We start from the raw sequence: 54,324 nt of genomic DNA on the forward strand, positions 1-54,324 counted from the left end.
CCCCGGTCACCGGCGGCAATGTGTCGCTGTACAACCAGACCGGTGAGGCGGCCATCCACCCGACGCCGGTCGTCGCCGTCCTCGGCGTGATCGACGATGTGGCCCGCCGCACCCCGATCGCCTTCGCGGAGGAGGGCCAGCTGCTCTACCTGCTGGGCGACACCGCGGCGGAGCTGGGCGGCTCGGCCTGGTCCCAGGTGATCCACGACCACCTGGGCGGACTGCCGCCCAAGGTGGACCTGGAGCGGGAGCGGCTGCTCGCCGAGATCCTGATCTCGGCCTCGCGCGACGGCATGGTGGACGCGGCCCACGACCTGTCCGACGGCGGTCTGATCCAGGCGCTCGCCGAGTCGTGTCTGCGCGGGGGCAAGGGTGCCCGGATCGTCGTCCCCGACGGTCTGGACCCCTTCGTCCTGCTGTTCTCCGAGTCCGCGGGCCGGGCGATCGTCGCCGTACCGCGCAGCGAGGAGGTCCGCTTCAACGACATGTGCGGGGCCCGGGGGCTTCCGGCGGCCCGTATCGGCGTGGTCGACGGCGACGCGATCGAGGTCCAGGGGCAGTTCTCCATCCCGCTGGCCGAGCTGCGGGAGTCGTACGAGGCGACGATCCCGGGTCTGCTGGCCTGAGGACGCCTGCCGTACGGCCCGCCCCCTGGCATCGGGGAGCGGGCCGTACGGCCCGTTCGGGCCTGGTGGGGCTCACTTCCCCCAGAAGGCGTTCAACGCGTCGATGTCCTCGACACATTGGTCGAAGTCGGTGATCTTCCCGCCGACGATGGTGAAGAAGCCTCCGGTCTTCATGTCGAGGCCGCGGTTGCCGCGCTCGGCGCGCAGACGCTGGACGGCCATCGCGTGTCCGCGCCCGTCGCACATCACCGACTCCAGGTCGACCCGCATCGTGCCGGCGGTCTCCTCGAACATCGTGCGGTACAGGTCCATGCACGCGTCCCGGCCCTTGTGGTGACCGGAGATCGCGTTGTCACCGGGCACATGGTGGACGAAGTCCGCCGTCATCAGTGTCGCCACGGTGTCCATATCGCCTTCTGAGAAGGCCGTACAGGCGCGGCGCACCAGGGTGCGATCGGGGTGCTCGCCCACGGCGTCACCTCCAGTAGGCGTCGAAGGCCTCCAGGTCCTCGACGCAGTCGTCGATGTCGGTGATCTTGCCGCCGACGATGGTGAAGAAGCCTCCGGCCTTCATGTCGAAGCTGCGGCTGCCGTCCGCGCTCCTCGCGGTGTACCGGTGCACGGCGATCACATGGCCGCGGCCGTCGGCGAGCAGCGTCTGGAGCTCGATGCTCTTCGTGCTGCCGTCGGGCTGCCCCCAGGTGCGGTACAGGCGTATGCACTCCTCCACGCCCTTGTAGTGGCCGGACAGCGAGTTGTTGCCGGGCACGTGGTGGGTGACGTCAGCGGTCATGAGCGTCGACAGGGAGTCCAGGTCGCCCGCCGTGAAGAGCTGGTAGGCGCGGCGCACGAGCGCGCAATCCGGGTGCTCGTTCATGGCTCTTCATACCTTTCATGGCGATATATACCCTTCCCTTCCATACTCGCTCCTCCTCGCCTCCCATAGGCTCGGCTCCATGCCGTCTCGCTCCCGTGCCCGTAGGTATGACCCCGTCAGGACCCGTGCCGCCGTGAGCGCGCAGCAGGGCCATCTGCGGGAGGCGGTGGGCGGACCGGGGGAAGGCCGGCTGGACGCGCCGACCCGGGCCCTGATCGAGACGGCGGCGGCGGATCTGCCGGACGACGTCCTGGCCACGCGCTGCGTGGAGCTGGTCGTCCTCACCGGCGACCTGGCGGCGGCGACGGGCCTGTCGATCCCGTACGACCGCCAGGCGCTGGCCACCGCCACCCGTGTGCTCGCCGACGCCCTCGCGGCGAAGGCGCCCGGCGGCTCGGTCGAGGTCCGGGTCCCGCCGTTCGCCGTGGTCCAGTGCGTCGAGGGCCCCCGGCACACCCGCGGCACCCCGCCGAACGTCGTCGAGACCGATCCGCCGACCTGGATCCGCCTCGCCACGGGCCGTCTGACCTGGGCCGAGGCCCTGGAGTCCGGGCCGCTGACCGCGAGCGGCGACCGCGCCGACCTCTCCGCCCACCTCCCCGTGCTCGGCTGACCGGCCCGAGATGTGATCCTCGCCTCGGACGGGCACCTTCGCCCCCGGCCGTACGCAGGTCGGGCGCGGGTCCCGGGGGTCCGGAGCGGGCGCCGAGAATGTGACTTACGCCCTCCTGACGGGTCCCTCGTTCGGAGGCACCGCTGAACTGGCCTAGACTCGATGACGTGCCACGTGGTGACGGACGACTCAGCCACGACCTGCTCCCCGGTGAGAAGGGCCCCCAGGACGCTTGCGGCGTCTTCGGAGTCTGGGCACCGGGAGAAGAGGTCGCCAAACTCACCTATTTCGGGCTGTATGCACTGCAACACCGCGGACAGGAGTCCGCGGGCATCGCGGTGAGCAACGGCTCCCAGATTCTCGTCTTCAAGGACATGGGCCTGGTCTCACAGGTCTTCGACGAGACCTCCCTCGGCTCGCTGACGGGCCATATCGCGGTCGGTCACGCCCGCTACTCCACCACCGGGGCCTCGGTGTGGGAGAACGCGCAGCCGACGTTCCGGGCCACCGCCCACGGCTCGATCGCGCTGGGCCACAACGGGAACCTGGTCAACACCGCCGAGCTGGCGGAGCTGGTCGCGGCCCTGCCCCGGGACGGCGGCCGGGCCACCCAGGTGGCGGCCACCAATGACACCGACCTGGTCACCGCCCTGCTCGCGGGCCAGGTGGACGAGGACGGCAAGCCGCTCACCGTCGAGCAGGCGGCCCCCATCGTGCTGCCCAAGGTCAAGGGCGCTTTCAGCCTCGTCTACATGGACGAGCACACGCTGTACGCGGCGCGCGACCCCCAGGGCATCCGCCCGCTGGTCCTCGGCCGCCTCGAGCGCGGCTGGGTGGTGGCCTCCGAGACCGCCGCCCTGGACATCGTGGGCGCGTCCTTCATCCGTGAGATCGAGCCCGGCGAGATGGTCGCCATCGACGAGAACGGGCTGCGCTCCACCACCTTCGCCGAGGCCCGGCCCAAGGGCTGTGTCTTCGAGTACGTGTACCTGGCCCGCCCCGACACCGACATCGCCGGGCGGAACGTGTACCTCTCCCGGGTCGAGATGGGCCGCCGGCTGGCCAAGGAGGCCCCGGCCGAGGCCGACCTGGTCATAGCGACGCCCGAGTCCGGCACCCCGGCCGCCGTCGGCTACGCCGAGGCCAGCGGGATTCCGTACGGCTCCGGGCTGGTCAAGAACAGCTATGTGGGCCGGACCTTCATCCAGCCCTCGCAGACCATCCGGCAGCTCGGCATCCGGCTCAAGCTGAACCCCCTCAAGGAGGTCATCCGGGGCAAGCGCCTGGTGGTCGTCGACGACTCGATCGTCCGCGGCAACACCCAGCGCGCCCTGGTGCGGATGCTCCGCGAGGCCGGGGCCGCCGAGGTCCACATCCGGATCTCGTCCCCGCCGATCAAGTGGCCGTGCTTCTTCGGCATAGATTTCGCCACCCGCGCCGAGCTGATCGCCAACGGGCTCTCGGTCGAGGAGATCGGCAAGTCGCTGGGCGCCGACTCGCTGGCGTACATCTCCACCGACGGCATGATCGAGGCGACCACGATCGCCAAGCCGAATCTGTGCCGTGCCTGCTTCGACGGTGAGTACCCGATGGACCTGCCGGATCCGGAGCTGCTGGGCAAGCACCTCCTGGAGTCCGAGACGCAAGGGCAGAGCAGCGGTGACGCCGACGGTGTGACGACGCTGACCGCCGGTGTCGGCGGCGGCGACGCCCTGCGCCGTCCCTGAGCGCCGCCTGCCCGTCATCCCCGATACGAAAGATCTCAACGTCATGTCCGAGTCCGGGTCCACCTACGCCGCCGCGGGCGTCGACATCGAGGCGGGCGACCGCGCAGTCGAGCTGATGAAGGAGTGGGTCAAGAAGGCGAGCCGGCCCGAGGTCGTGGGCGGCCTCGGCGGTTTCGCCGGGCTCTTCGACGCCTCCGCTCTGTCCCGCTACCAGCGTCCGCTGCTCGCCTCCGCCACCGACGGGGTCGGCACCAAGGTGGACATCGCCCGGCGGATGGGCGTGTACGACACCATCGGCCGCGACCTGGTCGGCATGGTCGTGGACGACTTGGTGGTCTGCGGTGCCGAGCCGCTGTTCATGACCGACTACATCTGCGTCGGCAAGGTCTACCCGGAGCGCGTCGCCGCCATCGTCAAGGGCATCGCCGAGGGCTGCACCCTGGCCGGCTGCGCCCTGGTGGGCGGCGAGACCGCCGAGCACCCGGGGCTGCTGGGCGCCGATGACTTCGATGTCGCCGGGGCCGGTACGGGCGTGGTCGAGGCCGATCGGGTGCTGGGCGCGGATCGTATCCGAACGGGTGATGCGGTGATCGCCATGGCATCGTCCGGACTTCACTCGAACGGGTACTCACTCGTCCGCCATGTGCTCTTCGACCGGGCCGGCTGGGCGCTGGACCGCGAGGTGCCGGAGCTCGGCCGGACGCTGGGGGAGGAGCTGCTGGAGCCCACCCGGATCTACTCGCTGGACTGCCTGGCCCTCACCCGCACCACCGAGGTGCACGCCTTCTCGCACATCACCGGCGGCGGGCTCGCCAACAATCTCGCACGGGTCATCCCCGAGGGGCTGCGCGCGGTCGTGGACCGCTCGACCTGGACCCCCGGAGCGATCTTCCAGCTGGTCGGCGAGGCCGGTTCGGTCGAGCGCCTGGAGCTGGAGAAGACCCTCAACATGGGCGTCGGCATGATGGCGGTGATCCCGGCGGACTCCGTCGATGTGGCGCTCACCACACTCGCCGACCGCGGTGTCGAGGCCTGGGTCAGCGGTGAGATCACCGAGCGCACGGCCGGGGACACCGAAGCGGTGACGCTGACCGGTGACCATGCGGGCTGAGACGGCCGCGCCAGGTGCGCGGACAGCACAGAAGCCGGCCCGAGGCGGGTGCCTCGGACCGGGGGAGGTGTGCGGCGATAAGCCGAGCGCCTGGAACGTGTGGTTCAGGCGCGGCGACGCTGCGGGGACGGATCGGACTGTTCGTCGTCCTCGTCCTCATCGTCGTTGTACAGATCCGCGTACTGTGCGTACGGGTCGTCGTCCAGCTCATCGTCCTCGAACCGCTCACCATTCGGCGGCTGGTTCGATGTCGATGCGCCCAGCTCCTCGGCCAGGCGTGAGAGATCCGTCCCACCGCTGTTGTACTTCAGCTGGCGGGCGACCTTCGTCTGCTTGGCCTTGGCCCGGCCGCGCCCCATGGCTCGACCCCCTCAACGACGGGGCTCGACGGCCCCAGAGTCTTGACACGCGTTCACGTTCATAAGTCAGAGCGGACTCTCAGAAGAGAGACCGGCCCGTAGGGCTTCAACGGTACCTGCTTCTGTGGCCATACGGTACGTCGCCCACACGACGTGCCACGAGGCAGAACCCGCGAGGAGCCCGTTCCTCGCTGGTCAGCTGCGATTTTAACGTGTCTTGTGCGCCGACCCGCCGACGGGCCGTGAGGGATCTCTCCCCGATGGCTCCCAGGGGGCTCTCATGTCCCCCGTACGGCGGCCTCCGGCAAGAGTCCCGCACGGCCCGTTCGCACGGCCTCACACCGCTCCTCAGGCGCTCTCAGACGCTTCCAGCGGCCCTCGGGCGCCCCATGGCCCATGCCGGTGGCATCTGCCAGACCACGGTTCAGGCGTCATGGCCCTCGGCCATCCGGTGCTCGGCCAGCCGGTCGGCGGCCGCGGCGGGCGGGATGCCGTCGGTCTGTGCCCGATCGAATATGGCCAACGTCGTGTCGAAGATCTTTGCCGCCTTGGCCTTGGCCCGGTCGAAGTCGAAGCCGTGCAACTCGTCGGCCACCTGGATGACACCACCGGCGTTCACCACGTAGTCCGGCGCGTAGAGGATGCCGCGGCCGTCCAGGTCCTTCTCCACGCCCGGGTGGGCCAGCTGGTTGTTGGCCGCGCCGCACACCACCTTCGCGGTCAGGACGGGCACCGTGGCGTCGTCCAGGGCGCCACCGAGCGCGCACGGGGCGTAGACGTCCAGGTCGGCGCGGATCAGCGCCTCGGTGTCCCGGACCGCCTGGACGCGGGGGTGGCGGGCCAGCACGCGGTCCACCGACTCGGTGCGCACATCCGTGACCACGACCTCGGCGCCGTCCTCCAGCAGGTGCTCCACCAGGTGGTGGCCGACCTTGCCGACCCCCGCGATGCCGACCCGGCGGCCGCGCAGCGTGGGCGCGCCCCAGGACGCTTGGGCGCTCGCCCGCATCCCCTGGAAGACGCCGAAGGCGGTCAGCACCGAGGAGTCCCCGGCGCCGCCGTTCTCGGGGGAGCGGCCGGTGGTCCAGGGGCACTCGCGGGCGACGACGTCCATGTCGGCCACATAGGTGCCCACGTCACAGGCGGTGACGTAGCGACCGCCGAGGGAGGCCACGAAGCGGCCGTAGGCGAGCAGCAGCTTCTCGGTCTTGATCTCCTCGGGATCGCCGAGGATCACGGCCTTGCCGCCACCGTGGTCGAGCCCGGCGAGCGCGTTCTTGTAGGACATGCCGCGGGCGAGGTTGAGCGCGTCGAGGAGCGCCGCTTCTTCGGGGTGCTCCTCGGAGGCGTAGGCGTGGAAGCGGGTGCCGCCGAGGGCCGGGCCCAGGGCGGTGGAGTGGATGGCGATGGCGGCCTTGAGGCCGCTCTCCCGGTCCTGGCAGAGCAGCACCTGCTCATGCCCGCCGAGATCGGAGCGGAACAGTGTCGAAAGAGGTGAGAGAGGGTTCGGCACGCGACTCTCCGTCGGACCGTCGGCGCTGACGGTGTGACGTACGTCGGTCACGGTGGTGACTCCCATAGGTCGGGGAAGACGCCCTCCTGGCTGGTGGGGAGGGCCGTGGGCAAGAGGGTAAGCCCTGGGGGCCCGGCGGATCGGCCATGTCCCCGACGAGTCCGTATGCCGGGCATGGGACGATGCCGTCAGGTGGGGGTAAGGGAGCCCCTGGCGGTGGTCTCAGCCTTGAGGGAGCGCGTGTGACCTTGGCGTCTTCGGTGATTGTCCCGTACGCGGCGTATCTCCGGGTCTATGAGCCACTGGCAGCGTTTCCGGAGCCGGAGCGATCGCACTGGGCGCGGTATGCCAAGCGCGACGACCTGCCCGGCGCGCAGGACGAGCTGCGCCGCTCGCTCGCGGACCTGCTGCCGGTCCCCCCGGTGGCGGTTCCGGTGCACGAGAGCGCGGACGCCTTCGTGGCGCTCGTGGACGGCGTCACCTGCGTCTGCCCGTGGCGCACCCGGCTGCGGGGCTGGCTGGCGCTGGAGGAGCTGCCGGAGCGCCTTCCCGGGCCCCTTCTGGACGCGGCCCTGCCCCCGGTGGTGCGCCGGCAGGCGGTGGCCGACTTCGAGCGGTGGCTGGAGCGCAACCCGGACGCCCGGCCGTGGATCCGCTCGGCCACCTGGCATGTGCCGGTGCGCTGGTTCGTGCTCTTCGGGGACGAGGAGCGCGAGTTCACCAAGGGTGACGAGGGGCTCATCCTCCGCTACCGCACCCCAATGGTCCAGGCCAGGCGCCGGGTGGCGCGTGGGCTTAAGGTGCTCAAGGAGGCCCTCGGCGAAGGGCCGCTGATCGACGGGCTGGTGGACGTCGGCCGGTGGCTCGAGGAGTTCCACCCCCGGTCGTTGGTCGAGCTGGACTACGGCGGCCTGGTGCACGCGCTGCCGGCCGGGCAGCTGGAGGACGACCACTCGGCCGCGGACGTGGCGGAGGGCCTGGCGGCGCTGCGCGACGGGGACGGGGAGCGCGCGGGCGTCGCGTACGAGCGGCTGACCGACCGCTGGAGCGTGGTCCGCGGGCGGCAGAACGCGAGCTGAACGCCCGGTCGAACGGGCGCCGGGCGACCGGTTGAGCGGTTTGCCGGAACAGAGGGGACGTAGGTCCCGATCCGGGCCATTGCCTCAATCGTGACCTAAAGCACTGACTTCGGGCCTTGCGGTAATCACCCATCCTCGTGTCAAAATAGGACAAGGAGTCCGGGAGGGACTCCTTCCGCCCAACTATGGGCGGATTCATCGGTATTGCACTCCTTGACGGATCTGGTGGCCCCTGATCCTGTTGTGACTGATCGTCACGGCCGTGTGACAGTCCGTTATGGCATGGTCCATCGGCTTCCGTCGAGGTTGGTCACCTGAGAGGGCAATTCCATCGGTTTGGCCGACGGGGCTGGACAGATGGTGTAGTTGTAGTGCCGAGGACAAGCCGTTCGTCCTATAACCGACTCGGCCCGCGTCCGCCATTTCGGGCAACGTGGGTCAAGGTGCAGAATTTAGAGGAAAGAACCGTGATGGTTCGGTTCTCCCGAGGAGGCCGCTCATGACCGCTCGCACCCCTGATGCCGAGCCGCTGCTGACCCCGGCTGAGGTTGCCACGATGTTCCGCGTGGACCCGAAGACGGTCACTCGCTGGGCGAAGGCAGGCAAGCTCACGTCGATCCGTACGCTCGGAGGGCATCGGCGCTACCGCGAAGCGGAGGTCCGTGCTCTTCTTGCGGGCATCCCGCAGCAGCGCAGCGAGGGCTGAATAACCGCATAACCGGGCATTTCCGGGCCCCCCAGCCCGGCTTTCGCCTGTATAGCTCCACCACGACGGGTGCCTGCCCCAACAGGCCCTCCACCGCTCGACATGGGTGCGTCGTTGATCGCGCTGGACTCCGCCGGGTCCGGCGCGATCTTTTTATGCCCTGGGGACGGTTCCTCCGGAGGGTGGATCCAGGGGGCCTCAAGTGCCCTTGGAGGCGCAATCGTTCGGGTTGTGCGGGGCGATCCGCAAGGGGCTCGGGGAAGCTCGCGGAGCGCTTTCGGGGGGCTCGCGAGGGTCATGGACAGAGGGTGCAATTGCACATATTAAATTGACCTATGGCGAGCGGGGTGTAAGTTCCCTCACTCCGGAAACTCATTCGGTGACTCCCGTCACACTCCCCAACCCTTGCTCTGTGTCCAGCGGTTGCGCTAAAAGGCAACTGCGGTAAGGGCTTACCGAGTTGACGGTGGCGAGGCCGCCGTCGCCTCCTCGCGCTTCTCGTGTTCGGCCCCGTCGGCCGCCTCGTCGGCCGCCGAGTGCTCCATCGCCAGCCGCAGCAGGCGGTGGCAGATCGGACAGTGCCGGGTGAAGTGGCGGTTGCCCGCGGCGGCCGCCAGATGGGCGCGCAGCAGCGCCCTGGTCTCATGCTTCGCGGACGTCGTCATACGCCGCACCTCCCGCGCACCCCCGCGCACACCTTTTAGTTTGGGTACCTCTGTGTGTGGTGTGCCGTCAAGACGCCGAAGGCCCGGATCCAGATACGGATCCGGGCCTTCCGGGTAAGCGGTCCTGACGGGATTTGAACCCGCGGCCTCCACCTTGACAGGGTGGCGAGCACTCCAAACTGCTCCACAGGACCAACAGTGACGCTTGCGGCTTCGCCGCCGTGCGCCGCGCTGTGTGCGCTGCGATGCAGACTCTACAGCAGGTCAGGGGGTGCGGTCGAACTCGCGCCCGGCGGGGCCCCGGCGGGCCGCCGGGACCCCGGGACACCCTTACGGAGCCACCGCGTCGATGGCCTTGACGATGCGCTTGTCCGACACCGGATAGGCCGTGCCGAGGGCGTGTGCGAAGTAGCTGACCCGCAGCTCCTCGATCATCCAGCGGACCTCCAGCGCCTCCTGGGGCACCGGGCGCCCCGGCGGGAACTGCTCCAGCAGCCAGGCGTACTCGTCCCGCATCTCCCGCACCTTCGCCATCCGGGAGCGGTCCCGCTCGGCGTTGCCCGGAAGCTGCTGGAGCCGCCGGTCCACGGCCACCAGATAGCGCATGAGGTCCGGAAGCCGCCGTACGCCGTGGGCGGTCACGAAACCCGGGGTGATGAGCTCCGAGAGCTGCTCCCTGATGTCCGTGAGGGACGTCAGCAGCACCGGGCTGGTGGTGGCCTTCAGCCGCCGCTCGCACGACTGCCAGGCCGCCAGCACCTCCTGGACCTTGCGCACGGTGTCCAGCGTGGCGTCCATGATGTCGCCGCGGACGGCGTCGAAGAGCTTGCGGAACGATTCCTCGTCCCAGGCCGGGCCGCCACGGGCCGAGATCAGCCGGTCGGCCGCCGCGGCCACGCAGTCGTCGAACAGCGCCTGCACACTGCCGTGCGGGCTGCTGGAGAGCGCCAGCTTGGCCTGGTTGGAGAGCTTGCCCTGGACGAACTTCGCCGGGTTGGACGGCAGCTGGAGCAGGATCAGCCGGCGCGTCCCCCGCCACATCGCCTCCCGCTGCTCGGCCTCGGTGTCGAAGAGCCGTACGGCCACCGAGGAGCCCTCGTCGACGAGCGCCGGATACGCCTTGACCGGCTGGCCGCCGCGGCGCGTCTCGAAGGTGCGCGGCAGCGTGCCCACCGTCCACCGGGTCAGCCCGCCGCGCTGCTCGATCCCCACGGCCTCCTTGGAGGACTCGAAAGCCTTGGAGATCGCGGCCCGCGTCTTGGGCCGCAGCCGCTGCCGCAGCGCCTCCAGGTCCTTGTCCTCGGCCAGTTTGCGGCGCCGCTCGTCCACCACCCGGAAGGTGATCTTCAGGTGGTCGGGGACCTTCGTCGGGTCCCAGTCCTCCGGCTCGATCCGTACGCCCACCATCCGCTGGAGCTCCCGCCCCAGCGCCGCCGTCAGCGGCTCCTGGAGGGGGACAGCGCTTTCCAGGAAGCGCTTGGCGTAGTTGGGCGCCGGGACGTAGTGCCGGCGGACGGGTTTGGGCAGCGAGCGGATCAGCTCGGTGACCAGATCCTCGCGCAGCCCCGGGATCTGCCAGTCGAAGCCGTCCGGGGTGACCTGGTTGAGCACCTGGAGCGGGATGTGGACGGTCACCCCGTCCGCGTCCGCCCCCGGCTCGAACTGATAGGTCACCTTGAACTTGAGCTTCCCCTGGCGCCAGGAGTCCGGATAGGCGTCCTTGGTGACGCCCTGCGCCCGCTCGTTGATGAGCATCGACTTCTCGAAGTTGAGAAGCTCCGGCTCCTCGCGCCGCTTGTGCTTCCACCAGGAGTCGAAGTGGGCGCCGGAGACCACGTGCTCGGGGATCCGCTGGTCGTAGAAGTCGAAGAGCGTCTCGTCGTCCACGAGGATGTCGCGCCGCCGGGCGCGGTGCTCCAGCTCCTCGACCTCGCCCAGCAGCTTGCGGTTGTCGTGGAAGAACTGGTGGTGGGTGCGCCAGTCGCCCTCCACCAGGGCGTTGCGGATGAACAGATCGCGGCTGGTCTCGGGGTCGATCCGGCCGTAGTTGACCTTCCGCTGGGCGACGATCGGCACCCCGTAGAGCGTCACCCGCTCATACGCCATCACCGCGGCCTGCTTCTGCTCCCAGTGCGGTTCGCTGTAGGTGCGCTTGACCAGGTGCTGGGCGAGCGGCTCGATCCACTCCGGCTCGATCCGCGCGTTGACCCGCGCCCACAGCCGGGAGGTCTCCACCAGCTCCGCCGACATCACCCAGCGCGGCGGCTTCTTGAACAGCGCCGAGCCGGGGAAGACCGCGAACTTGGCGCTGCGCGCGCCCACGTACTCGTTCTTCTCGGTGTCCTTCAGGCCCACATGGGAGAGCAGCCCGGCGAGCAGCGAGGTGTGGACGCGATCGGGCGCCGCGTCCTGCTCGGACATGTGGATGTCCATGGTCTTGGCGACCGTGCGCAGCTGGCTGTAGATGTCCTGCCATTCGCGTATGCGCAGGTAGTTGAGGTACTCATTGCGGCACATCCGGCGGAACGCGGAGGAGGACAGCTCCTTCTGCCGCTCCCGGACGTACTTCCACAGATTGAGGAAGGCCAGGAAGTCGCTGGACTCGTCCTTGAAGCGGGCGTGCTGCTGATCCGCCTGCTGCTGCTTGTCCGAGGGGCGCTCGCGCGGGTCCTGGATGGACAGTGCCGCCGCGATCACCATGACCTCGCGGACACAGCCGTTCCGATCCGCCTCCAGCACCATCCGGGCCAGCCGCGGGTCCACCGGCAGCTGGGCCAGCTTCCGGCCGACCTGGGTGAGCCGCTTGCGCGGGTCCTTCTGCTTGCTGTCCAGGGCGTGCAGCTCCTCCAGGAGCTGGACGCCGTCCTTGATGTTGCGGCGGTCCGGCGGGTCGATGAAGGGGAACTTCTCGATGTCGCCGAGGCCGGCGGCGGTCATCTGGAGGATGACGGAGGCGAGGTTGGTCCGCAGGATCTCGGCGTCGGTGAACTCCGGGCGGGTGATGAAGTCGTCCTCGGAGTACAGCCGGATGCAGATGCCGTCGCTGGTCCGGCCGCAGCGGCCCTTGCGCTGATTGGCGCTGGCCTGGGAGATCGGCTCGATGGGCAGCCGCTGGACCTTGGTGCGATGGCTGTAGCGGGAGATCCGGGCGGTGCCCGGGTCGATCACATAGCGGATGCCGGGGACGGTCAGCGAGGTCTCGGCCACGTTCGTCGCCAGCACGATCCGGCGGCCGGTGTGTCTCTGGAAGACCCGGTGCTGCTCGGCGTGCGACAGCCGCGCGTACAGCGGGAGCACCTCGGTGACCGGGAGCTTCTTCTTGTTCAGCGCGTCGGCGGTGTCGCGGATCTCCCGCTCCCCGGAGAGGAAGACCAGGATGTCGCCGGGGCCCTCGGCCTGGAGCTCGTCGACCGCGTCGCAGATCGCGGTGATCTGGTCGCGGTCGCTGTCCTCGCCGCCCTCCTCGAGCAGCGGGCGGTAGCGCACCTCGACCGGATAGGTACGCCCGCTGACCTCGACGATCGGCGCGTCGCCGAAATGGCGGGAGAAGCGCTCCGGGTCGATGGTGGCGGAGGTGATCACGACCTTGAGGTCGGGGCGGCGGGGCAGCAGCTGGGCCAGATAGCCGAGCAGGAAGTCGATGTTGAGGCTGCGCTCATGGGCCTCGTCGATGATGATCGTGTCGTACTGGCGCAGCTCGCGGTCGGTCTGGATCTCGGCGAGCAGAATGCCGTCGGTCATCAGCTTGACGTGGGTGTCCTGGCCCACCTGGTCGGTGAAGCGGACCTTCCAGCCGACGGACTCGCCGAGCGGTGACCGCATCTCTTCGGCGATGCGCTCGGCCACCGTGCGGGCCGCGATCCGGCGTGGCTGCGTATGGCCGATGAGGCCCTTGACGCCGCGCCCCAACTCCAGACAGATCTTCGGAATCTGGGTGGTCTTCCCGGAGCCGGTCTCACCCGCGACGATCACCACCTGGTGATCCCGGACGGCCTCGAGGATCGCGTCCTTCTTCTGGCTGACCGGCAGCTCTTCCGGATAGGTGATGGCCGGCACCGCGGCGCGGCGGTCCGCGACCCGCAGCTCGGCACGCGTCATCTCCTCGGCGATCTCGCCGAGCACGGCCGCACGGGCCTCGGGTTTACGGATCCGGCGCGCACCGTCGAGCCGGCGTCCCAGCCGCTGCTGGTCGCGCAGCATCAGCTCGGGCAGCCGCTCCAGCAGGGCGGGCAGGGCGGGGGCAGACGTGGTGGACATACGGACCCCAGGATCTCACCTCCGGAAAACGGCTGGCGAACCATTTCCATCCGCGCCGCGTCGTGCGATATGTGCGATATGTACCGGCTCATCGCTTTAGCGTGCTCTCATGGCCGATGACCTGGCGCAGCGCCCCGACCCCGAGCCCGAACGCCGATCACCGCGATGGGGGTGGGGGGCCTTCAAGCGGTCCCCCTTCTTCCCCGCGACCGTCATCGTGCTGATCATCTCCGCGGGTGCGGGGCTCTTCGCGGGCTCGTACACCTACGCCTTCGCGAACCCCACCCCCCGGAACGTCCCCACCGCCGTCGTGGTCCCCGATCACGGCGCCGCCCCGCTGAACCGGTTCCTCGCCGGGATGGAGCAGGCCCTGAACGCCTCCCTCCGGCTGCATCCCTACCCCGGCTACGCCAAGGCCCGCTGGTCCCTGGAGGAGCAGCGGGTCTTCGCGGTCCTCCAGGTGCGCGGCCGCGGCGTGCGGATGGACGTCGCGAGCGCGGCCGGGGCGACCGTCGCCCAGGTGCTCGGCCAGGCCGCGGGCAAGGTCGGCCGGGTCTCCGGGGTGCCGGTCACGGTCAGGGACGTGAAGCCGCTACAGCCCGGCGATCCGCGCGGCCTCGCGGTCTTCTACATCTCCCTGGCCGCCACGATCATCGGCTTCCTCGGCGCCATCCAGCTCAGCGTGAACGCCTCCGAGCTCAACCCGGCCGAGCGGATCGCCTTCATGATCGCGTACGCCCTGCTCGGCGGGTTCACCATCGCGGTGATCGTCGACCAGGGGCTGGGCGCGCTCCGGCTCCCCTTCCCGGAGTCCTGGGCGATCCTGGCGCTGACGATGTTCACCTCGGGGCTGGTGTTCTCCATGTTCAACGTCCTCTTCGGGCGCTGGGCGCTCATCCCCACCTGGGGGCTGATGGTGCTCCTCGGCAACCCCTCCTCCGGCGGCGCCGTCTCCTGGCCCCTGCTCCCCTCGCTTCTCGGCACCATCGGCCGCTGGCTCCCACCGGGCGCCTCGGTCAACGCCCAGCACACCGCGATCTACTTCCGCGCCCATCAGCACGCCTTTCCGTTCCTGGTGCTGGTGGTGTGGTGTCTGCTGTCCGCCGCGGTCTTCTGGACCTGGCGCCACCGCCACCCGGGCGGCCGCCCGCCGAGGGCGACGCCGACGCGGTGCTGAGGGGGGCGGTTCGAGGGGGCACCCGGCGAGTCTCGACGCCTGCGGCGGACTGTCCCCCTCCCCGCCCCGTCCCACAACCGGGGCCCCGCCCCAGCCCCCCAAGCCGAGGCTTTGCCTCGGGCCCTGGACAGGGGCTTGGCCTCAGGCCCAGCACTGGGCCTGAGGCCAGGCTTCGTCCCAGGCTTCGTCCCAGGCTTCGCACCGGGGCTCCGCCCCAGCCCCGCAAGAGGGCGAAGCCCCAGTCCCTCAAGGGGGGCAGAGCCCCAGCCCCCGGTCCGGGCTTGGTCCCAGGTCCCGGCCCGGGGGCATCCGCCTCAGACTCCGCACCGGGGCTTCGCCTCAGACTCCGCAACCGGGGCTTCGCCCCTTCCCGGGGCATCGGTGTGCGGCTCCGCCGCGTGGTGGGGCTTCGCCCCAGACCTCGGGGTCCAGGGGCGGAGCCCCTGGTTACGGGAAGGGGCGGGGAGGGGAAAGGAAAGCATCGCCATGCGGCTCCGCCGCGTGGTCCGCCGGAAACCTCGGCAGGCGGACACCCCGGCAGGGGCGGACACCCCGGCAAGAGCGGACACACAAAAAAGTCCCTCCCCTGCGATCAGGGGAGGGACTTTCCTAAGGAGCGCCGAGCAGGCCTTGCACCTACATCCCTCGTTTGGAGACGAGTATCTTTCCTTAGACGACCGACGCATCAACTCCCGCCCTCCGGGGCGGCGTTGCGAGATCAACTATACCCCATCCGGGGGATCACAGCCGCCACAGCGGGGCGTCGTACCGCTCCGGCTGAGTCCCGATCAGCAGGGCCCGCAGATCCGCGCGTTGGACACCGCTCAGCCCGAGAACCTCGGTGAGACGGCGGAACGTGGTGTGGCTGACCCCGCGGCCACGGGCCTCCTCCGCGAAGCGGGCGACCCCGGCGAGTACGGCCCTGGGCCGGAACGGCCCCTCGGGCGCCGCCCCGAACCGCGCGGCCTTCTCCCGTTCGTAGTCGATCTCCGAGTAGCCGCAGATCTCCCGGCAGTGCCGCTCGGCCTCAGCGAGTCCGGTGGTGTCGGCGATGGCTCCGGCCAGCCGGTTCCGGCGGAACGCGGTGTCGAGATCCGCCTCATGGACCACGGCCCCGCCGTCCGTCAGGGGAACGGTCAGCCCCGCGTCCCGCACCTCGCACAGCCCCCGCACCCCCCGCGCCGCGGCCGTGAGCATGCCGGTGGCCTCCGACGGATGCCATTCCATGACGGGCCCGATGGGCGCGACATCGCCGGCGGTCAGCGTATGGACCACCCGCTCCAGCCGTTCGTGCAGCACCTCCACCGGAATCTCCCCGTCCAGCCCCGGCCCGGCGACCAGCAGCCGGATCTCCGCGTTCACCTGCGCACACGCGGCGAGCGACAGCGCGTCGCCGAGCGGGCTCCGCAGCGTCGGCTCATCGCCGTACGCGAGGATGTCGCCGCCCACGTCCAGCAGGTCGATCGACGCCGGGGCCAGATGCTCGATCAGCTCCTCCAACTGCCGGACCATGCCCTCCACCCCGTGGTGGGGGTCGAGGAGGGCGAAGGTGTGCGGCAGTTCGGCGGCCAGCCGGGGCAGTGTGGACCCGGCGGGCGCCACGGGCTTCGCGTCCCCGGGCACGGCGTACACGCTCGGCGTCAGCGCCCGCAGACCGGTGAAGTCGGCCGCCGCCCGGGGCCCGGGGACGGGGTCGACGAGCAGCCGGTCCCAGGCGTAGGTCAGGACCACCGTCCGGTCATCACCCGTCCCGCGCCCGTACAGAACCCGGTCGAGCACCGCGGCGGCCACCGCGTCCCCGCCTCCTCCGCCCGCCACGATCAGCCGCGTCATCCGCCCAGCGTACGGCGGGAACGGACAATTCCGTCGTACGAGACGCTGCCGTCAGTGCGCGGTGAGCCCGCCGTCGACCACGAGTTCCGAGCCGGTGACGAACGACGACTCGTCGCTCGCGAGGAACAGCATCGCCGGTGCGATCTCGTCCGCCCGGCCCGCGCGGGCCATCGGCGTCCGTACGATGTCCGGCTGCTGATCGCCCTGCTCGTCCAGGAGATCCTGGATCATCGGGGTGGCGATCACCCCGGGGTGCAGTGAGTTGATCCGGACGTTGTCGCGGGCGTACTCGACCGCCGCTGTCTTCGACAGCAGCCGGACGGCGCCCTTCGATGCCTGGTACGCGGCCGCCGCACCGCTGCCCACCAGCCCCAGCACCGAGGATGTGTTGATCACCGACCCCCTGCCGCTCGCGCGCAACAGCGGCATGGCCGCCTTCATCCCCAGCCAGGTGCCCTTCTGGTTCACCTCGATCACGCGGTCCCAGGACGCCTCATCGGTGCCCTCGATGCCCGGCCAGTCCAGGATCCCGGCGATGTTGACCAGCACGTCCAGACGGCCGAAGCGCTCCCGTACGGTGGCGATCACCTCGCCCCACGCCTCCGCCGAGGCGACGTCAAGAACGGCCGAGGCCACGTCGCCGCCGTCACGCTCCGCGATCCGTTCCTCCAGAGCCTTCAGAGGCCCCGGGTCCACATCGGTGAGGAGCAGCCGTGCTCCCTCCTGTGCGAAGAGTTCGGCGGTGGCCGCGCCGATCCCGCCCGTCGCTCCGGTGATCAGCGCGACCTTGCCGTGCAGACGTCCAGACATGGGTACTCCGTTCCTCGTCTCGCTCCGGGACCCGGGATCCGACACGCGTGTCGACCTGCGTGTCGGCCCGCGTCTCGACCCGAATCCCCACCCAGTCTGCGCAGGTCAGCAGGGGCTAACCAGGGTGCGCGCCGCCTGGGTGCGGCACACCCAGGCGGCGATACGGGAACGAGGCCGACGGGCCCGTCAGACGGTCTGGGACTTCACCTCGGTCCCCTCGGTTCCCTCAGTCCCCTCGGGCTCGTCCGGTCCCTCCAACTCCCCCCGACCCTTACGGCCCTTGCGGTCCTTGAGAACGGCCGGGTTGGTCTCGGGAGCGGCCGCCACGGCGAAGACCGTGACCACGCCCATGACGATCAGGAACAGCGCGATCGGCCAGGAGGCCCCCGCCCACGCGAGCAGCGCGGTGGCGATGATGGGCGAGAACCCGCCGACGATCATCGACGCGAGCTCATGCCCCAGGGCGAGCCCGCTGTAGGCCACCCGGCTGGCGAAGAGTTCGGTGAAGAACGCAGGCTGGGTACCGATCATCGCCCCGTGGCCGATGACGACCGCCACGAAGATCGCCACGAAGATCAGCACCGGATTGCGCGAGTCGAACATCGCGAAGAACGGATAGGCCCAGACGATCACCGCGACCGCGCCCCCGATATACACCGGGCGGCGTCCGATGCGATCGGAGAGCGCCCCGAACATCGGCATCGCGAACGACTCGAACAGCATCCCCACCACGAGCGCGGCCAGCACCACCCCCTTCCCCACCCCGACCTCGGCCGCGTAGGAGAGGCTGAAGGTGAGGAAGAGATAGCTCGCACCGGTTTCGGCGACCCGCGCCCCGAAGGCGATCAGTATCGACTTGGGGTGGGTACGGATGACGTCGAGCAGCGGCGGACGGGACTTCTCCGGTTCCGACTCCGTCTCCCGGAACGCGGGTGTCTCCATGATCCGGAGCCGGATCAGCAGCCCGACGGCGGTGAGCAGGATGCCGACCACGAACGGAATGCGCCATCCCCAGGCGAGGAAGGACTCCTTGGTGGTCACCGACTGGGCGAGCGCGTAGGCGGAGGCGGAGAGGACGAACCCGAGCCCGACACCGGTCTGGCTCCAGGCGGAGTAGAAGCCGCGGCGGTGGCTCGGCGCGTGTTCGCTGACGATCAGCACCCCGCCGCCCCACTCACCACCGACGGCGATGCCCTGCACGATCCGCAGCGTTATCAGCAGCACCGGCGCCCAGGCCCCGATGGTGGCGTAGGTGGGCAGCAGACCGATCAGACAGGTCGCGATGCCCATGATCACCAGAGTGGTCACCAGCATCGACTTACGGCCGATCCGGTCACCGAAGTGCCCGAAGATGATGCCGCCCAGCGGCCGGGCGAGGAACCCCACCGCGTTGGTGCCGAAGGCGGCGATCGTTCCCACCAGCGGATCGAAGGTCGGGAAGAAGAGGGAGTTGAAGACGAGCGCGGCGGCCGTGCCATAGAGGAAGAAGTCGTACCACTCCAATGCGCTACCGAACAAACTTGCGATCGCCGCCTTGCGGACTTCGCGCTGGCTGCCCTTCACATCTGCCATGTCGGCTCTCCAATGGCCGCTTCGGATGGGATCAAGACCTGCGGCTCGGGTGTGTTGGGGGATTGTTCGCAGCTGGTTCTCATGGCGGGAATGGCGGCGTTCCGCTCACCGGGACAGAACGCGAACCGGCGGTCTTCGGCCGTTCAGGAGAGCTGCACCCGTACGTCTCTCACACGTCCCACGTTCGTGGGATTTGCATACTTTCACGCCTTACTGTCCGCTTCGCCTGGTCACGCCTTCACGGAGCCGGTCCCGTCCAGGGGCCCGTGACGAAGGGAAGACACACAGGCGTGGAAGGCTCGTCATCGCTGCCGCGGCATTGACCATGGCGCTGATGCCTGGCGTCGCGTCGGCGACACAGGACGGCGACGACCAGACGACCGGCTCAGCGCCGAGGCGACCATGCCCCGAGACTCGGAGGGGACCGAGTCACACGACGCCGAGGCGACCGCCTCCCACCAAGCCCCCTGCCCCGACGAGGGCGTGCCCGGCTACGAGGTGGTCACCCTGCCCAATGAGAACGTCCCGAACTTCCAGCGGCGCACGGTGTACTGCCCGCCGGGGAAGAAGGTCATCGGCGGCGGTGCCGAGGCCCGGGGCGACACCGCCATCCTCGTCGGCAGCTTCCCCACTGAGGACGCACGGGGCTGGATCGGGCTGGGCCGCCAGACTTCCACCGACAACATGGGTATCAGCGTCTTCGCCATTTGCGCCTACGCCTGACGTCTGACGTCTGACGTCTGATCGTTCATACGGGACAAGGGCGCCTCCGTGGGCGTCGCAGGCAAGGAAGAAGCCCCCTCCGGACGCACCGGGAGGGGGCTGTGCCCTGGTAGGGGCAGCGGTGGCAGGCTCACTCCGGCGCGCTGACCGGGCCGACGAAGGTCCCCGGGTGAGTGGCGCCTGACTGGTCCAGCAGCGCACCGCCGTACGGCCAGTCCAGCGAGAGGTTCGTCTCCTCGTTCGGCGGAGTGATCACGACCTGGTCCGGTGCGAACTTCTTGTCGTCGTCGCGGGTCGACGCCAGGAAGGTGATGTCGAAGGTCACCCGCCCCCCGGCGTCGACCCGGACCGGCTTCGGCTTGTCGTCGGTGCGCCGCAGGTCCCAGGTCTCGCCGTGCTCGTTCTGGAGCTGGACGCCCGGGAAGCCGACCATGGTGCAGTCGGTGCTGCCGGTGTTCTTCAGCACCACCCGGGCGGTCTGCTGCCCGTCGTACTCCATGTCCGGACCGCCCTCGAAGTTCGACCACGCCGCCTCCAGGTGGTCGCTGGTGCAGCGGCTCGCCGACGAGGAGCCGCCCGAGGCGCTGCCCGCCTTGGCGTCGATGTCCTCACCGGAGCCACCGGTCGAGCCCGACCCACCACCAGAGCCCCCCGATGTCCCGTTCGCGGTCGCCGAGGACGAGCCCCCCTTGGCGCCGCTGTCCGATTCGCCACCTCCGCAGGCCGTGAGCGAGAACGCGGCAGCGGCGATCAGCGAGGCGACGGCGAGGGTGCGGGTACGACGGAGAACGGTCGTGCGCGACATGGGATCCCCCCAGGGATGGGTGACGTGTAGGCGGACGCGGTGCGCTGTCCACGGTGCGTTCCGCGTCCTGGAACCAACCCTGTCCGCCGCCGCTGCCAATCGCCTAACCCACGGCTAACACGCAGCTGTCACGGCTCACGCGGCGATCCCGAAACCCTCCCCTCCCCGGCCAACGAAGAAGCCCCCTCTCCTCGGGTCGCTGGCCAGGTTCATGAATTCCACCGCCGTCTGGCTCCGTACGCCCGGTCCGATTCGTTCAGCTCTGTCGGCGGCCCGGCGTAGGTGGCCCCATCGGCGCGGAAGACATGGTGCTCGGAGTCGGTGATCCCGTTCGCGGGCTGGGCGTACACCAGGGGCTCCATCGCCTCGACCCGCCAGCCGGTCTCTTCTTCGACCTCGCGGGCGGCGGCCTGTTCCGGGGTCTCGCCGGGCTCGATGAGTCCCATGGGCAGTTCCCACCCCCCCATGCGTCGGTGATGAACCGGTGGCGCCACATCATCAGGACGCGCTTGTGGTCATCGACCACGGCGGCGACGGCGAGATGCCGCATGCGTACGACGTGGTGTTCCCAGCGTCTGCTGTACGTCGACCAGCCACAGGTTGACCCAGGGGTTGCTGTAGATCTGCCGTTCGCCATGGACGGTCCACCGCATGAACCCACTCCCCTTCGGGCAACGAAGAAGCCCCCTCACGTATGGACCGGGAGGGGGCCGTCCGTCGTTGTCGGCCGTAGCCGGCCGCCCTCGGCCGTTCAGCCGCAACGGAAGTTGGAGCCCCCGTCCTCCAGGTACTCGTTGTAGATCCAGCCGAGGCTCCTGTTGTCCTCGTCTCTGACCCACGTCCAGGTGTGGCCGAGGTCGTTCGTGACGTAGCAGTCGTACTCGACCCAGGCGTCCGGAGAGACATAGCCCACTGTGGTGCAGTCGCCGTACGGTCCGGTGTGGATGGCGGCGGGGGAGGACTTGCTCACTCTTCCGCCGAAGGGATCGTCGTTGGTATGCGGCCAGTACGCGTTGCCGCACGTGACAGCGGCTGCGTCGGTGGTGGCGGCCTGGGCGCTCGGCGTGCCCACGAGGCCGAGTGCGACGGCTGCTGCGGCACCGGCACCGGCCAGAAGACGGCGTGTCTGCATGGTTACCTCCATTGGTCGCGGAGACGGCTGTGTCCGTCCCAGCGAGGGGCTCGGTCAGGCACGACTGTGGCAGCCAGGCTTGGAGGGAAACCTTGGCAAAGTCTTGAATTGCCTGTTCAGCGCGGGCACGAAAACGCCCTCTCCGACGATCTTCGGAGAGGGCGTGTGCCCTGGTGAGGGCTGCGGTGGCTGGGGCCGGGGTCGAACCGGCGACCTTCCGCTTTTCAGGCGGGGCGCGGTGGCCGCCGGGGGCCGTTTCGCCTGGGCGGGCGGTCCGCTGACGTCCGCTGCTGGCGTCGGCGTACGGGGCCGTTGGTGTCACGGCTGGCGTCAGGCGGCCTCTTCGCCTGTGGTCGTTGAGGTTGGGTGGGCTGGTCGGTTGGTTCCCTGGAGCGGATGACAGTCGGTCACGGTCTCGCTGTTTGCTGCACTCCGCTGCCGTACAGCACTCGCTGACCACCGCCTTACAAGTTCGATCACAGGCCGGACTGCCCAGGCTGGGCTGACCGGGTTGCCGGGTGAGCGGCGGCCGGAGTACACCGAGTGCCACCGACGTCCGTCGCTGTTGATGTCATTCGGTGATGTCAGAACGTCGGTGCACCTCAAGCTTTGCTCTGAACGCCGGGCATGGGCGGTTCATAGCGTTGTCCGCGGAAATAATGGGCGACATGACGTCCAAGGCGAAGAAAGTCGCGCTCAGCGCGGTCATCATTTTGATCGCTATCGGGTATTCCTTGCTCTTGTGGCGGGGCCCTTGGTGGATCGACGGCAGCCACCTGCGCAGGCAGAATCTTCAGCCAGCGGATGGTGTAGTTATTACTGGGTTTCGCACCACGCTAGTGGCTATCGGCGCTGGCGCTGTTGCGGCCATGAGTCTCTATTACACGCACAGAAGCCACAAGCAGACGGAAAAAATGTTCGAGCACACCCGAGAAAAGGACAGAGAGCAAGCAGAGTTGACGCGTGAAGGTCAAGTTACAGAACGCTATGTTGAGGCGGTTAAATTACTCGCCTCCGATGTGTTGACTGAGCGCCTTGGGGGAATATACGCGCTCGAACGAATCATGCGCGACTCGGAGCGCGACCACAACACGGTGGTTGAAGTCCTTTCCGCTTTCATTCGTGAGCACGCGCAGAAAGGCGCCGCGAATAGGGCGCCTTCTGGAGATGGAAGCAAAACAGAGGGCGCCAATAGTCGTCGTGGGCAGCTCCGGAGTGACCTTCAGGCGGCCCTTGTGGTGCTCGGGCGGCGCCCTGAGCGTGAGGGTTTGGAAGAAGAAGGAGGGTTGGAACGCATCAACCTCACGCAGACGGATCTCCGGGGCGCTGAGCTTTACAATCACTCTTTGAGGAATATTGAACTCCGCGAGGCACGGCTAGACGATGCCCAGTTCTACATGGTTGATCTTTCGGGGGCGGAACTTCAGAGGTCTTGCTTTGAAGATGCCGACTTTTGTTGGGCCGACCTTTCTATTGTTAACCTAGGGCTTGCCAATCTGCGGAACACCCGTTTGCATGGCGCTTGTCTAGAGAATGCCACCTTGTGGCGGGCAGACCTGACAGGCGCGGATATGACTGAAGCACGACTACAGGGCGCTAATTTAAAAGAAGCGCGGCTTGATGGAACCACAGCTCTAACGGTAGAGCAGGTTATCGAAGCGCGAGTCTTCCCTTCGACACAGCTTCCCATTCATATCACCCAAGACCCGCGTGTGCAGGCACGGATCGAAGAATGTGAGATTGAGGAGGCAGAGCGCCAAGCCGCTCTGCGGCGTGTGCAATAGCGCAAGGTCGATGGAGCGGCTTTGGAGTGAAGCTGCCTTGGGGCGAGAGAGCATGGCCCCATAAGCTTGCGGCGCGTCGGGCAGTCTGTGGACCTGCGGAAGATGCAGGCGTCCGGGAGTTCGGCCGGCACCGCCCACCACGTTCATCGAACGATCCGGGTGGCTCTTGGCGAGGCGGTGCGGCGCGGGCACGTCCCGGCAAACGTGGCCGAGATTGCCAAGGCTCCCCGCCTCGAAGAAGAGGACATCGAGCCCTACACACGTCTGGAAGCGGCTGCTCCGGGACGCGGAGGTACGGGACGGACGACTGCATGACGCTCACCACACCACCGCGACCGTGTTCCTGCTCCTCGGTGTCCCGGATGTCGTGGTCGACGCGATCATGGCGCTTCGCCGGGCTGCTGAAGGTGGCGCAACAGGTCGGTGTGCTGAGACGGATCAACGACGAGGGCCCTGACCAGATCGGTCGGGGCCCTCGTCTGCCCTGGTGAGCGGGTGCGGAGGATACGAGATTCGAACTCGGAAGGGGTTGCCCCCAACACGCTTTCCAAGGGTGTTTGTGCCGGGCAGGGGGTTGTTCGGGGGTGTTCGCCAGCGTCCACGCGTGGCCGTTGTCCCGGAGCCTGGCTCGTCTGCATCCGCATCTGGACGAGACTGGACGGAGGCGAATGAGACCAGAAGTGAGACCACGATCGAGACCAGCATGCCGGAATCCGAGGCGTGGCGAAGAGCGCCGCTGTGCCTCGACACCTCGTAGCAAACCTCCGGCGGTCAGACGTTGACAAGGCTCCCGATAGAACTGTCGCGACCCTACGCTGCCGCAATGACGATCACACCGGTCATGGCCACCTTGCTCAGCATCGGTGCCGGACTGCTCGGGACCATCATCGGTGCTGCGGCCACCATCATCTCGTCGAGCGTCACCCAGCGGGCTACGCGTGTCCGCGAACGCGACTTCAAGGTCTGGGAGCGACGCGCTGACGCGATCGAGGAAGCGCACCGGAAGATGCTCGCCCTCGGCAACGCGCGTGATTTTGCCTGGATGCGAAGGGAAGTACCAAGCAACGTCAGTCCTCAAGACCTCGACGCTGGCCACCAAAATGAGCAATACCGACTGGTCGTAACGAAGCTGATGCTGTACACGACGCCCGAACTGGTGCAGGCCTACCGGGAGTCGAACGAGGCGTTCCTCAAGTCTTTAATGGCCATCCAGATGCTGCAGTTAGCCTCGAGCCAGACTGACGGCTCTCGCCGAACCAGAGACAGGGACATCAACCTCAGGGCTCCGGTGGCAGCGCAGGCAGTCAGAGAGTCGAAGGCCGCCGACGAACGCCTGGCAGCAGCGCTTCGAGAAGCTGCCTCGCTCGCGCCCTTCCCGACACGTCGCCGGTGGCGGCGAGGCTAGCCCTTATCCGTGGGGGCCGCGTCGGCCACTGCCCTTGGGGCAGCTACACGCGACCTGGTCCCTGCCAGCCACCTCTGCCGGGCTAAGTCGCTCGTCCCGAACGTCTCTCCTCAGAGCAGCCACAACTGATCATCGGCGGCCGTGACGTGCTGCCGGTCACTCGATCACCGCTCTGAACTGCTGTTGAGCTGTCGGCATTGCCAGCGTTGGTCACCACGAGCACCCTTCCACGGCCCCAGGAGGCCCGAGGGGCGCTCGTGCGTGACCGCTCCAAAGCCTCGGCTCTGCACCTCGGTTGAACGATCGCGAGGCGAGGTAGGTGTGCTACTCTGACGCCAGGAAATCTGAAGTTTTGGCTTCCGATGGTTCACGACCAGGACTTCCGCAGAAAGACGGGAGACCCGGGTTCGAGTCCCGGCTCCGACATTGTCGGATGTAGCTCAATAGGAAGAGCCCCCTATTTTTCTCCTCTGGGTGGAGCCTTCACTTCCAAGTGGTCAAGGTCCAGTAGTTGAGAGTCCGTGCGGCTTGTTCGAGTTCACTTTCCGTCAGTTTTGCCTGGCCGTAGTTGACTCGGGCATATCCGACCAATCCGCGACGCCATGATGACGAATTCTTTACTTTCGTTGTCGTGCTCTGGTAATCCTCGACGGCAATTCGAGCCCATGACGTTTTAGAGAGTGCCGCTGTCAGGGCTGTGTTTATCTCGCGGCCAAGGTGCTTGGTGACAGCGAATGCCGTGAAGATGTGCTCGGCGATTAACCTTACTGTGCCATCCTGGACCACGTCGTTTGGGTGTTGGCGATTGAGTCGCTGCCAACCTCCGATGGAGTCAGTGCCCATCGCCGCGATGTGATCGGTCAGACGTGCTTGCGCCTTACCACCTGCATGGGCAGTGCAGTTCCTGATCTCCCGCAGAAGGTCAAAGCTCTCAAGCCAGTCAGTGGGATGTGGGTGCTGCGCCGAGTCGAACAGGACTGTGTGCATATTCCATGCTTTGATGCGTTTTCCGCCTGTTTGGATCGTGATGCCCTCATTTTTCAATAGGTCGATACTCGACATTACGAAGTCTTCGTGTGTAGCCAGAGCGTAGGGGAGGGCTACGGAGGCTAGATGGTGGTCGGCGTTATTGAGAAGTGAACGAGCAACGTCGCTGCGCAAGTTGAAGCGAGTAATGTGCTCGACGGCCGGAAACAACTCGGCCAGCGTTCTTTGTGAACCTTCTGTCAGTTGCAGGGTGTGGCCAGCGAGCCGTGATCCTGCAAGCAATGCCGTCACAGCATTGTTCACGACCACCCGTGTTTCGACATAATTTCGGTAGTCTGGGTAAAGGAGCTCGCTCACGTGCGTTCCAGTCTGATCGTTGGTGACGGCTGAGAGCCGGCATGGGGGGTCTTGATGACGAAGGATGCCTCATCGCGGCTCGCCCCCGGTAGACACAGGCCATCAACTGAGGTCGGTGGAGCGGCTTTGGGCTGGAGCTGCTTTGGGGCGAGTGATCATGGCCCCGTAAGCTTGCGGCGCGTCGGGCAGTCTGTGGACCTGCCCGGTAAAGCACGACGTTGGGGCCATGATCTTAGAGGCTCGCCCCAAAGTGGCTGCCTAAAGCCGTGGAGCCGACCGCCCCAGCCACGACGTACCCCTTCTCTGACATCAGGTGGCTGATCGCTGAGTGCGCGGCACGGGCGGCGGCCGGGCTGGAGTGGGGCGGAGACAGGAGCGCAGGCCCGGCCGGGGGCCGGGCCGCGCGCGGTGAGCGGAGCGAGCCGCCTTGAACCTGTAGAGAAGGTTGTAACTCAGTGGCCGTTGGCCTGGTGTCGGGCGATCTTGTGTGTGGTGGGGCAGGTGAACTGTTCGGCGCATGCCGGAAGGCGTCGGGATTCGCGGTGGGCGAGGGGGAGGAAGATGACCGGTCGAAGGATCCATTCGATGTGCGTGTCTTGCTGGGTGAGGGCGAACGTGGTTGCTTGCCCGTTGGTGAGGGTGTCTTCGGCTTCCTTGTGGCCGTAGGTGACCCAGTCCCATGCCTTGTGGGCGGTTTCGCGGTCGAGCGCTGAGGCGATGGTTCGCACGGTGACGCGGATCCATCGGGTGGCCTCGCTCGGGCTGTCGGTTTCGACGGAGGCGAGCAGGACCGAGCGGGGTCCTGTGGCTGGTGAACGCGTCCAGCACTCGCACCAGTAGCCAGGTCGCAGCAGGGGCCTCAGCATGTGGTGGCTCCTGTCTCGGGTGCTACGAGCTGGGCGGTGACGGTGCGGCCGTGCTGGCCGCCGGTGATGTCCAGGCGCCGGGCGAGTGCCATGACGATGGTTAATCCGCGGCCGTGGGTGTCGTCTGCGTCGGCCTCCGTGGGGCTGACTTCTTCGGGGTGGCCTCCCTCGTCGGTGACGGAGATCGCGACGGTGCGGGGTGAGAGCGACAGCGTGAGCTGGAAGGTGCCGTAAGCGGTGCCGCTGGCGGTGTGGGTGAGGGCGTTGCTGCCGAGTTCGCTCACGATCAATTCGGCGTCGTCGGCGCAGGGGTGGTTGTTGAGGATGTCGCGGGTCCAGCGGCGGGCGCGGGTGACTTCTTCTCGGGATCCTGGGCACATCAGGCCCCAAACTCGCGGAGCACTCATATACTCGTCCATACAAGTTCCTTCGTGCTGGTAGGGGCTATGGGTCGTGGGTGCGTGCTAGATGAGTCGTACGCCGTCGTGGGCGCGGATGGCCGGCGGGGATGTGTTGTCGAGCGCGTCCAGGACGCGGATCGCGTATGCCTCGTCGGCGAGCTCGGTGATCTCCTCGCGGGTGGCCCAGTGCAGTGCGCGGGTTTCCGCTCCGGTGGTCGGTGTGCCGTCGATCGCCTCGCAGCGGAAGACCATGGAGACGATCAGGCCGGTCATGTTCTTGTAGATGCCGGTGAGGGTCGCGGGAAGTGCGATCTTGATGCCGGTCTCTTCGAGGACTTCCCGTTGCAGGGCGTCGGGGATGGTTTCCTCGCGTTCGAGCACGCCGCCGGGTGGTTCCCACTTACCGTTGTCGCGTCGCTTGATCAGCAGCGCACGGCCAGCGTCGTCGACGATGACTCCGGCGACGCTCACGGAGTGCGGGCGCTCAGTGCTCACGTTCCTCGGCCCTCTCGGCTGGCTAGGCTCTCCACCGTAGCAATCCCGGTCAGCCGCTCGTCTAGATACCTAAAGGAGTATGTGGCAATGCCTTCCCTGACTTCCGTCCTGGGTGTATTGGACCCGACGAGCGACCGGGCGGTGTTCCGGCAGATCGCCGATGCGCTGCGGGAAGCGATCGACAAGGGACGCTTCCGGGAGGGCGACAAGCTGCCCTCCGAGACTGAGCTGGTCGACCACTTCGGTGTCTCTCGGATGACCGTCCGCAACGCTTTGTCGCTGCTCCAGCAAGAGGGCCTGGCCGTGTCCGAGCATGGCAAGGGGGTCTTCGTCCGGCCCCGGCCGCCTGTGCGGCGGCTGGCCTCGGACCGGTTCGCGCGGCGTCATCGGGATCAGGGGAAGGCTGCCTTCACCGTGGAGGCGGAAGCGGCGGGCAGTCGCCCGGAGGTGGACAACCTCGAGGTGAAGGAAGAACGGCCGTCGCCGGACATCTCGGCCCGGCTCGGTTCGCCTCGTAAGGTGCTGGCCCGGCGGCGGCGGTATCTGCTGGATGGGCGACCGGTGGAGTTCGCCACCTCGTATCTGCCGCTCGACCTGGCCCGGAACACCCCGATCGCGCAACCCAACCCCGGCCCCGGTGGCATCTACGCCCGGCTGGAGGAGATGGGGCACCGCCTGGACCACTTCGACGAGGAGATCCGAGCCCGGATGCCCTCGCCTGCCGAGGTGCGTACGCTCCAGCTCGCTTCCGGGGTGCCGGTGATCCATCTCGTTCGGACTGCCTACGACGCTGAGGGGCGGGCGGTGGAGGTCTGTGACACCGTGATGGCCGCTGATGCGTACGTCCTCGCCTACCAGCTTCCTGCCAACTGACGCATGGCCGGGGCGTGGTGGCCCGGGCTGCTTCTTCTGACTCGTACACACGAGGACGCATACTCGTATAGACGAGTGGGCAAGCTGTGTGGCATGGTGGTCCCCGTTCCCGCTCGTTCGGGTTCGAAGGCCGCAACTCATCTACACAAGTAGGTGAGTTGAACTGTGAAGCAAGGAGAAGTAGTTGCGTTCCATTCGTGTTGAGACCTCCGGTGCCACGGTTCTGCTGACCGAGGCGCCGGAGCCGAAGGTGAAGGACCGGCAGACTGGCGAGATCGCCAAGGACGCGCAGAGCGGTGAGACGTTGATGCGGCTTGGCGTCGTCTACATCGACGGCGGGGAGTCCTCGCTGCTTCAGGTCACGGTGCCGGAGAGCGGGGTGACGGAGGGGCTGGCGCTTGGTTCGCCGGTCACGTTGATCGGGCTGGTTGCCCGGCCGTGGGAGACGGTGTTCAACGGGCAGCAGCGTCACGGCATCGCCTTCCGGGCCGAGGCCGTTGCCCCGGCCGCCATATCGGTCGGTGCGGGGGCCTGAGCCTGATGGCTGACGTGATGACGCTGATGGAGGTGGGTGGCCCGGCCGCCGGAATGGTCGGTGGGGCCGCCTACCTCCGGGCCCGGCACCCGGCCGCCTACTGGTCGACGATCGGGATGCCTATCTCTACGGCTCGGCTGCTGGGGTCGTACGGGTCGGTGATGGACGCGTGCGGGCTGGCCGTTCCGCCGTCGCGGCTGCGGGCCTGGGCCGTCCAGGCGCTCACGCATCGAGAGGTGCGGCCGGTTCCGCCTCGTCGGGGGCTGATCCGTCCGACGTCGACCGGGCTGCGGGTCAGGCTGCGACTGGCGCCGGGGCAGGAACCTGCGGACGTGGCGGCCTCGGCCGAACGGCTGCGGCATGCCTGGGACGTTCACGGTGCGTATGTGGAGGAGGTCAAGCCGGGTGTGGTTGAGCTGCGGCTGATCGGCTTCGATGTGCTCCGGAAGGTCCATATGCCTCGCAAGACCGGTGGCGGGTTCCTCAAGGTGCCGGTGGCGCTGCGGGAGGACGCGACGCCGTTCGTACGGGACTACCGGGCCATCCCGCACCAGCTCACCCTGGGCGCCACGTTGTCGGGGAAGTCGATGTTCCTGCGGCACCTGATCGCCGGGCTCGCCCGCCAGCCGGTTGCGCTGGTCGGGATCGACTGCAAGCGGGGTGTCGAGCTGGCGCCATTCGCCCCACGGCTCTCGGCCCTGGCGACTGATCCTCAGCAGGCGGCGGAGCTGCTGCCTGTGCTGGTCGGGCTGATGGAGGACCGATACGACCTGATCAAGGCCCGGCAGGGCATCGCGCCCAGCACACCGGACGAGGAGATCACTTCTGACATCTGGGGCTTGCCGGAGGAGGAGCGGCCGGTGCCGGTGGTGCTGCTCGTGGACGAGGTGGCTGAGCTGTTCCTGGTCGCCACGCGGAAGGATGAGGAACGGCGGGACGAGATGGTCACCCAGCTCATCCGTCTCGCCCAGCTCGGCCGTGCGGCGGGCATCTACCTGGAGGTGTGCGGGCAGCGGTTCGGCGCTGAGCTGGGCAAGGGGGCGACGATGCTGCGGGCTCAGCTGACCGGGCGGGTCTGCCACCGCGTGAACGACGAAGCCTCTGCCAAAATGGCGCTCGGCGACATCGCCCCCGAAGCGGTCGGCGCTGCCTGCGCCATCGCCCCGGAACGGCCCGGCCTCGCAGTCGCCGGGGATACCTCAGGTGGCTGGTCCCGAATCCGCCCGCCCCATCTCTCGCTAGCCGATGCTGCGGCCGTCTGCCGCGACCATGCCCATCTCGTCCCGGACCTGCCCGCGTTGGAGCCGTTCTGGCCCGACGTGCCGGCCGTTCCCGTGAGTGCTCCGACCTCGCTGCTCAAGCCGTTCCCGGCCGCCGAGTAATCCACCTGCCCGACGGTTGGCGCGACCGTACCCGCGCCGTGTCCCTACCCCCGCCATGCCTGAAACCGAAAGGGAGTCCCTGTGTCCCGCCCCACCATCTCCGAAGTCTCCGCGCTCCTGGCCGACCTGGCCGACTTCCGCACACGCGGGGCCGGGAGCAACGCCGAGCTGATGAACCGCAAAGCGGACCTCTTGGAGCGCATCGCCGCTGCCCAGCCCGATGACGCCCAGGCCGCTGAGGTCGCCGCTGCCGCTCGCGCACGCGCCGACGAACTCACCGCAGAGGGCTGACCGGACCGGAAGGAGTCTCTACCCATGCGCGCTCATCTGGCGCGGGTTGACGTGGTGCTGGTGCAAGCGGTCATCGCTGCCGCGCTGTCCTTCGCCCACCTGCACGGCCTGGCCTCGGCGGCCGGACAGGACGGGTGGAAGGCGTGGGCCTATCCGGTCTCCGTTGACCTGCTGCTTGTGGCGGCCTGGCGTCGGCTGCGGTCGGGGGCGTCCAAGGCGGCGGGCTGGTGCTGGTTCGTCGTCGCCCTGGCCGCCTCGCTCGGGGCGAACATCGCCACCGCCGGACTGCTCGACCTGACCGACGTACCGGACTGGCTGCGCATCCTCGTCGCCGGTTGGCCCGCCGTCGCCTTCCTCGGCGGAACGCTCCTTGCCCACACAACACCAGCGACCGAAACCGCGTCGGCCTCGGCCGAACCCACTGAAGCTGTCCCGGTCCCGGCGGCACCGAAAACCGCGGGGCCAACCACTACCCCGGCGCCTGAGCCGCAACAGCCCGCGCCGCACGTTCCGGCCGCGCTCGTCACCCACGCGCGCAAGCTCGCCGACGATCACCACGCCCGTACCGGATCGCCCATCGACCCCGAGACCCTGCGCGCTCGCCTGGGCGTCCCGGCGCCGTTGGCTGACGCCATCGTCTCCCGTCTCTGAAGGAGTCCACGATGCTCCGCCGCTTCCGCAACGTTGTCCGTATCGGCCCGGTCCAGGTCGGCACCGCCAACGATCAGCGGGGCCGGGTGAAGCACACCGCCGTGTGCACCGCCCCCCGTTGTGACTTCTCCGCCGACTACGACACCCGTGCTGCCGCCGAGCTGGCCGCCCGTACACACCGCTGCCCCGTCCGCTGAAAGGAGATCACCCGTGACCGTAAGTCTGCCCCTGGTCCTCGTCCTCGGCGCCGTCGCGTGGATCGCGATCAAGTTCATGGGCGTCCGCCTGTGGGTCGCCGTCGTGATCGCGCTGTTCGGCTTCTGGCCTGCCCACACCGGTATCGCGCCGTCCGTGGAGTCCGGTACGCGCTCCGGCGTCGACTCCGTTAACGAACAACACGACTAGACGAGTAGCTGAGAGGAGATCGCAGTGTTCCGACCGAAGTACCCCGAAGCCCCCAAGCCGTCGATCGTCCACGTGCCCACCGCCGTCCCGACGGCCCAGCACAGTCACGCCCCGGCCTGCTCCTGCCAGCACGCCCACGCGCCCGCACCAGCTCGCCCGGCCGGGGCCTTGAGCGGGCTCAATGCCGGAACGGTCGGTGCCGTGGTCACGGTCGGCATCGTCCTGACCGCCCTACTCGCCGCTGTTGCTGTCACGGCCGTCTCCGTCGCCGTGGCCGCTGTCGTCATGCGCTCGCTGCTGGCCAGCCAGCGCCGCCGCTGATCCACATCACACGACTGCCGGGGCGGCCTCGATACCGCCAAGCATCCGCCGCCCCGGCAGCCCAACCCCTCCCGACCCACGAGCCGAAAGAGGAGACCCCATCATCACCCGCACCACCCCGCCACCGCTGCCCAATCTCCGCAGCCTGGCAGCACTCGGCACCATGCCCGCACTGCTCCGCCAACTCTCCGGCCTCGGCGGCTGCACCCACCCCATCCGCCTCGACGGCCACCGCACCGAACACCACCTCAACCGCGACACCGGCGAGATCGGCCGCGTCCTCCACCACCTCGACTCCGCCGAGCTGCCTGCCGGGCATCTGCTGGTCCGCTGCAACAACCGCCGCACCACCCGCTGTCCGGCCTGCGCCGAGACCTACCGCCGCGACACCTTCCACCTGATCACCGCCGGACTACGCGGCGGTAAGGGCACTCCGGAAGAGGTCGCCACGCACCCCCGTGTCTTCGCCACCTTCACCGCACCCAGCTTCGGCCCGGTACACAACCGGCCCACCGGCCCTGCTGACACGGTCCGCCGGTGCCGGTGCGGCGTCCGCCACGGCCAGGAGGACGACGCGCTTGGTACGCCGCTGGCCCCGGACAGGTACGACTACGAATCCGCGGTGCTCTGGAACGCTCACGCGGGCTTGCTGTGGCGGCGGTTCTCGATCTACCTGCGGCGGGAGGTTGCCAAGCGGGCCAGGCTCACACAACGGGCCTTCCGCGAGCACGCCCGGCTGTCCTTCGCCAAGGTCGCCGAGTACCAGAAACGCGGCGCTGTTCACTTCCATGCCGTGATCCGCATCGACGGTCCCGGCGGCGGCCACACTCCGCCTCCGGCTTGGGCCACGGTCGAGCTGCTATCCGATGCCATCCACGCTGCTGCGTCCAAGGCGCAGGTTGCCGGGCCGGTCATCGACGGGCGGGCCCACACGTTCGCCTTCGGTGACGAACTCGACGTACGGCCCATCGGGGGCGCTGACTTCAACGGCGGCCAGGAGCTGACCGACCGGGCCGTTGCCGCGTACATCGCCAAGTACGCGACCAAGGGTGCCGAGACCGCGACGGGGGCCCTGGACCGGCCGATACGGCTCATCGCCGAAGTCGCCCAGCTCGACATCAGCGAGCACGCCCGCCGCCTCGTCCGCACCGCCTGGGCCCTCGGCGCCCGGAAGGACCTGGAACACCTCCGGCTCCGCGCCTGGGCTCACATGCTCGGCTTCCGGGGCCACTTCTCCACCAAATCCCGCCGCTACTCCACCACCCTCGGCGCGCTCCGTGATGCCCGCGCCGCCTGGCGACGTGCCCAAGCGGCGGCCACCGACTCCGGGCCGGACGAGACCACGCTCGTCCTCGCCCACTGGGCCTACGCCGGTACCGGCCTCACCCCCGCCGAGGAATGGTTCACCGCCACCATCACCCCCGCCCCCGGAACGGAAGGAGAGCCAACCCATGGCTGACGAACTGCTCACCGTGCCGGAGGTGATGGCCCGGCTGAAGATCGGCCGTTCCACGGTCTACGACCTGATCCGGTCCCGGCGCTTGCCCTCCATCACGATCGGCCGCGCCCGCCGCGTCCCGGCCGCCGCACTCCGCGACTTCATCGACCACCAGATTGCCGAGGCCGCCTGATGCCATCGCAGCGCAAGCGCAACCCCAACGGGGCCGGAACGATCAGCAAGCGCAAGGACGGCCGGTACCACGGTCGGGCGTACGTGATCACGGCGTCCGGCATACGGAAGCGCAAGTCCGTGTACGGCGAGACGTGGGATGAGGTGCACCGCAAGCTGATCGATCTCCAGTCCCAAGATCAGAAGGGGGTGCCCCTGCCGGACACCGATTCGACGGTCGGTGACTACCTGGCCTACTGGCTGGCTGAAGAGGTGGCACCCAACCGGCGGCCCAAGACGTACCAGGGCTACGAAAGCGTCGTGCGCGTCCACCTGGTCCCCGGCCTGGGCGGCAAGAAGCTCCGCGACCTACGCGCCCAAGAGGTCCGGGTCTGGCTCAACCGGGTCCGCGAAGAGTGCCAGTGCTGCAAGCACGGATGGGACAAGGAACGCCAGAAGCCGCAGTGCTGCGCCGCTCGCCGCTGCTGTGAGCGCAAGCTGTCGGCCCGCATGGTCCAGTCGGTTCATGCCGTGCTGCGGAACGCGCTGGAGCACGCCGTACGCGAGGAGCTGATCATGCGGAACGTCGCCAAGCTCGTGAAGACCCCAGCGCCCTCCTATCGGACTGGCAAGGGACTCTCACCGGCTCAGGCCAAGCTGGTGCTCAAGGAACTCCGGGATCATCGCCTGCACGCTCTCTACGTCCTGGCGCTGCTCCTCGGCATGCGGCGCGGTGAGCTGCTGGGCCTGCGCTGGTCGGCGGCGGACCTGGAGCGGGGCACCCTCACCGTGCTGACCAACCTCCAGCGCGTCGGGGGAGAACTGCGGCTCGTCCTCCCCAAGACGCGGTCTTCCGAGCGCACCATCCCTCTCCCGCCCCTCGCGGTCTCCGCCCTCCGCGCCCACCAGGAGCGTCAGGCGCAGGAGCGGGTGGCGGCCGGCATGGCCTGGCAGGAAAACGGGCTGGTCTTCCCGTCCCGGATCGGGACGCCGTACGAGCCGGACAACCTGCGCCGGAGCTGGGACCCGGTGCGGAAGCGGCTCGGTCTGGATCTGCGCTTTCATGATCTCCGCCACACCTGCATCACGCTGCTGCTGGATCTTGGCGTCCCGGTGCACGTCGTCCAGCAGATCGCCGGGCACAGCGATCACGGTGTGACCATGCAGGTCTACGCCCATGCCTCGCTCGATGAGCAGCGGAAGGCGCTCGGCCGCCTGGAGGACCGGTTGGCGTAGATCCGGTGATCCGGCGCCGTTGGTGTCAGCCGTAGGTGTCACAGGCAACGAAGAAGCCCCCTCCGGATGACCCGGGAGGGGGCTTTGCCCTGGTGAGGGCTGCGGTGGCTGGGGCCGGGGTCGAACCGGCGACCTTCCGCTTTTCAGGCGGACGCTCGTACCAACTGAGCTACCCAGCCGCAGCGGTCCTGACGGGATTTGAACCCGCGGCCTCCACCTTGACAGGGTGGCGAGCACTCCAAACTGCTCCACAGGACCTTGCGTGTACGAGCACGAGTCTCGCACATGTGGGGTGCGCTCCCAACGGGATTTCCCGTCGTGGATTCGCACTCCTTGCGATCTTTCGAACCGGGGCCTTGATTTCTCTCCGCCGCGTCGTTGTCGCTGGATCAGCGTATCAGACCTCCGGCCGTGTTCTGACCGCTCACCGGGCGGGCCGAGCCTCGGTCGGTGAGGGGTGGGGCGCGGTCGGAGGTCTGTCCGTCTTGGCTCGGATCAGGGGTGGATCAGGGGCGGCCGCCGCGTTCCAGGGGGGTCTTTTCGCCCGCCTCGATCGCGACCGGCAGTCGGTTCTCGGTGGGCGGCAGGGGGCAGGTCGCGAGGTCGGTGTAGGCGCAGGGGAGGTTGGTGGCGCGGTTGAAGTCGAGGGTGACGCGGCCGGTCTCGTCCGGGGCGTCGATCTGGAGGGAGCGGTTCGCGGCGTATGTGGTCACGCCCGAGGTGGTGTCGGTGAGGAGCACCATCAGGGCGCCGGGCCGCTTGCCGTTGAAGGCGGTGAGCCGGAACGTCTCGCCGTCCAGCTCGAACTCGACCTGCCCGGGCGCGTCGTAGACGTGCTCAAGGCCCTCCGCCACGGCGCCCACGGTGATCGCGCGCGGCTCGTCGAAGGGGAGGTAGCGGCCGGGGCGGACCCAGCGGGGGTCGGGGGCGTAGGCGGGGGTGCGGGTGAAGTCGGTGCGGAGGGGGTTGCCGGGGTGGCGGGGGCGGACGATGTCGTGGCCGCCGCGCTTGGCGATCTCGATCACCGCGTCGCCGTACCCCGCGTACAGGCTGGCCCGCTCGGCGATCGTCCCGAAGACGTACCGCCCGTGCACCGCCGTGCCGTCGATCGTCAGCTCCTCGCCGTCGGCGAGCTCGACCACCACGCCCTCCGGGCCGCTGGACCAGGCCCCGGGGGCGTCCTCGAAGCGGGTCGGCTCCGGGCTCAGCCAGCGCAGGCTGGTGATCGCGAGAAATCCGTGGGGGTCGGCGAGCGCCTGCTCATGGGCGCGGTGCCAGCGCTCCCACTCCTCGGCGAAGCTCGCCCGGTCGACGTCGACGTCCTGGACGGTCATCTGCGCTCCCTAGCGTGGGGCCTGCGGCGGGGTCCGGTGCAGGCCCCACGGGCCTGCGGCGGGGTCCGGTGCCGTTGCGTATGTACGTACAACCTCGTGGGGGAGGGAGACATTCCGGGAGCTGCGGGAGGGGGCGTGGGGCTGCGGGAGTCACGGGGGTCGTTTTGCGGCGCGCCATGAAAAAAGTCACCGGCAGGTACGTTCCGACCTGCGGTGACTCAAAGAAGGTGGTGCCCCCAACGGGATTCGAACCCGTGCTACCGCCTTGAAAGGGCGGCGTCCTGGGCCACTAGACGATGAGGGCCGATGGCCCACCTGGGCGCCTTGCGGCGCTTTCGGGGACGCGAGAAGCATATGGGATGCCGGTGAGGTTCGCCAAAACGGTTTACGGAGTGGTGGGCGTCGGTGTCGCCCCCGGGCGGTTCTCGGCCAGCAGGTGTCGGCTGACCTCGGCCTTCGCCAGGCCCAGACCGCCCAGATCGATCTCGTCCCACGCCTGGAGCCGTCGCGTGTCCCGGTCCAGATAGAGGACCGACGCCTGCACCGTGTCCGGTGTGCCGTCGTCCACCGCGCGCAGCCCGCTGCCGCCCGTCGACCCCTCGGTCATCAGCCGGGTGCCGCCGGGGAGCACCTCCGTACGGCGGTGATGGACATGGCCGGTGAGCGCGAGTGGCACGGTGCCGTCGGTCTCGCGGGCGGCGATCGGGTTGTGGGCGAGGGCGATGTCGACCGGGGCGCCGGCGGCCTCGCGGTCCCGGATCGCCTCGGCGAGCTGCCGTCCGGCGCTGTGCTCGGCCGCGTCACCGGCGGCCGCGGCGGAGCGGTCGGGGGTGAACTGTGGATCTCCGATGCCCGCGATCCGCAGCCCGGCGACGGTGGTCACATCGCCGTTGTCCACCACATGCGCCCCCTTGCGCTTGGCCAGGTAGCGCTGGGTCGATGCCGAGTCGTGGTTGCCGCGCACCCAGACATAGGGGGCGCCGAGGTCGGAGACGGGGTCGAGGAAGCCGTTCTCGGCGGGGGTGCCGTGGTCCATCGTGTCGCCCGTGTCGATGATCACGTTGACCTTGTACTGCCGCACCAGCGACTGCACGATGTGCCACGCGGCCGGATTGAGATGGACGTCCGAGATGTGCAGCACCCGCATGGTGGTCGGATCGGGCTGGTACGCGGGGAGCGTCGAGGTCGCCTCGTAGAGCTGGGTGACATTGGTCACCAGCCGGGCCAACTCCCGCTGATAGACGTCGAAGTCGGTCACGATGCTGCGCGCGTTGCCCACCACCGAGGGGGCGCTGGAGAGCAGCCCGGAGTAGCGCGGCTCCAGTACGGAATTCGGGTTCCACGTGGCGTAGACGGCGCCGCCGGAAGCGGTCAGCAGCGTGAGCGCGAGCCCTCCGGCGGCCAGCGCCCGGCGGGGGCGGCGGTAGACCGCCAGACCCAGCGCGGTGGCGCCGAAGACCACGGCGACGCAGGAGCGGACCGCGAGGCCGAGGGTGCCGCGGGTGACGTCGCTCGCGACCTCGTCCTGGAGGCCGGAGAGCCGCTCGGGGTGGTCGACGAGGGCCTGGGACCGTATGGGGTCGAGCCGGTCCACGTCCACGTCCAGGCGGAGCGGGGCGTGGTGGCTGTTCAGCTCGAGCGCGCCCAGCGGGGCCACGTTGATCTTGGTGCCGCCGGTGAGGGACGGCCGCAGTGCCATCCGCGTGTCCATCGGGCCCACGGAGATGTGGACGCTGCCGACCACCAGCAGCCCGATCCAGGCGCCGAGGACGGTCACGGCGGCCAGCCCGGCGGCGCGGACGAGGGGGCGGGCGGGTGCGGTGGGATCGAGAGCCGTGGGGTTGAACGGAGCGGGCGTGCGACTGGGGGAAGCGGCGGGGGAGGGGGTCTGCGAGGGGCGGCGGAAGCGGCGGAGGGAAGGGTGGCGGAAGCTGCGAGGAGAAGGGGGGCGGAAGTGGCAAAGAGAAGCGCGGCGGAAGCGGCGAAGAGGGGAGACGGCCGCGGTGCCCGCGCGCTGAGCGGTGGCACGGAGCAGCCGGAGCGGTTCGCGGGCCATTGGTCCCGTATGCCCGTCCGCGCGGGGGCGTATGCCTGGGCGGCGCCGGGGTGGGGCCGGGGTGGCGGGTGCGCCGGGGTGGGGCGGCGCCGGGTGGCGGTGCGCGGGGTGGCGGTGCGCCGGGCGGCCGGAGACGTCCGGCGCGGATAGCTTGGCGCCGACGGCTCCTTTCCGGGCCCGGCTGCCTGACAATGGCCTCGTGCTGGAGATGACGCGCGAGGAGTTCGAGGAACTGGTCGCCGAGGCGCTGGACCGGATCCCGCCGGAGCTGACACGGCTCATGGACAACGTCGCCGTGTTCGTGGAGGACGAGCCACCGACGGACGATCCCGAGCTGCTCGGGCTCTACGAGGGGACGCCGCTCACCGACCGGGGTGAGTGGTACGCGGGCGTACTCCCGGACCGGATCACCGTCTACCGGGGGCCGACGCTGCGGCTGAGCGAGACGCGGGAGGACGTCGTCCAGGAGACCGAGGTGACCGTGGTCCACGAGATCGCGCACCACTTCGGGATCGACGACGCGCGGCTGCACGCGCTGGGGTACGGCTGAGCCTCGGCTACGGCCTGTTCGTGGGCCTCAGCTGATTCCGGTGCCCACATCGCATCCGGCTGCCCCCGCCTACGACCGACGCCGGACGCGCGGTCTACGCGATGGGCCGGGTCCGCACCGCAGGCGTGTCCTGGGCGGGGCGGGGCCAGTTGGGCAGGGCGTCACATCCCTGCCGTCTGGAGGTGTCCCGCGCATGCCCGGATCCCCCGTGCCCGGATCCCCCGCTCCTCGCAGCACCCGTTCCCCCCGTTCCCCCCGGATCTCCCGGCCCTCCCGGTGCGCGCCCCGTGCCGCCGTGCGCGGGGCGGCGGTCGCAGGGCTCGTGGCCGTCGCGCTGGCGCTGGGCGGCTGCATGAGCATCTCCGACGACCCCGAGCGGCCGGACAAACACCGTGGCTCCCACCAGAAGGGCGAGGGGGCGGACACGGGCGGCGCCGTGGTGCGGTCGGACGGCAGGGGGCGGCCGTACGCGCACTCGGACCGGGACGAGAAGGACGGGAAGGGGAAGAAGGGCGAGAAGGGGAAGAAGAAGGACGGCGAGGACCGGTCGGCCTCGGCCTCCGCGACCGACCCCGAGGCCGAGCCCTCGGCCGCGCCAGGCAAGAAGGGCGCCCCGCACCACCGTCCGGCCCCCTCCGCCCCGCCGCAGCCGGGTGGCGCCACCCCGTCCGACGCGCCGCCCGCGCCCCGGCCGTCGAGCCCGCCGCCGAGCGCGCCGGACCCGAAGCCGACCGCTCCCGAGCCCCCGACCGCGCCCGCCTCCCCGTCGGACCAGCCCGCTGGATAGGCGCGCTGGACCCGCGAGACAAGCCCGCTGGATCCGCGGGACAGGGCCGCGGGACAAGCCCGCGGGATGGGGCCCAGTCGTCGCCGGCCAGCGCGGATGGAGCGAATTTGCTCTTGAGGGGTGAAGGTGCGTATGGTGGTAGATCGTTTGATCCCATTTGCCCGGCGCCTCGTAGAAGTGCGCCGCGAGGCGCGTTCCTTGCCATCCCGTGGCTGACCGCATAGAGGCGGTCGTTTGCGACAACACACGGAGTTTGGGCGCGTGCCGAGACTCCGGAAGGTTTCGCATTTCGCATGTCCGTTTCCACTGACCACGCCGTCATGCCCGCTCACGAAGAGCCGAGCGAGCTGAGCGATTCGAGCGAGCTGACCGCTCCGAACGAGTCGAGCCAGCCGAGCGCTCCGAGCGAGCTGACCGCCCCGGCCGAGCCGTTCGAGCCGTCGGAGCAGGACGAGCAAGCCGCCACGGAAGACCCCGACACCCCTAAGGCGCCCGACATCACATTCGCCGACCTCGGCCTCCCCGAGCAGATCGTCCGCAAGCTGGCGCAGAACGGCGTCACCACGCCCTTCCCGATCCAGGCCGCGACCATCCCCGACGCCCTCGCCGGACGCGACATCCTCGGCCGCGGCCGTACCGGCTCCGGCAAGACCCTCTCGTTCGGCCTTCCGCTGCTGACCACGTTGGCCGGCGGCCACACCGAGAAGAAGCGTCCCCGCGGGCTGATCCTCACCCCGACCCGTGAGCTCGCGATGCAGGTGAGCGACGCGCTACAGCCGTACGGCGATGTCCTCGGCCTCAAGCTCAAGGTCGTCTGCGGCGGCACCTCGATGGGCAATCAGATCTACGCGCTGGAGCGCGGCGTGGACATCCTGGTCGCCACCCCGGGCCGACTGCGCGACATCATCGAGCGCGGTGCCGCGTCCCTGGACAAGGTGCAGATCGCGGTCCTCGACGAGGCCGACCAGATGGCCGACATGGGCTTCCTGCCCGAGGTCACCGAGATCCTCGACCTGGTGCCGCAGGGCGGGCAGCGGCTGCTGTTCTCCGCGACGCTCGAGAACGAGATCGACACCCTGGTCAAGCGCTACCTGGTCGACCCGGTCACCCACGAGGTGGACCCGTCCGCGGGCGCCGTCTCGACCATGACCCACCATGTGCTGGTCGTGAAGCCGAAGGACAAGGCGCCGGTCACCGCCGCCATCGCGGCGCGCAAGGGCCGCACCATCATTTTCGTACGGACCCAGCTGGGCGCCGATCGCGTCGCCGAGCAGCTGTGCGACGCGGGCGTACGCGCCGACGCGCTGCACGGCGGCATGACGCAGGGCGCGCGTACCCGCACCCTGGCCGACTTCAAGGACGGGTACGTGAATGTGCTCGTCGCCACGGACGTCGCCGCGCGCGGTATCCACGTCGACGGCATCGACCTGGTGCTGAACGTGGACCCGGCCGGTGACCACAAGGACTATCTGCACCGCTCCGGCCGTACGGCCCGGGCGGGCCAGAGCGGCACCGTCGTCTCGCTGGCCCTGCCGCACCAGCGCCGCCAGATCTTCCGGCTGATGGAGGACGCGGGCGTCGACGCCTCGCGCCACATCGTCGGCGGCGGTGGAGCCTTCGACGAGGACGTGGCGCAGATCACGGGCGCGCGTTCGCTCACCGAGGTGCAGGCGGACGCGGCTTCGAACGCGGCCAAGCAGGCCGAGCGCGAGGCGCAGGACCTCACCCGGGAGCTGGAGCGGGTGCAGCGGCGCGCGGCAGAGCTGCGCGAGGAGGCCGACCGGCTGTCCGCGCGGGTGGCGCGCGAGCGCGGCGAGACCGTGACACCGGCGGAGTCCGCGACCGCGACCGAGGCCGGGGCCGGGGCGGAGACGGTGGCCGAGGCCGCCACTGTGACGCTGCCCGCGCAGCGCACGGCCGAGCCCGCGACCGTGCCCACCGTGAAGGGTGCGGTGGCCGAGGCCGTCGAGGGCGCGGGTGCCGGCGAGGCGCCGCGCCGCTCCTCGTACGAACGCCGGGACAACGACCGGGGTCGGGACGACCGTGGTGGCCGTTCCTTCGACCGCCGGGACGGCGACCGGGACCGCGGCTTCAACCGCGATCGGCGCGACGACCGGCGCGACGACCGGCGGGACGACCGCCGCGACGACCGTGGCGGCTTCAACCGCCGGGACGACCGTGGTGGCCGTTCGTACGACCGCCGGGACGGCGACCGGGACCGCGGCTTCAACCGCGATCGGCGCGACGACCGCCGGGACGACCGACGGGATGACCGTCGCGACGACCGCTTCGGCCGCGACCGGGACCGGGACCGCCGGGACAACGACCGTGGCTTCGGCCGGGACCGCCGTGACGACCGCTCGTTCGGCCGCGACCGCAGGGACGACCGTGGCGGCTTCAACCGCCGTGACGACCGTGGCGGCAGCCGCCCGTACGAGCGCCGTGACGACCGTGGCTTCGGCCGCGACCGCCGGGACAACAACGACCGTGGTGGCCGTTCCTTCGAGCGCCGCGACCACAACCACCGTGGCGGGGACCGTCCGTTCAACCGGGACCGTCGCGACGACCGTCCGGGCCGCCGTGACGACCACCGGGGCGGTGCCACCGGCGGCCGTTCGTACGAGCGCTCCCACAGCTCGCACGACCGGTCCTTCGACCGCCGCGCCGACAAGCCGCGCTGGAAGCGCAACGGCTGATCGGTCCTTGCGCAACGGCTGATCGGGCCGTGCGCGACGGCTGATCGGGCCGTGCTGGAGGCCGTGCAACACCACGCTGTTGCACGGCCTTTCGCTCCCGGAGGGTATTGGCTCGGGTGTTGGCCCCTCGCCGAGCTATGCTGCGGGGGTGCGGGTCATTAGCTCAATTGGCAGAGCAGTGGACTTTTAATCCATTGGTTCAGGGTTCGAGCCCCTGATGACCCACCTCGGAAACCGCAGGCGCCATCGGTGACCTGCGGTTTTCTCGTTCCCGAGGGCCTCGCCGCGCGGTCTTCCGCGGCCCGGGACCGGGGGGTTCCCACCCTCGTCGTACAGAAGATCGAGTCTCACTCGACCGGCGCTTGAGCGGATGCCGAGCAGTACACGACCGCAGAGTCTGAACCTGCTGCGTCTGGCCCGCTGCTCGGAAACGCTTAAGGAGACTCCTGTGCGACTCGCGACAACGATCCGGGGTTTGGTCCCCGTCATGGCGCTGGCGGTATCGGCATGGGCGGTCTCCGCTCCGGCGTCCGCCGAAGGAAAGGGAGGCGGCGGAAAGGAGGGTGAGAAGGCGGCCCCGGTGCCCTGTGGGGACGCGGCGGCGCTGGTCAACGCGGTGAGCGAGGCCAACAGCTCCCCGTCGGGAGGTTCCGTCGTGCTGACCCCGGGGTGTGTGTACACGCTGGGCTCCGCGGCGTTCACCGGTCCCAATGGAGCCGATGGTCTTCCTCTCATCACCCGCGACGTGTCCATTTCCGGCACCCAATCCACCATCAGACGCAGCGCGTCCGCAGGAGACTTCCGGATCGCGGAGATCGCGCCCGGCGGAAGTCTCACGGCCAGCGGCGTGACCTTCTCGGACGGCCGGGCGACCTCGGGGGCGGGCACCGACGGCGGTGGCATCCTCGACCGGGGCGCGCTGAGGCTGATCCAGTCCACGGTTACGGGCAACACCGCGAGCAATGTCGGCGGAGGCATCGAGGTCGCCTCGGGCGGCTCCGCTCTGCTTTCGTACACGGATGTGACCCACAATTCCGCGGGGGACGGCGGCGGTATTCACATCAGTACGTCGGCCACCCTCAGCGTCTCTGGCGGCAACATTTCGGACAATACCGCGGACAGCTCGGGCGGCGGCGTCAGCAACTTCGGGACGACGCTGCTGAGCGCCGTCGGGATTGAGCGGAACAGGACCACCAACTTCGAGGGCGGCGGCATCTCCACCGCGATCGGAGATCTCACGATCAGCGGCAGCCGGGTTGACGGGAACACCGCCGGCAGCTTCGGCGGCGGTATCGCCAATATGGGCAGCGCACTGCGCGTGCTGGCCACAACCGTGTCCGCGAATACCGCCACGCTGAACGGCGGCGGTGTGTTCCAGCACGCGGGCACCACACAAATGACCGGCGATACCGTCACGGGTAATACGGCCAATGGCGGCCAGGGCGGTGGGATCTTCACCGACGGCGGCTCGATCGCGCTCTCCGCGACCACGGTCACCGGGAACAACCCGAACCAGTGCGTACCGGCGCTCGCGGGATGCTGAACGAAGCGTGATGGCCCCTTCCGAACGAAGCGTAACGACCGCTGAAACGATCCGGCCGCACGCCGCGGCGCCCCCGGAAGCCCTGCTTCCGGGGGCGCCGCGTGCGTGACCGCCTGCTCGACCGTCAGTGCTTGCAGTCCTTCTTCTTCGCCTTGACCTTGGCCTTCTGGTGCTTCGTCACCTTGTGCGCGCACTTGGCCTTCTTGTGCGGGTCCTTGGCCTTCGCCTTGTGGTGCTTCTTGGCCTTGTGCGTGTCCTTGGCCTTGTGCTGCTTCTTCGGCGGGTCCTTGTGCACGACCACGACCGGGTTCGGCTCGTCGAGGGCGATGTTCGTGCAGTTGGAGCCGATGTTGGTGTCGCCAGTCGGGGCGGTGCCGCCGGTGATCAGGGTGGTGCCGGTGGCCGTTTCGCACTCATTGGACTGGGAGACCGCACCGCCGCTGGCGAAGTTGATGCAGTCCGAGCCGAGGTTGAGGTCGCCGGTGGGGGCGGCGGCGGCCGTGTTGGTGGTGGCCCCGGTGGCCGTCTCACAGAGATTCCGCTGAGCCCCGCTGGACTGCGGGAAGAGGCCATGGGCACTCGCGCTACCGGCGCCGCCGACCACCATTGTGCCCGCGGCCGCCGCGGCCATGAGAGCTGCCTTCTTGCCGATCTGCATTGTTCTGGTGCCTCCATATCGGGTTCTCCGCGAAAATTCCGCAGACACCTTTTGAACGAGATTTCCGCAAGTCGGGATCCGGGAGTACCGAAAGCATCACCCATCCGCCACAGTAAAGGTATATTCAGTCGGTGCGGAATTCGGTGGAGTTCGGTGGAGTTCTTTGTGGCGAGTGGTGTGACATCCGTGAAAACGAAAAGATGAATGCGACCCCGGGAAAACGTACCCGAGGCCGCATTCATGTCGAGCGGACGTCTTGGAGCTCGGTGGTGAGTTCCGGGGTTCGGTGTTTCAGGACCGCTGACGGTTTCCCTTGCCACCGCTCTTGCCGCTCTTGCTGCCACCCTTCTTGCCGCCCGAGCTCTTCTCCTGACTTCCGTTCTGAGGGTCGGAGCCGGCGGTGTTGACACAGTTGGTCTCAGTGGTGACTTCGGAGCCGGGGCCGATCGTGATCGGGCCCAGCACCGAGGTGGTGCGACAGTCGTTGGTTTGCCTCGTCACGCCGCCCGACTCGCTGACGTTGACGCAGTTGGTCCCGTTCTTGATTTCGGATCCGGGGGCCAGTGCGACGGTGATCGGACCGACGACGGAGTGGGTACGGCAGCGGTTCTCCTGCGTCGTCACACCCGACTCGGCGGTGTTGACGCAGTTGGTCTCATTACTGATCTCGGTCGGGCCGGCCGCTACGGTGACGGTGCCGATGACGGAACTGGTGGTGCAGCGGTTGCTCTGCGTCCCGCCGTTGGCGCCGGCCGCACGGTTGGGACCGGGATCGATGGCGTCGGCTCCGCCCGCACCGCCGATGAGCAGAGCGCCCACGGTCGCCGCAAGAAGCGCCGTCCTATTGCGCATGTGCATAAAGAGCCTCCAATCGGGATCTCGGCGCGGTGCGTTCATCACCATCACCGAAATCCTCTTTCATGGCAGCGGCCCTGGAAGGGAGGCTTCCAGGGCCGCGATTCCCAACGGGGGGATGCCTCATGGTGTTACCGCGGACGGGAACACCATGAAAGGGTCAGCGACTCAGTGGCGGACACTGTCGTCGTCGACGGCGATGTTCGCGCAGTTGGAGCCGATGTTGGTGTCGCCGGTCGGGGCGGTCACAGTGGTGACAACAGTGGCGCCGGTTGCGGTGTCGCAGTCGTTGGCCTGGACGACCGAACCACTGGTGTTGGTGAAGTTGATGCAGTCCGAACCGATGTTGATGTCGCCGGTGGGGGCGCCGGCAGCAGTGTTGGTGGTCGGGCCGGTGGCCGTGTCACAGCTGTTCAGCTGCACGATGAAGTCGTCGTTGTTGTTGGCCAGGGCACCGCCCGCGCCACCGATGACCAGAGCGCCGGCGGCCGCGGTCAGGAGAACTGCCTTCTTGCCGATGTTCACTTAATTCCTCCGTCTGGGTTGCTCCGCGAATTCACGGACGCATGACACAACGAAGCTCATCAGTTAAGGCTTCGGGCCGCCAGTCAGCTTCACCCGTCCGGCATAGTGTGGGTCTTCCGGTGCGTGTTATCCGAGAATCCCGCTAAGGGGGACCAATGTGAGCTCCATTTGGCTCAGCAGAGGACTGAATCCCTTTTATGTGAGGGGGCGGCAGATGGATGTAGGGCGGCGGCGAGGCAGGGCGGCGGCGGAGTCACGGGAGCGGCCCCCGGACGCTCGACGGCCGGACGACCGCGGGACGACCGCGGGACGACGGCCGGACGACGGCTGGACGACCGCGGGGTGGTGACGGGGCGGTGGAGCTCCGATGGCCATGTGGCGGCCGGGAGACGGCCTCGCGCCGACCGACCGGGCCGCCCCGCCCCCGCCCCCGTCCCCGCCCCGGGACTTGTTCGACCGGTCGGACGAGTGATACATCCAGGCTCTACGACGCAGGAGTGAGTGAGGCACAGTCACACCGACAGCTTCGCCGAACCGCAGCGCGGCGCGTGTTCACGCCGCTACGCTAAGTGCGCGAAGTGGTCGCCCGGGGGGCGCGGCGAATCAACGCCGGGAGGCGGGAGGAGAGACATGGGGCACTCACGAGGGGAAGGGACCCCTTCCGAGCTGATGGACGGGCTGCTCGCCCGTGCGCAGAACGGCTTCGAGATCGGCGAGCCGGTGCTGGCCCAGGCGCGGAGCGCCCTGATGCACCAGTCCGAGCTGCGGTCCTGTCGGCAGTGCAACGAGCGGTGCGGCCAGCTCGGGTACAGCACCTATCGGCATGTCTTCCTGCTCCCCGACGGCAGCAGCCTGCTGCTGTGGGAACTGGAGCACAACACGGGCGAGGGCGGCCGCCCGCTGTACGAGCTCTACGCGGACGAGGACGCCCTGGCGCTGGCCGAGCGCCGCGTCCATGAGCGTCTCGGCGGCGCCCGCTGGGAGGAGCTCGACGGGTTACCGCTGTGGCTCCCGGACCAGCTGCTGCACACGGCCGAGCCGGTGGAGAGCTCGCGTGCGTATGTGGCCGACAATTCGGCCGACCACGCCCGTCGCGTGCTGCGCCGCGCGGAGAACCCCGACCGCCCGGGCGAGGAGACCGAGCGGCTGCTGGCCACCGCGTTCGCCCATGACATCGCCCTCGCACCCAAGCCCCGGCGCCGCTCCGGCGGTCCCGACGCGACCTGGTGCCGCTTCTATGAGCACGCCTTCCTCCTCGCCGGAGGGGACGAGATCGTGCTGTGGGAGCTGGAGCACAATCTGACCCGGGACGGCCGACTGGTGTGCGAGGTGTACCTCGACGAGGTCTCGGCGGAGCTCGCGGCGGACCGCCACGCCCGCGCGCTGGGCGTCGACCTCTGACGTACGCGGAGCCTCCTGGTTCTGACGTACGCGGAGTCTCCTGGCGCGGGCCCTCTGGTGTACGCGGGCCTTCTGACGTACGCGGTATCTGACGCTTCCCATCCCCACCCGCCCAGCACCCGCTTGGCCGACACCGGCTCGCCTGGCGGCCCGTCAGCCGGAAGCCTGGTGACGACGGTGACGCCGTGACGACGGTGCCGCCGTGCCGCTGTGACGGCGGCAGGGACGCGGACCAGGGAAGCGAGAGAAGCCGGTGCGGGTGCGAGGGAGCAGGGCTCGTACGGGCGCCCGTATGGAGGGCCGCAGGGAGGGGCGTACGGAGGGCCGCACGGAGCGGCGTACGGCCTGGCCCCGGCTGAGCCGCCCGCTCGCCCGCCGCCCCACCACCCGCCTCCGTACGCTCATCGACACCGGCGCCGCGGCCGGTGCCGCCGCTGACGCGTCCGCTGGGTCCGCCGGGGGGCCGGCTCCGGCCGAGGAGAGCGGTAAGGAGCCTCCGGGCCGCCGTATTGCCCGCTGGGTCCCCGCCGTCCTCGTCCTCGGCGGCATCGCCTTCGACCTGGCCGCCCCGCCCGGCTACACCGCCTCGCCCTTCTTCGCCGCCGCCCCCTTGGTCGCCGCGGCGCTCTTACCGCTGCGTCAGACGCTCTGCACGGCCGTCGTCGCCGTCCTCACCACCTGTCTGCTGGCGGAGTTGCACGGGGTGCGGGACCCGACCCAGGCGGCCACCGAGATCATCACGGTGGCGACCGTGACCGTGCTGGCGCTGGTGATCAACCGCGTCGTACGCCGCAGCTACCACCGGCTCGCCTCGGCGCGCGGTGTCGCGGAGGCGGCCCAGCGCGCCGTCCTGCCCGCGCCGCCCGCCCGGCTCGCCGGGCTGGAGATCGCCGCGCGTTACGTACCGGCGGAGAAGTACGCGGCGATCGGCGGTGACCTGTACGCGGTCCAGGACACCCCGCACGGTGTACGGCTGACCGTCGGGGACGTTCGCGGCAAGGGGCTGGGGGCCGTGGAGGTCGTGGCGATCCTCCTGGGCTGCTTCCGGGAGGCGGCGGAGCAGGAGACGACCCTGGAGGCGCTCGTGGGCCGCCTGGAGCGGGCGCTCCAACGCGAGGGCGCCCGGCGGGCCGACCTGGAGGTGGTCGAGGGGTTCACGACGGTCGTGGTGGCCGAAATTCCGCGCGGCGACTCCACCCTGCGGCTGATCAACCGCGGCCATCCGCCGCCGCTGCTCCTGGAGGAGGGCGGCGCGGTGCGCGCCCTGGAGCCGGAGGCGTCGGCGCTGCCGGTGGGGATGGGGGAGCTGGCGGGTTGGCCGGACCGGGTGATGGAGCTGGCGTTCGCGGAGGGCGAGACGCTGCTGCTGTTCACGGACGGGGTGACGGAGGCCCGGGACCGCCATGGCGAGTTCTACGACCCGGAGGAGCGGCTGCGCGGCCGCCGCTTCGACGGTCCGCAGGAGCTGCTGGACGCCTTGGTGGCCGATGTCGAGCGCCATACGGGTGGCGGAACGCCGGACGACATGGCGCTGCTGGCGGTCCGTCGGACCCCGGCCCGCGGGAACGGGCGGGACAGCGGTCGGGACAACGGGCGGGACGACGGTGGAGGGAACGACAGGGCGAACCCCACGCCGTCGTAGCCGACCGACCGACCACCCAACCAATCAACGGCACCGCACCGTGTCGCACCGCACCGCACCGCACCGCATCGCGCCGCACCGCATCGCACCGCATCGCGCCGCATCGCACCGCACCGCGCCGCATCGCACCGCACCGCGCCACGTCGCGCCGCACACTGTGCGTAACCGACTGAGACCCCTCCGCATAACAATTGATGCACGATCGTATGCGGTTTTACCAACTCTTGCCCAGCACGTCGGCTCGCCCCCATCTGTCCCTTCTTGAGCGCTAAGTTCATGCCAAAGGTGCGCGGATTCCTCGGAACAGCTTGGAATCACATCGCGCTCTCTATTAACGTTCGATAACGCAGCGCGGTCGTCACAACCGTCGCAAGGGCGGCACCGTGCGCCGTCGCCGAATCCCGTACGCACAGCGGCAGTACCGCACCACCAGCAGCACCAAGGGAACCGGGGAACCAACAACCTTGGGGTGAATCGGGTCGAACCTGACCCGTAGGAGACCTTCCTGCTCCGAACCCGTCAGCTAACCCGGTAGGCGAGAGGGAAGGAAAGGAGTGCGCCTCCGTGGCGTCCAACAGGTCTGTCCTGGACGAGGCTCCGTATCGCACACGTGGAGGCGGTTTGGGGACCGCCACCGCCTACGGCCCCGGCTTCGACGCCGGCGGCGGGATGAGCCCAGGGGACGGCCGATTCGCCCCCGACGACCCTTACGCGTTCGCCCCCGACGACCGCTACGCGGACGCCCGCTATGCGGATGAGGGCGCCTCCGAGGGCCCGGGTGCCGGATTCGAGGCAGAGACCTGGGAGGAGTGGAACCCCACCGAGGAGTCCATCGCCCCCGTACGCGGCCGGCACCGCGTTGCCAAACAGCGAGGCGGAACCATGGCGCGCAGCGGCGCCGTCCTCGGGGTCGGCGTGATCGCGGCGGTCGGTGCGGGCGGTATGGCCAGCGCCAAGGACCGTCCCGCGCTCCCCATATCCATGCCGGACCTCGGCCATGTCGCCGATGAGGTCAAGGCCAGCCTGCCCGACGCCAAGGATCTGCCGGGCATCGGCTCCTGGGCGTCGGACGACAGCAGCGACGCGCAGACCGCCGCCGCCCCGCTCTCCCAGGCCGGTCTGACCAGCGAGGACGAGCAGCGCGGCACCACCGACGCCGGCGAGGCGCTTCGCGCCCGCATCCTCCAGCAGGCCGAGAACCAGCAGAACGCGGCGGACGAGGACAGCCGCACCGCCGCGGCGCAGGCCGCCGCCAAGGAGGCCAGGGCCGCCGCGGACAAGGCCGCCGACCAGGCCGCGGAGGCGGCCGCCAAGCGGAAGGCCAAGGCCGAGGCGGAGAAGAAGGCCGCCGAGCAGCGGGCGAAGGAGGCGGCCGAGAAGAAGGCCGCGGCCGAGCGTCAAGCCAGGCTCGCCGCCGCGTACACCCTCCCCGTCGGGTCGTACACCCTGACCGCCAGCTTCGGCCAGGCGGGCGACATGTGGTCGGCCGACCACACCGGCCAGGACTTCGCCGCCCCGACCGGCACCCCGGTCAAGGCGGTGCACGGCGGCACCATCACCCAGGCGGGCTGGGCCGGTTCGTACGGCTACCGCATCGTGCTGACCCTGAGCGATGGCACCGAGCTCTGGTTCTGCCACCTGTCGTCGATGGTGGTCACCTCCGGGAAGGTGTCGACGGGCGACGTCATCGCCCGCGTCGGCGCCACCGGCAATGTGACCGGCCCGCACCTCCACCTCGAGGTCCGGCCGGGCGGCGGCTCGCCGATCGACCCGATGCCCTGGCTGCGCCAGCACGGGCTGAACCCCTGATACCCCGGCGGCCCTGGCGCTCTCTCCCCCCTTGACGCCAGGGCCGCCGGTTTACGTCTCAACCGGCCTTTACGTCCCGACGAGGCCGACCGTGACGAACGCACGTCGGCCGGAACAACCCCGTCCAGCCAACCGTTGTAAAGGTGTATGGCTGACAACACACAGAAGATCGGTGACCTGTCCGTCTTCCCGCTCTCCCTCGGCGGGAACGTCTTCGGCTGGACCGCGAACGAGGCCGAGTCCTTCCGGGTGCTCGACGCCTATGTGGCGGCGGGCGGCAACTTCATCGACACCGCAGATGTCTACTCCGCCTGGGTACCGGGCAATGAGGGCGGCGAGTCCGAGACCATCCTCGGCAACTGGTTCGCCTCCCGTGGCAACCGCTCCGACGTCGTCCTCGCCACCAAGGTGGGCGGCGGCTCCCCGGAGCCACGCGGGCTGACCTCGTCCGCCATCAAATCGGGCGTAGAGGAATCCCTCCAGCGGCTGCGCACCGACTACATCGACCTCTACTACACCCACTACGACGACCCGTCGGTGCCGGTGGAGGAGATCATCACCACCCTGGACGAGCTGGTCAGGGAGGGCAAGGTCCGCGAGATCGCCGCGTCCAACGTCGGCGCGGACCGCCTGGAGGCCCAGCTCACCTTCTCCACCCGGGAGAACCTGGCCCGCTACGTCGCCCTCCAGCCGCACTACAACCTGGTCTCGCGCGACACCTTCGAGGGCGAGCTCTCCGAGGTCGCCGCCCGCCACGACCTGGCGACGATCCCGTACTACTCCCTGGCGTCCGGCTTCCTCACCGGCAAGTACCGCCCAGGCACGGCCGTCGACAGTCCCCGTTCCACGGGCGCGGCCAAGCACCTGGAGACCGAGCGCGGTCAGAAGGTCCTCGCCGCCCTGGACGACGTCGCCGCCAACCACCGCACCGAGCCCGCCACGGTCGCCCTGGCCTGGCTCCTCGCCCAGCCCACAGTCGTGGCCCCCCTGGCCAGCGCCAGCACCGTCGACCAGCTCCCCGCCCTCCTGGCCTCCGTCGACCTCAAGCTGACCCAGCCGGAACTGGACCTGCTGACGTCGGCGTCGGACTGAACGGAAGACGGGCCGGACGAGCACCGTAGGGACTGAGCGGGACCGGGCCGTAGGACGGCGGGCGGGCGATATCGGAGCCCCGCCCGCCTGAACCACCCGCACACACGCGAACCGTTACATACGACCCAGGACCCCTTACCGCCGATCGGCGAGGGTTACAGTCGATCGACCGATCGACGAGGGCTACCGCCGATCGGCAAGGGCCCAGGACGCGAGGGCGACGCCACCGGCGACGGCGAAGACGGACGGCCAGGCCCCGATCTTCTTCGCCAGCGGATGCGACCCGGCGAACGCGGCGACATACGCCGCACTGAGCGCGGCGGCGGTCCCGTTCCCCGCCTTCTCCCGCCACCCTCGAGCGGCCACCGCCCCGGCAGCGGCCAGGGCAACCCCACCCAAGGGCCGCTTCTTGGTCCACCGAGCCACCGAATACCCCCCGACCAACCCACCCGCAGCCACAACCCCCGCCGGCACTCCAGCCATCCCCATACCTCCCACTCCAAGGATCTCCTGGCCCCGACCCTACGCAGCAGACACGGGGAACCGTCGCCGACCCGTCAGTCTTCCTCCACGAGCCCCGCATTCAAGGCCCGCGTCCAGAGACGGTCCTGCCATTCGTCGACGTCCGGCTCGGGCTTGACGCTGAGGACGGGGTTCGGGCCCGTCTCGATGAGGTGCAGCAGCGTCCAGGCGACGCCATGGCAGTCGTCCGGACCGAAGCAGTCGGCCAGAGCCCTGGCCTCCTGGGTCGTGACCGGTCTGGAGATCGCATCCAGCTGCTCGACACGCCTGTCGATCTCTTCTCCACTCGCCCCCACATCGGGAAGCGGCCCATCGGCAACGAATGCCCGCACCTCGGCTCTCATCCCCGAATGATCGTCCGCAGCCCCTGCCCCGGGCAAGGCATCTTGGCAGGGCGATCGCCTGCCGCTTCATCTGCTCTCCGGCAGGCCACTTCACGAGCCCTTCTTGCGTCTCGTACCGGCTGACGGGGCGCAGGAACGCGCTGGCCTGATCGGCTGCCGGCCGTGCTTCTCCGCCGGAATACATACGGAACGCATTGGATTGCTCACGATGCGCTGTCGATGTTGTGCCGGCCATTGTTCCCCCAGGATGCGCGTACGTGTTCTGTCCGAAGAGGCGTCGGGCGACAAGCCCGTCTTCCGGCTCCGACATCGCAAGCCGTCGGGAAGTAGGAGACTGGGGTCATGCGCGTAGCACTCCCCTCCAGCCCCGACGTCTCGGCCCGGATGAGTCGGCAGACGAATGTGGACACCAGTGCCGAAAGGGCGGTGCGGCAGCTGCTCCATGCCTCTGGATATCGCTACCGGATCCACTATCCGGTGCCGGGCATGCGTAGGCGGAAGATCGATATCGCGTTCACAGGTGTCAAGTTGGCCGTCCTCATCGACGGCTGCTTCTGGCATGGCTGCCCGGATCACGCCACCAGCCCCAAGGCGAACGCGGAATGGTGGCGCCAGAAGCTCGATCGCAACATTGAGCGGGACCAGGAGACGAACGCGCAGTTGGTCGCCGAGGGCTGGACGGTTCTGCGCTTCTGGGAACACGAGTCACCGGGCGCCGTCATGCGTCAGGTGGCCGCGGCTGTCGACCGGGAGAAGGCCGACAGACGGAAACGACGTCGATAGGGCGGGGTCGATGAGCGAACTGCGATTCGTCGATGTGTGCGCGGGAGCGGGCGGGTTGGCCCTGGGGCTGGAACAGGCGGGCTTCGAACCCGTACTGCTCCTGGACAAGAAGCGTGTGGCGTGCGAGACGCTGCGTATGAACCGGCCGGCGTGGCAGGTCCTGGAAGCAGACCTGCTGGACTTCGCTCCTTCGCGGCACCGGGAGATCTACGACGTCGATCTGCTGTCGGCAGGGCTGCCCCGCGTGAAGTCCAGCGCGACCGTCGCGCGGACCGACACCGAGGCCGAACTGCGGCTGCTGGAGGCGACCGTCTATCTGGCGCATGCGGTCCAGCCGCGGGCCCTGCTCATCGAGAACGTACCGGGGCTGGTGAACGCGCCGGACTTCGAGCCGATACGCGACTTCATCCGCAAGGAGCTCGATCATCTCGGCTACCGGTTCCGGTGGTTCGTCCTGAACGCGGCCGACTTCGGGGTGCCGCAGGAGCGGAAGCAAGGCGTGCTCGTGGCGCTCAAGGACGAGTATTTCGACGCCTTCCGTCCG

At 69.1% G+C, this 54,324-nt stretch carries 54 protein-coding genes, 6 tRNA genes, 2 pseudogenes and 1 riboswitch (2 of these 63 cut by a window edge); of the genes and pseudogenes, 34 read left to right on the forward strand and 28 right to left on the reverse strand.

Annotated elements, in window-relative coordinates:
- Nucleotides 1-626 carry the end of a phosphoribosylformylglycinamidine synthase subunit PurL gene (gene purL / locus ACJX2R_RS28410; RefSeq protein ID WP_413102466.1) on the forward strand. Its footprint begins 1,624 nt before the window's first position, so 626 of the gene's 2,250 nt are visible here — the last part of the coding sequence; the start codon falls outside the window, past its left edge; it ends in the stop codon at nt 624-626.
- Nucleotides 627-698: 72 nt separating this feature from the next.
- Here purL and ACJX2R_RS28415 read toward each other — a convergent pair whose 3' ends face one another.
- Nucleotides 699-1,097 carry a nuclear transport factor 2 family protein gene (locus ACJX2R_RS28415; protein WP_413102467.1) on the reverse strand — a complete coding sequence of 133 codons (399 nt, stop codon included), beginning with the start codon at nt 1,095-1,097 and terminating at the stop codon, nt 699-701.
- A gap of 4 nt (nt 1,098-1,101) precedes the next feature.
- Entirely contained in the window at nt 1,102-1,503 is a 402-nt protein-coding gene (locus ACJX2R_RS28420) for a nuclear transport factor 2 family protein (RefSeq protein ID WP_413102468.1), read from the reverse strand.
- A gap of 79 nt (nt 1,504-1,582) precedes the next feature.
- On the opposite strand from ACJX2R_RS28420, the gene ACJX2R_RS28425 reads away from it, so the two are divergent.
- The 3 genes from ACJX2R_RS28425 to purM all read left to right on the forward strand — a co-directional run bounded on the left by ACJX2R_RS28425 (nt 1,583) and on the right by purM (nt 4,954).
- Nucleotides 1,583-2,116: a sterol carrier family protein gene (locus ACJX2R_RS28425; protein ID WP_413102469.1), complete on the forward strand. Its 534-nt coding sequence runs from the start codon at nt 1,583-1,585 to the stop codon at nt 2,114-2,116.
- 167 nt (nt 2,117-2,283) lie between these two features.
- Entirely contained in the window at nt 2,284-3,843 is a 1,560-nt protein-coding gene (gene purF, locus ACJX2R_RS28430; protein ID WP_138914621.1) for an amidophosphoribosyltransferase, read from the forward strand.
- Nucleotides 3,844-3,886: 43 nt separating this feature from the next.
- Nucleotides 3,887-4,954 carry a phosphoribosylformylglycinamidine cyclo-ligase gene (purM, locus tag ACJX2R_RS28435; RefSeq protein WP_413102470.1) on the forward strand — a complete coding sequence of 356 codons (1,068 nt, stop codon included), beginning with the start codon at nt 3,887-3,889 and terminating at the stop codon, nt 4,952-4,954.
- A gap of 104 nt (nt 4,955-5,058) precedes the next feature.
- Here purM and ACJX2R_RS28440 read toward each other — a convergent pair whose 3' ends face one another.
- Both ACJX2R_RS28440 and ACJX2R_RS28445 read right to left on the reverse strand, forming a co-directional pair.
- Nucleotides 5,059-5,313, reverse strand: a complete 255-nt coding sequence (locus ACJX2R_RS28440) for a DUF3073 domain-containing protein (RefSeq protein WP_046086494.1) — start codon at nt 5,311-5,313, stop codon at nt 5,059-5,061.
- Between the two features lie 424 nt (nt 5,314-5,737).
- A complete protein-coding gene (locus ACJX2R_RS28445; protein ID WP_413102471.1) occupies nt 5,738-6,892 on the reverse strand; it encodes a Leu/Phe/Val dehydrogenase in 1,155 nt (384 codons plus the stop codon).
- Nucleotides 6,893-7,068: 176 nt separating this feature from the next.
- On the opposite strand from ACJX2R_RS28445, the gene ACJX2R_RS28450 reads away from it, so the two are divergent.
- Both ACJX2R_RS28450 and bldC read left to right on the forward strand, forming a co-directional pair.
- Nucleotides 7,069-7,905, forward strand: coding sequence for a hypothetical protein (locus ACJX2R_RS28450; RefSeq protein ID WP_413102472.1), 837 nt, complete (start codon nt 7,069-7,071; stop codon nt 7,903-7,905).
- A gap of 499 nt (nt 7,906-8,404) precedes the next feature.
- Entirely contained in the window at nt 8,405-8,611 is a 207-nt protein-coding gene (bldC, locus tag ACJX2R_RS28455; protein ID WP_020869672.1) for a developmental transcriptional regulator BldC, read from the forward strand.
- A gap of 452 nt (nt 8,612-9,063) precedes the next feature.
- Here bldC and ACJX2R_RS28460 read toward each other — a convergent pair whose 3' ends face one another.
- The 3 genes from ACJX2R_RS28460 to hrpA form a co-directional block, all read right to left on the reverse strand.
- Nucleotides 9,064-9,276: a DUF6274 family protein gene (locus tag ACJX2R_RS28460; RefSeq protein ID WP_413102473.1), complete on the reverse strand. Its 213-nt coding sequence runs from the start codon at nt 9,274-9,276 to the stop codon at nt 9,064-9,066.
- A gap of 119 nt (nt 9,277-9,395) precedes the next feature.
- Nucleotides 9,396-9,470 (reverse strand) — tRNA-Asp (locus ACJX2R_RS28465).
- A 136-nt stretch (nt 9,471-9,606) separates the two neighbouring features.
- Nucleotides 9,607-13,533: an ATP-dependent RNA helicase HrpA gene (gene hrpA / locus ACJX2R_RS28470; protein WP_413102474.1), complete on the reverse strand. Its 3,927-nt coding sequence runs from the start codon at nt 13,531-13,533 to the stop codon at nt 9,607-9,609.
- 109 nt (nt 13,534-13,642) lie between these two features.
- Here hrpA and ACJX2R_RS28475 point away from each other — a divergent pair, with 109 nt between their 5' ends.
- A complete protein-coding gene (locus ACJX2R_RS28475; RefSeq protein WP_413102475.1) occupies nt 13,643-14,710 on the forward strand; it encodes an ABC transporter permease in 1,068 nt (355 codons plus the stop codon).
- Between the two features lie 741 nt (nt 14,711-15,451).
- Here ACJX2R_RS28475 and ACJX2R_RS28480 read toward each other — a convergent pair.
- The 3 genes from ACJX2R_RS28480 to ACJX2R_RS28490 all read right to left on the reverse strand — a co-directional run bounded on the left by ACJX2R_RS28480 (nt 15,452) and on the right by ACJX2R_RS28490 (nt 18,925).
- Nucleotides 15,452-16,543 carry a DUF1152 domain-containing protein gene (locus ACJX2R_RS28480; RefSeq protein ID WP_413102476.1) on the reverse strand — a complete coding sequence of 364 codons (1,092 nt, stop codon included), beginning with the start codon at nt 16,541-16,543 and terminating at the stop codon, nt 15,452-15,454.
- Between the two features lie 51 nt (nt 16,544-16,594).
- Entirely contained in the window at nt 16,595-17,353 is a 759-nt protein-coding gene (locus tag ACJX2R_RS28485; protein ID WP_413102477.1) for an SDR family NAD(P)-dependent oxidoreductase, read from the reverse strand.
- A 186-nt stretch (nt 17,354-17,539) separates the two neighbouring features.
- Nucleotides 17,540-18,925: an MFS transporter gene (locus ACJX2R_RS28490; protein WP_413102478.1), complete on the reverse strand. Its 1,386-nt coding sequence runs from the start codon at nt 18,923-18,925 to the stop codon at nt 17,540-17,542.
- 402 nt (nt 18,926-19,327) lie between these two features.
- Here ACJX2R_RS28490 and ACJX2R_RS28495 point away from each other — a divergent pair, with 402 nt between their 5' ends.
- Entirely contained in the window at nt 19,328-19,648 is a 321-nt protein-coding gene (locus ACJX2R_RS28495) for a hypothetical protein (protein ID WP_413102479.1), read from the forward strand.
- A gap of 130 nt (nt 19,649-19,778) precedes the next feature.
- Here ACJX2R_RS28495 and ACJX2R_RS28500 read toward each other — a convergent pair whose 3' ends face one another.
- The 4 genes and pseudogenes from ACJX2R_RS28500 to ACJX2R_RS28515 all read right to left on the reverse strand — a co-directional run bounded on the left by ACJX2R_RS28500 (nt 19,779) and on the right by ACJX2R_RS28515 (nt 21,832).
- The gene (locus ACJX2R_RS28500) at nt 19,779-20,453 is read right to left on the reverse strand and encodes a DUF4232 domain-containing protein (protein ID WP_413102480.1); all 675 of its coding nucleotides are present in this window, start codon (nt 20,451-20,453) and stop codon (nt 19,779-19,781) included.
- A gap of 242 nt (nt 20,454-20,695) precedes the next feature.
- Nucleotides 20,696-21,106: pseudogene (locus ACJX2R_RS28505) on the reverse strand (NUDIX hydrolase); the annotation flags it as partial.
- 98 nt (nt 21,107-21,204) lie between these two features.
- A complete protein-coding gene (locus ACJX2R_RS28510; protein ID WP_413102481.1) occupies nt 21,205-21,585 on the reverse strand; it encodes an SH3 domain-containing protein in 381 nt (126 codons plus the stop codon).
- 186 nt (nt 21,586-21,771) lie between these two features.
- Nucleotides 21,772-21,832 (reverse strand) — tRNA-Phe (locus ACJX2R_RS28515).
- 421 nt (nt 21,833-22,253) lie between these two features.
- Here ACJX2R_RS28515 and ACJX2R_RS28520 point away from each other — a divergent pair.
- The 3 genes and pseudogenes from ACJX2R_RS28520 to ACJX2R_RS28530 all read left to right on the forward strand — a co-directional run bounded on the left by ACJX2R_RS28520 (nt 22,254) and on the right by ACJX2R_RS28530 (nt 24,774).
- On the forward strand, nt 22,254-23,369 hold the full coding sequence (locus tag ACJX2R_RS28520; RefSeq protein WP_413102482.1) for a pentapeptide repeat-containing protein: 1,116 nt from the start codon (nt 22,254-22,256) through the stop codon (nt 23,367-23,369).
- 96 nt (nt 23,370-23,465) lie between these two features.
- Nucleotides 23,466-23,630, forward strand: a pseudogene (locus ACJX2R_RS28525) (site-specific integrase); the annotation flags it as partial.
- Nucleotides 23,631-24,192: 562 nt separating this feature from the next.
- Nucleotides 24,193-24,774 carry a hypothetical protein gene (locus ACJX2R_RS28530; protein WP_413102483.1) on the forward strand — a complete coding sequence of 194 codons (582 nt, stop codon included), beginning with the start codon at nt 24,193-24,195 and terminating at the stop codon, nt 24,772-24,774.
- Nucleotides 24,775-25,257: 483 nt separating this feature from the next.
- Here ACJX2R_RS28530 and ACJX2R_RS28535 read toward each other — a convergent pair whose 3' ends face one another.
- From ACJX2R_RS28535 to ACJX2R_RS28550, 4 genes are all read right to left on the reverse strand, one after another.
- Nucleotides 25,258-26,118 (reverse strand): hypothetical protein, encoded by an 861-nt coding sequence (locus ACJX2R_RS28535; RefSeq protein WP_413102484.1) that lies wholly within the window; start codon nt 26,116-26,118, stop codon nt 25,258-25,260.
- Nucleotides 26,119-26,570: 452 nt separating this feature from the next.
- Complete coding sequence (locus tag ACJX2R_RS28540; protein ID WP_413102485.1) at nt 26,571-26,846, reverse strand: hypothetical protein; 276 nt, start codon at nt 26,844-26,846, stop codon at nt 26,571-26,573.
- A 131-nt stretch (nt 26,847-26,977) separates the two neighbouring features.
- A complete protein-coding gene (locus ACJX2R_RS28545) occupies nt 26,978-27,403 on the reverse strand; it encodes an ATP-binding protein (RefSeq protein ID WP_413102486.1) in 426 nt (141 codons plus the stop codon).
- A 45-nt stretch (nt 27,404-27,448) separates the two neighbouring features.
- A complete protein-coding gene (locus tag ACJX2R_RS28550) occupies nt 27,449-27,856 on the reverse strand; it encodes an NUDIX hydrolase (RefSeq protein ID WP_413105964.1) in 408 nt (135 codons plus the stop codon).
- Nucleotides 27,857-27,967: 111 nt separating this feature from the next.
- Between ACJX2R_RS28550 and ACJX2R_RS28555 the strand changes: the two genes are divergently transcribed.
- The 11 genes from ACJX2R_RS28555 (at nt 27,968) to ACJX2R_RS28605 (ending at nt 35,183) form a co-directional block, all read left to right on the forward strand.
- Entirely contained in the window at nt 27,968-28,753 is a 786-nt protein-coding gene (locus ACJX2R_RS28555) for a GntR family transcriptional regulator (RefSeq protein ID WP_262706249.1), read from the forward strand.
- Nucleotides 28,754-28,937: 184 nt separating this feature from the next.
- On the forward strand, nt 28,938-29,288 hold the full coding sequence (locus tag ACJX2R_RS28560) for a hypothetical protein (RefSeq protein ID WP_413102487.1): 351 nt from the start codon (nt 28,938-28,940) through the stop codon (nt 29,286-29,288).
- A 5-nt stretch (nt 29,289-29,293) separates the two neighbouring features.
- Nucleotides 29,294-30,670 (forward strand): FtsK/SpoIIIE domain-containing protein, encoded by a 1,377-nt coding sequence (locus ACJX2R_RS28565; RefSeq protein ID WP_413102488.1) that lies wholly within the window; start codon nt 29,294-29,296, stop codon nt 30,668-30,670.
- An 81-nt stretch (nt 30,671-30,751) separates the two neighbouring features.
- Nucleotides 30,752-30,961, forward strand: a complete 210-nt coding sequence (locus ACJX2R_RS28570) for a hypothetical protein (protein WP_413102489.1) — start codon at nt 30,752-30,754, stop codon at nt 30,959-30,961.
- Between the two features lie 24 nt (nt 30,962-30,985).
- Complete coding sequence (locus ACJX2R_RS28575) at nt 30,986-31,612, forward strand: DUF2637 domain-containing protein (RefSeq protein WP_413102490.1); 627 nt, start codon at nt 30,986-30,988, stop codon at nt 31,610-31,612.
- Between the two features lie 11 nt (nt 31,613-31,623).
- A complete protein-coding gene (locus ACJX2R_RS28580; RefSeq protein WP_413102491.1) occupies nt 31,624-31,809 on the forward strand; it encodes a mobile element transfer protein in 186 nt (61 codons plus the stop codon).
- A gap of 13 nt (nt 31,810-31,822) precedes the next feature.
- On the forward strand, nt 31,823-32,017 hold the full coding sequence (locus ACJX2R_RS28585; protein ID WP_413102492.1) for a hypothetical protein: 195 nt from the start codon (nt 31,823-31,825) through the stop codon (nt 32,015-32,017).
- Between the two features lie 24 nt (nt 32,018-32,041).
- Nucleotides 32,042-32,338 (forward strand): hypothetical protein, encoded by a 297-nt coding sequence (locus ACJX2R_RS28590; RefSeq protein ID WP_413102493.1) that lies wholly within the window; start codon nt 32,042-32,044, stop codon nt 32,336-32,338.
- Between the two features lie 163 nt (nt 32,339-32,501).
- Nucleotides 32,502-33,797: a replication initiator gene (locus tag ACJX2R_RS28595; protein WP_413102494.1), complete on the forward strand. Its 1,296-nt coding sequence runs from the start codon at nt 32,502-32,504 to the stop codon at nt 33,795-33,797.
- Entirely contained in the window at nt 33,790-33,969 is a 180-nt protein-coding gene (locus ACJX2R_RS28600) for a helix-turn-helix domain-containing protein (RefSeq protein WP_093463518.1), read from the forward strand. Before ACJX2R_RS28595 ends, ACJX2R_RS28600 begins: the two co-directional genes overlap by 8 nt.
- Nucleotides 33,969-35,183 (forward strand): tyrosine-type recombinase/integrase, encoded by a 1,215-nt coding sequence (locus ACJX2R_RS28605; protein ID WP_413102495.1) that lies wholly within the window; start codon nt 33,969-33,971, stop codon nt 35,181-35,183. Before ACJX2R_RS28600 ends, ACJX2R_RS28605 begins: the two co-directional genes overlap by 1 nt.
- Nucleotides 35,184-35,288: 105 nt before the next feature.
- On the opposite strand, the gene ACJX2R_RS28610 is transcribed toward ACJX2R_RS28605, so the two are convergent.
- The 5 genes from ACJX2R_RS28610 to ACJX2R_RS28630 all read right to left on the reverse strand — a co-directional run bounded on the left by ACJX2R_RS28610 (nt 35,289) and on the right by ACJX2R_RS28630 (nt 38,573).
- Nucleotides 35,289-35,362, reverse strand: a tRNA-Phe gene (locus ACJX2R_RS28610).
- 4 nt (nt 35,363-35,366) lie between these two features.
- A tRNA-Asp gene (locus ACJX2R_RS28615) sits at nt 35,367-35,441 on the reverse strand.
- A 248-nt stretch (nt 35,442-35,689) separates the two neighbouring features.
- The gene (locus ACJX2R_RS28620; RefSeq protein ID WP_413102496.1) at nt 35,690-36,517 is read right to left on the reverse strand and encodes a DUF1684 domain-containing protein; all 828 of its coding nucleotides are present in this window, start codon (nt 36,515-36,517) and stop codon (nt 35,690-35,692) included.
- Between the two features lie 228 nt (nt 36,518-36,745).
- A tRNA-Glu gene (locus tag ACJX2R_RS28625) sits at nt 36,746-36,821 on the reverse strand.
- 81 nt (nt 36,822-36,902) lie between these two features.
- Complete coding sequence (locus ACJX2R_RS28630; RefSeq protein WP_413102497.1) at nt 36,903-38,573, reverse strand: metallophosphoesterase family protein; 1,671 nt, start codon at nt 38,571-38,573, stop codon at nt 36,903-36,905.
- On the opposite strand from ACJX2R_RS28630, the gene ACJX2R_RS28635 reads away from it, so the two are divergent.
- The 6 genes from ACJX2R_RS28635 (at nt 38,472) to ACJX2R_RS28660 (ending at nt 44,149) form a co-directional block, all read left to right on the forward strand.
- Nucleotides 38,472-38,723 carry a hypothetical protein gene (locus ACJX2R_RS28635; protein ID WP_413106188.1) on the forward strand — a complete coding sequence of 84 codons (252 nt, stop codon included), beginning with the start codon at nt 38,472-38,474 and terminating at the stop codon, nt 38,721-38,723. The two genes, ACJX2R_RS28630 and ACJX2R_RS28635, sit on opposite strands and share 102 nt — an antisense overlap.
- 49 nt (nt 38,724-38,772) lie before the next feature.
- The gene (locus ACJX2R_RS28640; RefSeq protein ID WP_037953306.1) at nt 38,773-39,123 is read left to right on the forward strand and encodes a metallopeptidase family protein; all 351 of its coding nucleotides are present in this window, start codon (nt 38,773-38,775) and stop codon (nt 39,121-39,123) included.
- Nucleotides 39,124-39,445: 322 nt separating this feature from the next.
- Nucleotides 39,446-39,910 (forward strand): hypothetical protein, encoded by a 465-nt coding sequence (locus ACJX2R_RS28645; protein WP_413102498.1) that lies wholly within the window; start codon nt 39,446-39,448, stop codon nt 39,908-39,910.
- A 293-nt stretch (nt 39,911-40,203) separates the two neighbouring features.
- Entirely contained in the window at nt 40,204-42,606 is a 2,403-nt protein-coding gene (locus ACJX2R_RS28650; protein WP_413102499.1) for a DEAD/DEAH box helicase, read from the forward strand.
- A 152-nt stretch (nt 42,607-42,758) separates the two neighbouring features.
- Nucleotides 42,759-42,831 (forward strand) — tRNA-Lys (locus ACJX2R_RS28655).
- A gap of 448 nt (nt 42,832-43,279) precedes the next feature.
- Nucleotides 43,280-44,149 (forward strand): right-handed parallel beta-helix repeat-containing protein, encoded by an 870-nt coding sequence (locus ACJX2R_RS28660; RefSeq protein ID WP_413102500.1) that lies wholly within the window; start codon nt 43,280-43,282, stop codon nt 44,147-44,149.
- A 124-nt stretch (nt 44,150-44,273) separates the two neighbouring features.
- Here ACJX2R_RS28660 and ACJX2R_RS28665 read toward each other — a convergent pair whose 3' ends face one another.
- From ACJX2R_RS28665 to ACJX2R_RS28675, 3 genes are all read right to left on the reverse strand, one after another.
- Complete coding sequence (locus ACJX2R_RS28665; protein WP_413102501.1) at nt 44,274-44,807, reverse strand: hypothetical protein; 534 nt, start codon at nt 44,805-44,807, stop codon at nt 44,274-44,276.
- 291 nt (nt 44,808-45,098) lie between these two features.
- Nucleotides 45,099-45,710 (reverse strand): hypothetical protein, encoded by a 612-nt coding sequence (locus tag ACJX2R_RS28670; protein ID WP_413102502.1) that lies wholly within the window; start codon nt 45,708-45,710, stop codon nt 45,099-45,101.
- 120 nt (nt 45,711-45,830) lie between these two features.
- Nucleotides 45,831-46,187 (reverse strand): hypothetical protein, encoded by a 357-nt coding sequence (locus tag ACJX2R_RS28675; protein ID WP_413102503.1) that lies wholly within the window; start codon nt 46,185-46,187, stop codon nt 45,831-45,833.
- Between the two features lie 630 nt (nt 46,188-46,817).
- On the opposite strand from ACJX2R_RS28675, the gene ACJX2R_RS28680 reads away from it, so the two are divergent.
- From ACJX2R_RS28680 to ACJX2R_RS28695, 4 genes are all read left to right on the forward strand, one after another.
- A complete protein-coding gene (locus ACJX2R_RS28680) occupies nt 46,818-47,588 on the forward strand; it encodes a DUF6227 family protein (RefSeq protein WP_413102504.1) in 771 nt (256 codons plus the stop codon).
- A gap of 292 nt (nt 47,589-47,880) precedes the next feature.
- Nucleotides 47,881-49,230: a PP2C family protein-serine/threonine phosphatase gene (locus ACJX2R_RS28685; protein WP_413102505.1), complete on the forward strand. Its 1,350-nt coding sequence runs from the start codon at nt 47,881-47,883 to the stop codon at nt 49,228-49,230.
- Nucleotides 49,231-49,612: 382 nt separating this feature from the next.
- Nucleotides 49,613-49,783, forward strand: a riboswitch (cyclic di-AMP (ydaO/yuaA leader).
- 11 nt (nt 49,784-49,794) lie between these two features.
- Nucleotides 49,795-51,039, forward strand: coding sequence for a M23 family metallopeptidase (locus ACJX2R_RS28690; RefSeq protein WP_413102506.1), 1,245 nt, complete (start codon nt 49,795-49,797; stop codon nt 51,037-51,039).
- Nucleotides 51,040-51,186: 147 nt separating this feature from the next.
- Nucleotides 51,187-52,131, forward strand: coding sequence for an aldo/keto reductase (locus ACJX2R_RS28695; protein ID WP_413102507.1), 945 nt, complete (start codon nt 51,187-51,189; stop codon nt 52,129-52,131).
- Between the two features lie 183 nt (nt 52,132-52,314).
- Here the strand turns inward: ACJX2R_RS28695 and ACJX2R_RS28700 are convergent, their stop codons facing one another.
- Both ACJX2R_RS28700 and ACJX2R_RS28705 read right to left on the reverse strand, forming a co-directional pair.
- A complete protein-coding gene (locus ACJX2R_RS28700) occupies nt 52,315-52,614 on the reverse strand; it encodes a hypothetical protein (RefSeq protein ID WP_413102508.1) in 300 nt (99 codons plus the stop codon).
- A 74-nt stretch (nt 52,615-52,688) separates the two neighbouring features.
- Complete coding sequence (locus ACJX2R_RS28705) at nt 52,689-52,997, reverse strand: hypothetical protein (protein ID WP_413102509.1); 309 nt, start codon at nt 52,995-52,997, stop codon at nt 52,689-52,691.
- Nucleotides 52,998-53,339: 342 nt separating this feature from the next.
- Between ACJX2R_RS28705 and ACJX2R_RS28710 the strand changes: the two genes are divergently transcribed.
- Both ACJX2R_RS28710 and ACJX2R_RS28715 read left to right on the forward strand, forming a co-directional pair.
- Nucleotides 53,340-53,780 carry a very short patch repair endonuclease gene (locus ACJX2R_RS28710; protein ID WP_413102510.1) on the forward strand — a complete coding sequence of 147 codons (441 nt, stop codon included), beginning with the start codon at nt 53,340-53,342 and terminating at the stop codon, nt 53,778-53,780.
- A 10-nt stretch (nt 53,781-53,790) separates the two neighbouring features.
- A protein-coding gene (locus ACJX2R_RS28715) for a DNA cytosine methyltransferase (protein WP_413102511.1) crosses the window boundary here: on the forward strand, nt 53,791-54,324 show its 5' portion. It continues 474 nt past the right edge of the window; 534 of the gene's 1,008 nt are visible here — the first part of the coding sequence; its start codon is at nt 53,791-53,793; its stop codon lies beyond the right edge, outside the window.

This window comes from Streptomyces sp. Inha503 (genome assembly GCF_047215865.1).
Classification (GTDB): domain Bacteria; phylum Actinomycetota; class Actinomycetes; order Streptomycetales; family Streptomycetaceae; genus Streptomyces; species Streptomyces lycopersici.

Excerpts from the sequence above, each read along its gene's own strand:
- ACJX2R_RS28420 (WP_413102468.1), bottom strand. The coding sequence starts at position 1,503 with ATGAACGAGCACCCGGATTGCGCGCTCGTGCGCCGCGCCTACCAGCTC.
- ACJX2R_RS28425 (WP_413102469.1), top strand. The coding sequence starts at position 1,583 with ATGCCGTCTCGCTCCCGTGCCCGTAGGTATGACCCCGTCAGGACCCGT.
- purM (WP_413102470.1), top strand. The coding sequence starts at position 3,887 with ATGTCCGAGTCCGGGTCCACCTACGCCGCCGCGGGCGTCGACATCGAG.
- ACJX2R_RS28440 (WP_046086494.1), bottom strand. The coding sequence starts at position 5,313 with ATGGGGCGCGGCCGGGCCAAGGCCAAGCAGACGAAGGTCGCCCGCCAG.
- ACJX2R_RS28445 (WP_413102471.1), bottom strand. The coding sequence starts at position 6,892 with ATGGGAGTCACCACCGTGACCGACGTACGTCACACCGTCAGCGCCGAC.
- bldC (WP_020869672.1), top strand. The coding sequence starts at position 8,405 with ATGACCGCTCGCACCCCTGATGCCGAGCCGCTGCTGACCCCGGCTGAG.
- ACJX2R_RS28460 (WP_413102473.1), bottom strand. The coding sequence starts at position 9,276 with ATGACGACGTCCGCGAAGCATGAGACCAGGGCGCTGCTGCGCGCCCAT.
- hrpA (WP_413102474.1), bottom strand. The coding sequence starts at position 13,533 with ATGTCCACCACGTCTGCCCCCGCCCTGCCCGCCCTGCTGGAGCGGCTG.
- ACJX2R_RS28475 (WP_413102475.1), top strand. The coding sequence starts at position 13,643 with ATGGCCGATGACCTGGCGCAGCGCCCCGACCCCGAGCCCGAACGCCGA.
- ACJX2R_RS28480 (WP_413102476.1), bottom strand. The coding sequence starts at position 16,543 with ATGACGCGGCTGATCGTGGCGGGCGGAGGAGGCGGGGACGCGGTGGCC.
- ACJX2R_RS28485 (WP_413102477.1), bottom strand. The coding sequence starts at position 17,353 with ATGTCTGGACGTCTGCACGGCAAGGTCGCGCTGATCACCGGAGCGACG.
- ACJX2R_RS28490 (WP_413102478.1), bottom strand. The coding sequence starts at position 18,925 with ATGGCAGATGTGAAGGGCAGCCAGCGCGAAGTCCGCAAGGCGGCGATC.
- ACJX2R_RS28495 (WP_413102479.1), top strand. The coding sequence starts at position 19,328 with ATGCCCCGAGACTCGGAGGGGACCGAGTCACACGACGCCGAGGCGACC.
- ACJX2R_RS28500 (WP_413102480.1), bottom strand. The coding sequence starts at position 20,453 with ATGTCGCGCACGACCGTTCTCCGTCGTACCCGCACCCTCGCCGTCGCC.
- ACJX2R_RS28510 (WP_413102481.1), bottom strand. The coding sequence starts at position 21,585 with ATGCAGACACGCCGTCTTCTGGCCGGTGCCGGTGCCGCAGCAGCCGTC.
- ACJX2R_RS28520 (WP_413102482.1), top strand. The coding sequence starts at position 22,254 with ATGACGTCCAAGGCGAAGAAAGTCGCGCTCAGCGCGGTCATCATTTTG.
- ACJX2R_RS28530 (WP_413102483.1), top strand. The coding sequence starts at position 24,193 with ATGACGATCACACCGGTCATGGCCACCTTGCTCAGCATCGGTGCCGGA.
- ACJX2R_RS28545 (WP_413102486.1), bottom strand. The coding sequence starts at position 27,403 with ATGGACGAGTATATGAGTGCTCCGCGAGTTTGGGGCCTGATGTGCCCA.
- ACJX2R_RS28555 (WP_262706249.1), top strand. The coding sequence starts at position 27,968 with ATGCCTTCCCTGACTTCCGTCCTGGGTGTATTGGACCCGACGAGCGAC.
- ACJX2R_RS28565 (WP_413102488.1), top strand. The coding sequence starts at position 29,294 with ATGGCTGACGTGATGACGCTGATGGAGGTGGGTGGCCCGGCCGCCGGA.
- ACJX2R_RS28575 (WP_413102490.1), top strand. The coding sequence starts at position 30,986 with ATGCGCGCTCATCTGGCGCGGGTTGACGTGGTGCTGGTGCAAGCGGTC.
- ACJX2R_RS28580 (WP_413102491.1), top strand. The coding sequence starts at position 31,624 with ATGCTCCGCCGCTTCCGCAACGTTGTCCGTATCGGCCCGGTCCAGGTC.
- ACJX2R_RS28595 (WP_413102494.1), top strand. The coding sequence starts at position 32,502 with ATGCCCGCACTGCTCCGCCAACTCTCCGGCCTCGGCGGCTGCACCCAC.
- ACJX2R_RS28600 (WP_093463518.1), top strand. The coding sequence starts at position 33,790 with ATGGCTGACGAACTGCTCACCGTGCCGGAGGTGATGGCCCGGCTGAAG.
- ACJX2R_RS28605 (WP_413102495.1), top strand. The coding sequence starts at position 33,969 with ATGCCATCGCAGCGCAAGCGCAACCCCAACGGGGCCGGAACGATCAGC.
- ACJX2R_RS28620 (WP_413102496.1), bottom strand. The coding sequence starts at position 36,517 with ATGACCGTCCAGGACGTCGACGTCGACCGGGCGAGCTTCGCCGAGGAG.
- ACJX2R_RS28630 (WP_413102497.1), bottom strand. The coding sequence starts at position 38,573 with ATGGCCCGCGAACCGCTCCGGCTGCTCCGTGCCACCGCTCAGCGCGCG.
- ACJX2R_RS28650 (WP_413102499.1), top strand. The coding sequence starts at position 40,204 with ATGTCCGTTTCCACTGACCACGCCGTCATGCCCGCTCACGAAGAGCCG.
- ACJX2R_RS28665 (WP_413102501.1), bottom strand. The coding sequence starts at position 44,807 with ATGCAGATCGGCAAGAAGGCAGCTCTCATGGCCGCGGCGGCCGCGGGC.
- ACJX2R_RS28670 (WP_413102502.1), bottom strand. The coding sequence starts at position 45,710 with ATGGTGATGAACGCACCGCGCCGAGATCCCGATTGGAGGCTCTTTATG.
- ACJX2R_RS28680 (WP_413102504.1), top strand. The coding sequence starts at position 46,818 with ATGGGGCACTCACGAGGGGAAGGGACCCCTTCCGAGCTGATGGACGGG.
- ACJX2R_RS28685 (WP_413102505.1), top strand. The coding sequence starts at position 47,881 with ATGGAGGGCCGCAGGGAGGGGCGTACGGAGGGCCGCACGGAGCGGCGT.
- ACJX2R_RS28695 (WP_413102507.1), top strand. The coding sequence starts at position 51,187 with ATGGCTGACAACACACAGAAGATCGGTGACCTGTCCGTCTTCCCGCTC.
- ACJX2R_RS28700 (WP_413102508.1), bottom strand. The coding sequence starts at position 52,614 with ATGGCTGGAGTGCCGGCGGGGGTTGTGGCTGCGGGTGGGTTGGTCGGG.
- ACJX2R_RS28705 (WP_413102509.1), bottom strand. The coding sequence starts at position 52,997 with ATGAGAGCCGAGGTGCGGGCATTCGTTGCCGATGGGCCGCTTCCCGAT.
- ACJX2R_RS28710 (WP_413102510.1), top strand. The coding sequence starts at position 53,340 with ATGCGCGTAGCACTCCCCTCCAGCCCCGACGTCTCGGCCCGGATGAGT.